Origin of the sequence: Xanthomonas albilineans, assembly GCF_002939705.1 — a bacterium.
GTDB classification, from domain to species: domain Bacteria; phylum Pseudomonadota; class Gammaproteobacteria; order Xanthomonadales; family Xanthomonadaceae; genus Xanthomonas_A; species Xanthomonas_A albilineans.
On the sequence record NZ_MDCB01000014.1, the window covers coordinates 55,738 to 110,584 of the forward strand.

The following is a 54,847-nucleotide window of genomic DNA, read 5'->3' on the forward strand; positions in this document are numbered from 1 at the left end:
CTCGCGCGCGAGTTGCGCGCGGCCCGGCCATGGCTGTCCGAGGCCACCGCACAGCGGCTGGCGCGCAATTACGGCACCCGTGCCAGCGCGTTGCTCGGCGCGGCGACCTCGCTGCAGCAACTGGGCGAGCATTTCGGTGCGGATCTGTACCAGGCGGAAGTGGATTATCTGTGCGAACACGAATGGGTGATCGAAGCCGACGACCTGTTGTGGCGACGCAGCAAGCTCGGCCTGCGCATCGATGCGAATGGCTGCCAGCGCCTGATTGCTTATCTGCAACAGGCCTCGGCCAGGCTGGCGACGGCGTAAACACCCATGACGTCGATGCCATCGTCGTCTCGGGATGGTGTGCGACGGCTGGTCACAATGGTCGTGCGTGCGGTTTCCGCCGTGGCGCATGCTTCTGGAGGCAACCGTGGAGGTTGGCAGCGATGAGCACATTGACAGACAGGACGCCGGCCATTGGGGAATTGCGCGCATGAACCGGCAACTGCTGGGTGAACTGATCTCCGAGGCGATCGCGATGCTGATCATCATCGCCTTCGGCTGCTCGGTGGCGTGCATGTATGTGCTGTACGATCCCAGTCCCTATCAGCATGCCTATTGGGGTGTGTGCATCGCTTGGGGGCTGGGGGTGACCATCGCGATCTATGTTACCGGCTCGGTGTCTGGCACCCATGCCAATCCGGCGGTGACGTTGGCATTGGCGCTCTTCCGTGGTTTTCCATGGCGCAAGGTGCTGCCGTACTGCGCGGCGCAGGTGGTAGGTGCGTTCATCGGCGCCGGCATTGTCTATCTGTTGTTCGCACCGGTGATCGACCACTACAATCAGGTGCAACAGTTGACCCGTGCCGGTGGCGGCGCGGCCGGCGTATTCTTCACCGCGCCGGGCTTGGCGATCACGCCGCTGCACGCGTTGTGCGATCAGGTGATTCTGACGGCGTTGTTGATATTCGGCATCTTCGCCATCACCGAGCGTTACAACGAAGCCGCGCCCGGCGCCAATTCCGGAGCATTGATCATCGGCCTGCTGGTGGCGACCATCGGTGCTTCGATGGGCTATTTGGAGGCGTGGGCGATCAACCCGGCGCGTGATCTTGGGCCACGCCTGTTCGCCTATTTTGCCGGCTGGGATGCCTCGGCGTTTCCTGCCGTCGGCCATTACTGGTGGATCCCGATTGTCGGCCCGTTGATCGGTGGCGTGATCGGCGGTGCCGCTTACCAGACGTTGATTTACCCGTTTCTGCCGGCGCGGCTGAGGGAGCAGGAAGAAGACGTCGCTGCGCGCCGCAGTTAGCGTCCATGCCATTTCTCGCCGCGCGCCACATGCGCGATCCTTTCCCCGTCGGCGCCGCCATGCCGCGCGCCGCATGTCTCGCAGGAGTCACCGATGGAGAAGCAATTCATCCTGGCCATCGATCAAGGCACCACCAGTTCGCGCGCGATCCTGTTCGATCGCCATGGACGCAGCGTCGGCATGGCCCAGCGCGAGTTCGCGCAAATCTTTCCGCAGCCGGGTTGGGTCGAACACAACCCGCGCGAGATCATGACCAGCGTCTACACCACGATCACCGAGTTGTTGAACACCCATCAGGTGGACGCGAGCGCGATCGCCGGCATCGGCATCACCAACCAGCGCGAGACCGCCGTGGTGTGGGACCGTGCCACCGGCCAGCCGATCTACAACGCTATCGTCTGGCAGTCGCGGCAGACCAAGGACATCTGCGAGCAGCTCAAGGCCGATGGCCACGAGGACATGGTGCGTGCCAAGACCGGGCTGCTGATCGATGCGTATTTTTCCGGCACCAAGATCAAGTGGATCCTCGACCATGTCGAGGGCGCGCGTGCACGCGCGCAGCGCGGCGAGCTGGCGTTCGGCACCATCGACAGTTGGCTGATTTGGAACCTCACCGGCGGCAAAGTGCACGTCACCGATTACACCAACGCCTCGCGCACCTTGCTGTACAACATTTATGCGCTGTGTTGGGACGAAGACCTGCTGCGAATGCTCGACATTCCGGCATCGATGTTGCCGCAGGTGCGCTCGTCCAGCGAAATCTACGGCAGCACGCAGGGCCAGTATTTTTACGGCCACGCGGTACCGATCGCAGGGATCGCGGGCGATCAACAGGCGGCATTGTTCGGCCAGGCCTGTTTCGAGCCGGGCATGGCGAAAAATACCTACGGCACCGGCTGTTTCATGTTGATGCACACTGGCGAGAAGGCGGTGGTGTCGAACAATGGCCTGCTCACCACCATCGCCTGGGGCGTGGATGGCAAGGTGGAATACGCGCTGGAGGGTGCGATCTTCGTCGCCGGCTCGGTGGTGCAATGGCTGCGCGATGGCCTGCGCATGTTCGGCAAAGCCAGCGATTCGCAGGCCTACGCCGAGCGCGCCGGCGACAACGACGGCGTGTACTTCGTGCCGGCCTTCGTCGGCCTGGGGGCACCGTACTGGCGCAGCGACATCCGTGGCGCGGTGTTTGGCCTGACCCGTGGGACCACCAAAGAACACTTCATTCGTGCCGCGATCGAGTCGATGGCCTACCAGACCCGCGACGTGTTGACGGCGATGCAGAACGATGCCGGTATCAAGTTGAAGGAACTACGCGCCGATGGCGGCGCGATCGCCAACGATTTCATGGCCCAGTTCCAGAGCGACATCCTTGACGTGCCGGTGTTGCGCCCGGAGGTGGCCGAGACCACCGCGTTGGGCGCTGCCTACCTGGCGGGCTTGGCGACGGGATTTTGGAAGGACCGTGCCGAGATCGCGCAGCACTGGGCGGTGGATCGCCGCTTCGAACCGACCATGCCGGCCGAGCGCCGCGAGGCGTTGTACGCGGGCTGGCAACAGGCGGTGGAGGCGACGATGGGTTTTCGTATTCGCTGATTTGGTGTCCGCTGTGCGCTGTGCGCTGCAGGGCCGGGCGATACGTTTCTCGCCGGCCTGTCGCGTCGCTCAGGGTGGGATCTGGATTGTTGCGATGCAGCGTGATTGTTTATTCGTGATTGCTATATTCATATACGAACAGCCGGCGGCGGCTGCCTGCTATGGCATTGCTGTGCGCTCTGGCCTTATCCGATCAAGCCCGACATGGGCGGAGGCGTGTCATGCGCAACACCAGCAGCAATCGCTCCCGGGGCGTCGGCGGGCGCTGCGCCGCGAGTGTTGGCGTGCGCGCAGGTGCATGCCAGTGAGCGCTGCGGCCGTCGAACAAGAGACCATCCCTGTCGCACAACGCGCGCTGGGGCGCAGTGGTGTGCACATCGCCACGCTCGGTTTCGGCGCCGCGCCGATCGGGAATCTGTATGCGGAAGTGGACGACGCAGTGGCGCTGGCCGCCGTTGCCGATGCGTATGTCGCCGGCATTCGCCATTTCGATACCGCGCCTTACTACGGCTATGGACTCAGCGAGCAGCGTCTGGGGCAGGGGTTGCGCGGCGTGCCGCGCGCCAGCTATACGCTCTCGACCAAGGTCGGGCGCTGTATCTACGACGATGCCGCGGCTGCGATCGGGTGCGAGGGTTTCGCCGTGGCCGGGCGCCGCGCCGAATTCGACTACAGTCGCGACGGCGTGCTGCGTGCGTTCGAGTCCAGTTTGCAGCGTCTCGGCACCGACCACATCGATGTTCTGCTGCTGCACGACATCGGTGGCCTGACCCATGGCGAGGCACACGCGGCGATGTTGCGGCAAGCGCTGGACGAGGCGTTGCCGACGATGGCGGAGCTCAAGTCCCAGGGGGTCTGTCGCGCGATCGGCATCGGTGTCAACGAAGAAGACGTCGCGGTGGAACTGCTGCCATTGTTTCCGCTCGACTGCGTGATGTTGGCGGGCCGCTACACCCTGCTGGAACAACACGCCGCGCAGCGGATCATGGCGCAGGCAGTGCAGCAGCAGGTCGGCATTCTGGTCGCCGGACCATACAGTTCGGGTCTACTGAGCGATGCGAGTGGCCCTGGGAAGACCTACAATTACGCGCCAGTGGATTCGGCCACCCTACGGCATGCGCAGCGCCTATTCGCCGCCTGCGCGGCGTGGGGCGTGGACGTGGGTGCGGCGGCGCTGCAGTTCCCGCTCGCGCATCCGGCGGTCAGTAGCGTGGTGGCCGGTATGCGCACGCCCGCGGAGGTGAGCAGCGCCGCGACGCGCTTACGCACGCCGATCCCTGCCTCGTTGTGGCAGGACTTGCACGACCAGGGACTGCTACAAGGGCCGGTGCCGACGCTGTGCGAATGATCGATGCGCATGTGCATTTCTGGTCGTTGGCGCGTGGCGATTATGTCTGGCTGACGCCGGCGCTGGGTGCGCTGTACCGCGACTGTGGCCCGGAGCATCTGCTCGATACGCTGGATGCCCACGGCGTGTCCACGGTGGTCGCGGTGCAGGCGGCGCAGACCGAGGCCGAGACACGGTATTTACTACAATTGGCGCGTGCGCAACCGCGCATTGTTGGCGTGGTTGGGTGGGTGGATTTCGAGGCCGCCGATGCCGCCGCGCGTATCGGCGCGTTGTGCGCGGAGGGCGGCGGTCTGCTCAAGGGGCTGCGACCGATGGTGCAGGATCTGGACGATCCGCAGTGGCTCGCACGGCCGAAATTGGACGCGGCGTTCGATACGGTGTTGCAGCACGACCTCGCCTTCGATGCGCTGATCCGCCCACAGCACTTGCCTGCCCTGTTGGCGCGCTTGCAACGCCATCCGACCTTGCGCGTGGCGCTGGATCATGCAGCCAAGCCGATGATCGGTGGCTCCGGCTTCGATGCCTGGGCCGATGGTCTGGCAAAGTTGGCGCAATATCCGGGAGTGGCGTGTAAGTTGTCCGGTTTGCTCACCGAGTTGCCGGCCGATGTCGCTGCCGATAGCGCGGGGCTGGAGCCCTACGTGGCACAACTGTTCGCCAACTTCGGCCCCCAGCGGGTGATGTGGGGCAGTGACTGGCCGGTGCTGACCCAGCGTGCCGACTACGGCACGTGGATCACGCTGGCGCAGGCGCTGGTCGCTGGCTATGCCGCCGGCCATGCCGATGCCGTGTTTGCCTCCACCGCGCAGCGTTTTTATCGTCTGTCCGATCCGATTGTTTCCCCCACGACCAGGAGTACTGCAGCATGACCATGTCATTGTTCATCCCCGGGATCCGCGCATGAGCGGCCGGCTGCAAGGTAAGCGGTGCCTGATGACCGCCGCCGGCGCCGGCATTGGCCGCGAAAGCGCACTGGCCTGTGCGCGCGAAGGCGCGCAGGTGTTGGCCACCGACATCGATAGCGCGGCGCTGCAGCGCCTGGCTGCCGAGTCCAGCGCGATCACCACCCAGGTACTCGATGTCACCGACGCCGACGCGATCCAGGCGCTGGTGGCGGCGCATCCGACCTTCGATGTGTTGTTCAATTGCGCCGGCTACGTGCACCAGGGCAGCATCCTGGAATGCGACGCGTCCGCCTGGCGGCGTTCGTTCGCGATCAACGTCGATGCAATGTACTACCTGTGCCAGGCGGTGTTGCCGGGCATGTTGGCGCAGGGGCGCGGCAGCATCGTCAACATGTCCTCGGTGGCGTCCAGCATCAAGGGCGTGCCCAACCGCTTCGTTTACGGGGCGACCAAGGCCGCGGTGATCGGCCTGAGCAAGGCCATCGCCGCCGACTACGTCGCCAAGGGCGTGCGCTGCAACGCGATCTGCCCGGGCACCATCAAGACGCCATCGCTGGGCGAGCGTGTCAAGGCGTTGGGTGGCGACGAGCAGGCGGTGTGGAAGAGTTTCACCGACCGCCAGCCGATGGGCCGTCTGGGCGACCCGCGCGAAATTGCGCAGTTGGTGGTCTACCTGGCTTCTGACGAATCTTCCTTCACCACTGGCCAGACCCACATCATCGATGGCGGCTGGTCCAACTGATTTCCTTTCTGCATAGGACACCTGCATGAAACTCGTACGCATTGGTTCCCCAGGCCAGGAAATCCCCGGCTTGATCGATGGTGAAGGCCGCATCCGCGATCTGCGCGGTGTGATCGACGATGTCGCCGGCGAGCACCTCACCCGTGCCGGCCTGGATAAGCTGCGCGCGCTGGATGTCGCGACGTTGCCGATCATCGACGGCGCGCCGCGTTACGGCGCGGCGGTTGGCGGCATCGGCAAGTTCATCTGCGTCGGCCTGAACTATGCCGACCATGCCGCCGAATCTGGCATGGAAGTGCCCAAGATGCCGATCCTGTTCATGAAGGCCACCACGGCGGTGTGCGGCCCCAACGACACGGTGATCATCCCGCGCGGCTCGGTGAAGAGCGATTGGGAGGTGGAACTGGGCGTGGTGATCGGCGATGTGGCGCGCGATGTCAGCGTGGAACAGGCGCTGGATCACGTCGCTGGCTATGCGGTGATCAACGATCTGTCCGAGCGCGAATTCCAACTTGAGCACGGCGGCCAGTGGGTCAAGGGCAAGAGTGCCGACACGTTCGGCCCGATCGGCCCATGGCTGGTCACCCGCGATGAGATCCCCGACCCGCAGAACCTGTCGATGTGGTTGGAGGTCAACGGCCACCGTTACCAGAACGGCAGCACCCGCACGATGGTGTTCGGCGTGGCCGAGCTGGTCAGTCACATCAGCCGCTACATGACGTTGATGCCGGGCGATGTGATCAGTACCGGTACGCCGCCGGGTGTCGGGCTGGGCCAGAAGCCGCCTGTTTACCTGAAGCCGGGCGACGTGATGGAACTGGGGATCGAAGGGCTGGGCCAGCAGCGCCAGGCCGTGGTCGCCCACCCGCGCGACGCCCGCTAACGCGGCTTGCTGTTCGACGCAGCGGGGAGCGTGCGGCGAAGGTTGCCTGCATTGTCGCAGGCGTGCGGTGATGCGACGTCATGTCGCTCGCTGGCGGGACACAACCTTCGCGCGTGCGCTCGCGCTGCGTTGTGCGGCGGCGCAGGTCGTGATGGCATCGCCCGCTGGGGTGGGTCTTCGTGGCTGCACACTTTGCCGATGGCTGGACTCGTCCAGCGTCGTTTTTCTGCCTTGTCGAGACCAGGATCCTCATGAGCAAAATCGTTGCGCTCGAAACCTTCGATGTGCGTTTTCCCACCTCGCGCGAACTGGATGGTTCCGATGCGATGAATCCGGATCCGGATTATTCGGCCGCCTATTTGTGCCTGCGCACCGACGCCGACGATGGGCTCGCCGGCTACGGCCTGGCCTTCACCATCGGTCGCGGCAACGACGTGCAGAGCGCGGCGGTGGCGGCGTTGGCGCACCACGTGGTGGGGCGTGACGTGGACGCGGTGATCGGTGATCTGGGCGGCTTCGCGCGCAGTCTCACCGACGATTCGCAACTGCGCTGGCTGGGCCCGGAGAAGGGCGTGATGCACATGGCCATCGGCGCCGTCGTCAACGCGGCCTGGGACATGGCCGCGCGCCGCGCCGGCAAGCCACTGTGGCGCTACATCGCCGAGCTGTCGCCGGAACAGTTGGTGGCCGCCATCGATTTCCGTTATCTGACCGATGCGCTGACGCCGGACGAAGCGTTGGCGATGTTGCGCGCTGCCGAGCCCTCGCGTGCGGCGCGTATCCAGACCCTGCTCGACCAGGGCTACCCGGCCTATACCACCTCGCCAGGCTGGCTCGGTTATTCGGACGAAAAATTGGTGCGTCTGGCCAAGGAAGCAGTGGCCGACGGTTTTCGCACGATCAAGCTCAAGGTCGGCGCCAACGTGCAGGACGATATTCGCCGCTGCCGCCTGGCGCGCGCGGCGATCGGTCCGGACGTGGCGATGGCGGTGGACGCCAATCAGCGTTGGGACGTGGGCCCGGCGATTGCCTGGATGCGTCAGCTTGCCGAATTCGACATCGCCTGGATCGAGGAGCCGACCAGCCCCGACGACGTGCTCGGCCACGCCGCGATCCGTCGGGGCATCGCCCCGGTGCCGGTGTCCACGGGCGAGCACACCCAAAACCGGGTGGTGTTCAAACAGTTGCTGCAAGCCGGCGCGGTGGATTTGATCCAGATCGACGCCGCACGCGTGGGCGGGGTCAACGAGAATCTGGCGATCCTGCTGCTGGCGGCGAAGTTCGGCGTGCGCGTGTTCCCTCATGCCGGCGGTGTGGGGCTGTGCGAGTTGGTGCAGCATCTGGCGATGGCCGACTTTGTCGCCATCACCGGCAAGATGGAGGACCGTGCGATCGAGTTCGTCGATCACCTGCACCAGCACTTCGTCGATCCGGTGCGGATCGTGCATGGCCGTTATCTGGCGCCGACGCTGCCGGGTTTTTCCGCGCAGATGCATGCCTCGTCGGTGGACCAGTTCCTGTATCCGGATGGCCCGTTCTGGAGCGCGGATCTGGCCGCGCAGCGCGCTTAGCGCGCAACAGATCCGTGGAGAGCGCTTGCCTGCCTGTGCGCAAGCGCTCTGCGGCGGTGGTGTCGTAGGCGCGGTCGTCGCTGTGGCTTTCTGTTTACGCCACGCGCAGGCGAGTCGTGGCATGTGCGGTGGAAGCGTGCGGCATCGATGCGGCTATCTCCGCTCAGCACCGCTCCAGTAGTGTCAGCGCTGGCGTTGCTGTTCCGCCACGGCCGCCTGCAGCGAAAAGATCTGTAGCGCCTCGCGCCATTTTTCGCCGGGCGCGGAGCCGGGCAGTGGCTTCTGGAAGCGCCACATCAGTTCTTCCCAGGCTTGCACGCGGGGGTCGGCCGCATCGGTGGCGGCCTTGGCGGCGGGCGAGTAATCGTCGTCCACCTCCATCAGCATTACCAGGCGGTTGCCGCAGCGATGGATGTCCAACTCGCGGATCCCGGCCGCACGCAGCGAGGCGACGATTTCCGGCCATACCGTATCGGGCCGATGCCAACGTTCGTATTCGGCGATCAGCGTCGGATCGTCGTGCAGGTCCAGCAGATAGCAATGGCGGGGCATGGCTCAGGCTCCGGTCGCGTGCGCACTGCGGCGGCGTGCGGTGGCATACAGCGCCAACCCCAGAATGACCGCGAAGCCGAGCCCCGGCACCGCGATTGCCCAGTGAATGCCGACATGGTCGGAGATCGCGCCCATCAGTGCGGTCAACGCGGCACCGCCGATGATTGCCATCACGATCAGCGACGAGCCCAGTTTGCGTGCATCGTCGTCCAGCCCCTCCAGGCCCAGCGCGAAGATGGTTGGGAACATCACGGACATGAACAGACTGCTTGCCACCAGCGCGTACAGGCCGATCCAGCCTGGCAACGCGACTGCTACGCCGCACAGCAGCAGGTTGAGCAGGGCGAACCCGCCGAGCAGTCGCGCCGGCGCCAGATAGCGCAGCAGTGCCGCGCCGATGAAGCGGCCAGCCATGAACAGGACCAGCGAGACGGTGAGGAAATTGGCGGCGGTCTTCTCCGGGGTTCCGGGCACACTGTCCTGCAAGTAGCGGATCAGGTAGCTCCAGATGCCGACTTGTGCGCCGACGTAGAAAAACTGCGCGATCACCGCAAACACGAAGCGCCGGTTGTGCCACAGTTGGCCGAAGTTGGCCTTGCCGCTCGCCACGACACCTGCGGCGGCACGGGTGGTCGGGAAGCGGGTCAGCCCGATCAGCAGCGCCCACAGCACCACGACAGCGCCGATGATCAGATATGGCGTCTGCACCGCCGTCGATTCGGTCGCGAAATAGGCCGCGCGCGCGGTCGGCGCCATCGTGGCCAGTTCCTGCGGCGTGTGCTCCACGCCGGAGAAAATGAAGTGCTGGCCGACCAGGACGCCGGTGATCGAACCCAGCGGATTGAAGGCCTGCGCCAGATTCAACCGCCGCGCCGCGCCGTCGGCGGGACCGAGCACAGTGACCAGTGGGTTGGCGGTGGTCTCCAGAAACGCCAGGCCGCTGGCGATGACGAACAGTGCCAACAGAAACAGCCCGTAAGTGTGCACTTGCGCCGCCGGATAGAACAGCAACGCGCCGGTGGCATATAGCAATAACCCCAGTACCACCGCTGCCTTGTAGCTATAGCGACGCATGAACATCGCCGCCGGGATCGCGAACACGAAATAGCCCAGGTAGAACGCGCTCTGCACCAGTCCAGCCTGCAGGTCGGTCAACTCGAACGCCTTCTTGAACTGCTTGATCAGGATGTCGTTGAGGTTGTTCGCCATGCCCCAGAGAAAGAACAGGCTGACGATCAGGACCAGCGGCGCGAGTGCGGTACGGGTCGGATTAGCGGGCGCCGAGGTGGCGGTATCGCTGCTGTAGTGCATGCCGCCTACCCCTCCCAAGGTGTGCTGCGTCACGGTCGAATTCGGGCCGGAGCGTACTGTGCTTGCGGTTACCATGCAAATATAAAATTTGAGTTCAAATTTGCATGGTGCATATTCGGCACGGGTCATCTGCGGTGTGTTCGGATGCGATCACTGAATCCTGGAGCGTTTCATGCACGTTGAAGCGAGAGACGTTGGGCGTGCGCGGTGCCTTGGTGCTGTCGTGTGGTGCGGCCTTCACTGGCGGGCACAGCGTAGGCCATGGCGCAATGCGTCAAGGCTGGCTTCGCGCGCACTGCAACGCAACGATCACGACATGCTCGCGTTTTCTCTTCGCAACGGCTGCCGGGCCTTGACGCAATGATCATCCCACCGCCCAAATACCGCGCTCCTGCTTTGGACAAAGGACTGGATATCCTCGAATTGCTGGCACGCGATGCGCGGCCGATGACCATGGCCGAGATCTCGCAGGGCATCGGCCGCTCCCGCGGGGAAATCTTCCGCATGCTGCAAGTGTTGGAGGAACGTGGTTACCTGACCAAGGCTGCGGGCGATGGGGGGTATACGCTGACCAACCGCCTGTTCATGCTCGGCATGCAGCAGCCGCAGGTGCAGAACGTCACCGAGGTGGCGCTGCCGGTGATGCGCCGCTTGGCCGACGCGATCCGTCAGCCTTGCCATCTGGTGGCGCCGTCGGACGATCAAATCGTGGTCATCGCGCAGATGGATGTGCCCAGCGACCTGGGCCTGGTGGTGCGTCCCGGTCACCGCCGTCCGTTCGCGCATTCCTCCTCCGGTCTGGTGTTGTTCGCTTTTCAGCCCGCCGATGTGCAGGAGCGGCTGTTGCAGCGGCTAGATGCCGGTGCGGTGGAATACGACCGCGCACTCTTCCTGGCGGCTGCGTGCGAGGTGCAGGCGCTTGGCTACAGCATTCGTCCCAGCGAGGCCGTGGTCGGGGTGATCGACCTGACTGCGCCGATTCTGCAACACGGCAGTGCGCGCTATACGCTCACCGTTCCTTTCATCGAACGCCGTCCACAACAGATGGATGCGCAGGTGGCGATGCAGGCGGTGTGCGCGGCGGCAGCGCAGATCAGTGCGGCGTTGTGCACGTAAGGCGATGCACGAAACCGTTGCGCCGTTGTGGATGATGTTTGCGTGGACCTCGAGCTGCCTGCGCATCACTGAGGATGGCTAGGAAACCTTGGGCGATTCGATTGCATGGGGCCGCGCATGGCAACGTCGCGAGGGTCAGCGGCGCCCGACCTGAATCGTATCCGCTTGTTCCTGCTCGATCCGTAGCGCGGTGCCTTCCAGTGCCTGGTGCATTGCCTGGCGGATGCTGATCTGTCCCTTCACGGCATTGATCTGCACGGCGGCCAGCGAGGGGTCGCGGTAGACGATCATGCAGCCGGTGGCGTGGGCCAGTTGTTGGGAAACTTCATCGAAGCGCCCGGTTGGCAGGTTGTAGGGGTGATCGGGAACGCTGTCGCACTTGCCGGTGGGCGTGGTGCTGGCGGTTGTTGAAGACGCCGTTGTGGACGCGGTGGTGGCCGGTTTGCAGCCGGCCAGTAGCGCCACCAGGGCGAAACCGATGCAGCTGCCGCGCAAAATCTCGTTCATGAGGCGATTCCTAGAAGGATTGTTTCGCAGTCTAGATCGTCTGGCTTAACCCAGCTTTGCTTCGCGCGCGCGGGCATGTGGACGCGCGTGGATGTTGGCACGGGGGTTCCAGAGCATCATCGTCCAATGCCGTAGTGGCATTCGACGATCGGGGACCGTGACGAGCCGCGCGCGAGCGCTCAGGCGCCATCTTGGCCGCCACTCCAGGTGTCGCGTAGCGTCACGCTGCGGTTGAATACCGGCGTTTCGGCGCGGTGATCGTGGCGGTCGGCGACGAAATAGCCGCTGCGTTCGAACTGGAACGCTTGCTCCGGCGCAGCGTGCGCTGCGGCCGGTTCGACGTAGCCGCGCACGCTGCGCTTGGAGTGAGGATTGAGGTGGTCGCGGTAGCTCTTGCCGTCGGACTCGTCGTCTGGCTTCTCCACGGAGAACAGGCGGTCGTACAGGCGGATTTCGGCCTCCACCGCATGCGCGGCGCTGACCCAGTGCAGGGTGCCTTTGACCTTGCGGTTGGCGCCGTCCATCCCGGGGCGCGAGTCCGGGTCGAGCCAGCCGCGCAGTTCGACGATGTCGCCAGCAGCGTTCTTGATCACCTCGTCGACGCGGGCGATCCCCGCACCGCGCAGGCGCACTTCGCCGCCGGGCACCAGCCGTTTCCAGCCTTTAGGCGGAACCTCGGCGAAATCCTCGCGTTCGATCCACACTTCGCGCGAGAACGGCACGGCGCGCGTGCCGAAGCTGTCGTCCTTGGGATGATTGGAGAAGGTCAGGGTCTCGCGGTGGTCGTCCGGCAGGTTGCTCAGCACCAGCTTGAGCGGGTCGATCACCGCCATGCGCCGTGGGGCATGGGCGTCCAGATCCTCGCGCAGGCAGCCTTCCAGCACCGCGAAGTCGATCACCGAGTTCTGCTTGCTGATGCCGACACGCTCCACCAGCAGGCGCAGTGCGGCCGGCGTATAGCCACGCCGGCGCAGGCCCTGCAGCGTGTACATGCGTGGATCGTCCCAGCCATCGACCAGACCTTCGGTGACGAGTTGGGTGAGCTTGCGCTTGCTCATCACCGTGTAGTTGATGTTCAGGCGCGAAAACTCGATCTGCCGTGGTTTGCCCGCCTCGCGTGGCAGCCCCTTGGCCAGCAGCGGTTGCAGCAGGTCCGGGTGCCCGGCCAGGTCGACCTTGTCCACGCACCAGTCGTACAGCGGCCGGTGGTCCTCGAACTCCAGCGTGCACAGCGAGTGGGTGATGCCTTCGATCGCATCGCCCAGGGCGTGGGCGAAGTCGTACATCGGGTAGATCGGCCAGGCGTTGCCGGTGTTCTGGTGTTCGACGTGTTTGATCCGATATAGCGCGGGGTCGCGCAGATTGATGTTGCCGCTGGCCATGTCGATCTTGGCGCGCAGGGTGCAGGTGCCGTCCGGAAATTCGCCGGCGCGCATGCGCCGAAACAGCTTCAGGTTCTCCTCGATGCTGCGTTCGCGGTAGGGCGAATGACGCCCCGGCTCGGTGAGCGTGCCGCGGTAGTCGCGCACTTGTTCGGCGGACAGATCGCACACGAACGCCTGGCCGTCGCGGATCAACTTCTCGGCGGCCAGGTAGTACACCTCGAAGTAGTCCGAGGCGTGGCGCAGTTCGGCCCACTGGAAACCCAGCCAGCGCACATCGTCCTGGATCGCGGCGACGAATTCGGGATCTTCCTTGGCGGGGTTGGTGTCATCCAGGCGCAGGTTGCAGCGCCCGGCGAACTCGGCGGCGATGCCGAAGTCTAGGCAGATCGCCTTGGCGTGGCCGATGTGCAGGTAGCCATTGGGCTCGGGCGGGAAGCGGGTGCGGATGGAGGCGTGTTTGCCGCTGGCCAGATCCTCGCGGACGATTTGGCGGATGAAGTCTTTCTTCTCGGCCGGGGCGGAGGCGTCGGTGGCGGGGGTGTCGGACATGCGCGCTTCAGCGAATAAATAGAGCGTAAGTTTATAAGTAAAGCGCTGTCTTGGTTTGCGCCACACTGGCGGACGACGGTCCCGGCGCGTAGGCTGCGGATCAATCCACGTGCCAGATGTCCGCATGCCGTCTTCCTGTCTTGCTGCTGACGCCAGGTGCGTTGCCTGTTCGCCAGGCCTGTGCGCAGCACCGATCCGCCTGCCGTCGGTCCAGACCACGCCTGGGTTCGGTAGGCAACGCTGAGGGCCGCACGTGCAGATCGCCTACCGTGCCCAGCACCTGATCGATGCGCATCTGGCCAAGCACGCGCTGGAGGATGCCGGCATCACCGCTTTCGTGTTCGGCGAGGCATTGCTCGGCGGCGCCGGCGAACTGCCGTTCGGCGTGGTCCAGGTCTGCGTGGCCGACGAACTGCTGGAAAAGGCCCAGGAAGTGCTGATGGCGTTGGGCCTGGGTGGGTTGGTGACGCGGGCCATGTAGTTTGGGAGCTGGGATTGGGGATTGGCAAAAGCGGGGGTGGGGGTCGCTGTTGCGAACTCGGCGGCGATGTTCTGCCGTTCGACGCTGTAGATCGCCACCAGCGCTGCCACGAGCAGCAACAGCGGCAGCGCCACCAGGGCCAGGCTCTTGCGGGTCAGCGGCCAGTCGTTCCAGCGCCGTGCCAGCGCCCTCACCGCGCCACTCCGGCCTGTGTCGCGAGTACCGCCGCTGGAACGCGGCGCTGGCGCAAGCGCGTGGCCGACCTGTACGCCCGCGAACGCCGTGCTGCTGCCGACCGTGTCCAACACAAGGTCCGCGCCAGCCGCGCCGAGATCGAGGACGACTTCAGCCACTTCCTCGCGGCCAAGCCGCGCGGCACCATCAACTATCGCCAGGTGCGGCGGCTCGACGACGACAGCGCGGTCGATGCCGGCGTCTACACGTTCCCCCTGAACAATGCTGACGGCAGCATTGTTCAGGTGCAGGCGCGCTACAGCTTCGTGTACGAGAAGCGCAATGGCCGCTGGCTGATCATCAACCACCATAGCTCGGTGATGCCGGAGCCGGTCGCCGTCGCCACCGCGGCCCCGGGGCGCACTTGAAAGCCAGGCCCGGCAGTGCCATCCACAGGGCATCGCCCCGTCGCTGCCAGGAGTCCATGCCATGTTGGGAATCGGTGCCTTCAAGCAGCGCCTGCCGCGTCCGGGCGAGAGCCTGCCCGGGCGGGCGGAACCGCTGCCGCTGTACAACCGTCATTTCGTCAACGGCCAGCCGTTGCGCGATGTCTTCGCCGGTCTGCAGCAGGTGCAGTTTGGCCTTGGTTGCTTCTGGGGCGCCGAGCGTGCCTTCTGGTCGCTGCCAGGCGTGTTCACCACGGCGGTGGGCTATGCCGGCGGCGAAACCCCGCATCCGACGTACCGCGAAGTGTGTTCGGGCCAGACCGGCCATACCGAGGCGGTGCTGGTGGTGTTCGATCCGCACGTGACGAGCTTCGCGCAGCTGTTGCAGACCTTCTGGGAAAGCCACGATCCGACCCAGGGCATGCGCCAGGGCAACGACCTCGGGACCCAGTACCGCTCGGCGATCTATTGCGCCACGCAGGAGCAGTACGCTGCGGCAATCGCCAGCCGCGATGCCTATCAGCAGCGTCTACATGAGGCCGGCTATGGCGCGATCACCACCGAGATTCGTCTGCCGGCGCCGCCGTTCTATTACGCAGAGGACGAACACCAGCAGTATCTGGCCAAGAATCCAGGGGGCTATTGCGGCCTGGGTGGGACCGGCGTCGGTTGTCCGCTCGGTCTGGAAGTCTGAGCGGCGGCGTCTGGGCAGCCGATTCAGCCGGCCAACTTCTGCCGGATGGTATCGCGTAGTGCTTGCAGATCCTTGGCGAAGGTGTCGATGCCGCTGGTCAGCTTTTCGGTCGCCATCGGATCGGCGGCCAGGTCGGCCGCGAAGCGCTGCGCGTCGATCGGGGGCACGCTGACGCCGTCGGCCCGGCCCGGCGAGAGCTTGCGCGGTAGTGGGCCGTAGTCGGCGTCGAGCTTTTCCAGCAGGTCCGGCGAGATGGTCAGCCGGTCGCAGCCAGCCAGCGCCTCGATCTGCGCGGTGGAACGGAACGAAGCCCCCATCACCACGGTCTGCAAGCCGCGGCGTTTGAACTCGGCGTACACGTCGCGCACGAACTGCACGCCAGGGTCCTCGTCGATGCTGGCTGGGGTCTGGCCATGCGCCACGTACCAGTCGAGCATGCGGCCGACGAATGGCGAGTGCAGAAACGCCCCGGCCTCGGCGCAGGCCAGCGCCTGGGTGCGGTTGAAGACCAGGGTCAGGTTGCAGTCGATGCCGTCCTTCTGCAATTGCCGCGCCGCTTCGATGCCTTCCCAGGTGGCGGCGACCTTGATCAGGATCCGTTCCTTGGCGATGCCGCGCTCGGCATACATGGCGATGAATTTATGCGCCTTGGCGATTGTGGCGGCGGTGTCGTGGGCGAGGTCGGCGTCCACTTCGGTGGACACGCGCCCGGGCACCAGTGTGCTGAGTCGGCTGCCGACGCCGATGGTCAGGCGGTCGGCGATTTCGTCGACCAGGGTGGCACGCTCGCCATTTTGGCTGTGCGCCCAGGCCAGTGCCTCGTCGATCAGGTCGGCATAGACCGGCAGGTCCAGCGCCTTTTTCACCAGGGTCGGGTTGGTGGTGCAGTCCACCGGCTTGAGTCGCTTGATCGCGTCATAGTCGCCGGTATCGGCCACGACCACGGACAATTCGCGCAACTGGGCCAGTTTGGAGGAAGCGGAAGAGGTCATCGGTAACTCTCGATACGAGTGAAAAGAAGGCGGATGACCTGCTACGTTAACGCGCTGCGTGAGTGTTGTCGCCTTCGACGTGCTTCATCGCGGCCACAGGCCGCGATGAAGCACGTGTGGTTGGAGGCGTGTCGGTCGCGATGGTGCGACCGAGATTCAGGCTGGGCAGGGTGCTGTCCCGCGCGAGGTTGCAGCGTGATGCGGCTGTGCGTGCGAGGTCGTTGTGCAGACACGCCGGCATCGATGCGATGTCAGGCGACTGCGCGTACGAGCCCTCGCCGCTCAGGTGACGGCTTGCTGCTGTGCCGCCGCGTGCGTCTGCGGCGGCAGCACGAACAACTCGCTCGGCAAGGTCTTGAACAGCTGCGCCAGTTGTTGCAGAAACTCGCTCATCGCCGAACTGCGCCGCCACAGCATGGCGATGCGGCGGCTTGGTCCGCAACTGTGATCGAAATTGAGCAGGCGGATGTTGGACGGGTTGGTTACCGGCGGCTGTACCGCCAGCAACGGCAGCAGGGTCACGCCGACATTGGCGGCGACCATTTGGCGCAGCGTTTCCAGGCTGGTGGCCTGGAATTCGGCTTTTTCCGTCGCCCCGGCGAGGTGGCATACGTCCAATGCCTGGTCGCGTAGGCAGTGCCCGTCTTCGAGCAACAGCAGGCGTTGCGCGTGCAGTGCGTCCAGGGTGAGTGGCGCCTGCTGCTCGGCCAGTGGATGCGGATCGGAGACGGCCAGCACGAACGGCTCTTCGAAGAGAAATTCGGCATGCAACTGCTCGTCGTGCAGTGGCAGTGCCAGCAGGGCCGCGTCCAGGCGACCCTCGCGCAGGCGGCTCAGCAGTACGTCGCTCTTTTCTTCGATCAACAGCAGTTCCAGGTGCGGGAAGCGTGCGCGCACCTTCGGGATCACGTGCGGTAGCAGGTACGGCCCCAGTGTCGGGAAAATGCCCAGGCGTACCGTGCCGGCCTCTGGATCCTGGCTGCGCCGCGCGGCTTCTTTCATCTGCTCGATTTCGGCGACGATGCTACGCGCCCGGCTGGCCGCCTCGCGTCCGGCCGGAGTCAGCATGACCTTGCGTGGCGCACGCTCGACCAACGGTACGCCGAGTTCGTCTTCGAGTTTCTTGATCTGTGTCGACAGCGTCGGTTGGCTGACGAAGCATGCGGCGGCGGCGCGCCCGAAATGCTTGTGATCGGCCAGCGCTACCAGGTATTTGAGATCACGCAGGTTCATCGGCGAGTTCCTTTGGCACGCAAGGCGGGGAGACGGCGCAGAGCCACAGCATAGCCCCACGCCGGTCGGCGGCGTGGGGCGAAGACATCAAGCCGCCTCGGCGATGCCGCCGGCGACCGGCGCGCTGTGGCGAATCAGATGGTCGAACGCGCTCAGCGCCGCCTTGGAGCCTTCGCCCATGGCGATGATGATCTGCTTGTACGGTACCGTGGTCGCGTCGCCAGCGGCGAACACGCCCGGTTGCGAGGTTTGGCCGCGCTCGTCGATCACGATTTCGCCGCGTGGCGACAAGGCGACCGCGCCTTGCAGCCATTCGGTGTTAGGCAGCAACCCGATCTGCACGAAGATGCCTTCCAGCGCCAATTGGTGGACAGCGTCGCCGACACGGTCTTTGTACATCAGGCCGGTGACCTTCTGACCGTCGCCGAGCACCTCGGTGCTCTGCGCGTTGACGATGATGTCCACGTTGCCCAGGCTGCGCAGCTTGCGCTGCAGCACGTCGTCGGCGCGCAGCTTGCTGTCGAACTCGACCAGGGTGACGTGGCTGACGATGCCGGCCAGGTCGATTGCTGCTTCCACGCCGGAGTTGCCGCCGCCGATCACCGCGACGCGTTTGCCCTTGAACAACGGGCCGTCGCAGTGCGGGCAGTAGGCCACGCCCTTGTTGCGATATTGATCCTCGCCCGGCACGTTCATCTGCCGCCAGCGCGCGCCGGTGGACAGGATCACCGTGCGGCTCTTCAGCGACGCACCATTGGCCAGTTTGACCTCGACCAGGCCGTCGGCCCCGGCCGGAATCAATTGCTCGGCGCGCTGTAGGCTCATGATGTCCACGTCGTACTGGCGCACATGCTGCTCCAGTGCCGCGGCCATCTTCGGGCCTTCGGTTTCCTGCACCGAAATGAAATTTTCGATTGCCATGGTGTCCAGCACCTGGCCGCCGAACCGCTCGGCTGCCACGCCGGTGCGGATGCCCTTGCGTGCGGCGTAGATCGCCGCCGCCGCGCCGGCTGGGCCGCCGCCGACCACCAACACGTCGAATGGCGCCTTGGCCGCGATCGCCGCCGCCTCGCGTTTGGCCGCGCCGGTGTCGAGCTTGGCGACGATTTGCTCCAGGCTCATACGTCCCTGGTCGAACACTTCGCCGTTGAGGTAGACGGTGGGCACCGACATGATCTGCCGTGTTTCCACCTCCTCCTGGAACAGCGCGCCATCGATGGCCACGTGCTGGATGTTCGGGTTCAGCACCGCGGCTAGGTTCAGCGCCTGTACGACGTCCGGACAGTTTTGGCAGGACAGCGAGAAATAGGTTTCGAAACGGTATTCGCCGGGCAGGTGGCGCACCTGCTCGATCAGCTCCGCGGTGGCCTTGGACGGATAACCGCCGACTTGCAGCAACGCCAGCACCAGCGAGGTGAATTCGTGGCCCATCGGGAGCCCGGCGAAGCGCAGGTGGATGTCCTGACCGGGGCTGTTGAGTGCGAACGAGGGCGTGCGCTCGTCGCTGTCGCGGTGCACATCCAAGGTGATCTTGTCCGAGAGCAGCACCAGTTCTTCGAGCAGATCGAGCATCTCGCGCGATTTGGCACCGTCGTCCACCGACGCGGCAATATGGATGGGCCGCACGACCCGCTCCAGATAGGCTTTCAACTGCGTTTTCAGATCGGCATCCAACATGGCGGACTCCTGACGTTGGGCAAAGCGAGGGGGAGGCGCGACTGCCGCACGGGCAGCCGGTCGCCAAGCAACTGGGAGGAGGGGTGAACCGCAGCCGACAGGCGCGCGTTGCGCCATCACCGGCTGCGGTTCACCCCCACCCCCGCCAGAGCGGCGGAGATGGGAGTGGACGTGGTTTAGATCTTGCCGACCAGGTCCAGCGACGGCTTCAGGGTCTTTTCGCCTTCCTTCCACTTGGCCGGGCACACCTCGCCCGGGTGCGAGGCGACGAACTGCGCGGCCTTGAGTTTGCGCAGGGTCTCGGTGACGTCGCGGGCGATGGCGTTGTCGTGGATTTCGACGGTCTTGATCACGCCTTCCGGATTGATGACGAAGGTGCCCCGCAGGGCCAGACCCTCGTGCTCGATGTGCACGCCGAAAGCACGGGTCAGTTGGTGGGTCGGGTCGCCGACCAGCGGGAAGCGGGCCTTGCCCACCGCAGGGGAGGTTTCGTGCCACACCTTGTGCGAAAAATGGGTGTCTGTTGTGACGATGTAGACCTCGGCGCCGATCTTCTGGAACTCGGCATAGTGCTCGGCAGCGTCTTCCACTTCGGTCGGGCAGTTGAAGGTGAAGGCGGCCGGCATGAAGATCAGGACCGACCACTTGCCCTTCAGATCCGCATCCGTCACTTCGATGAATTCACCGTTGCGGTAGGCGTTGGCCTTGAATGGCTGGACCTGGGTGTTGATCAAAGACGACATGGAGTTTCCTCGTGGTTGGGGGAGAGGGGGTGGGGGATGGAGCAAGGGTGATGATAGGAGCAGAGGATAGGTTCCTCAAATCGATTAATGGAATTAAATAGATAGATATTTCCTATCGTTATTCAAGTCTGGCTCTTTGCTGCACTGCGGTGACGCCATCGTGTGCTGCCCGGCAGGTGCAGGTAGCGGAGAGGGTTCTACCACGTTGGCTTTTCCAGCTCGCTGGGTCATCGTGATACCGATGAATGCGCCCACTCCCGAGTCCCTGCTGCGCGCGGCCTGCACCCAGGTCGCGCGTGGCGATGCCGAAGTCCTGCTGATCCATGTCCTGCAGCGTGACCGCGCCTGGCTGTTCGCGCATGCGCGCGAGCCACTGTCGGCGGAGACGGTGGCGGTATTCCGAGGGCTCGTGGCCCGGCGCGCGCAGGGCGAGCCGCTGGCTTACCTGACTGGCCGGCGCGGCTTCTGGACCCTGGATCTGGCGGTCGGCCCGGCCACCCTGATCCCGCGTGCCGATACCGAACGTTTGGTGGAACTGGCGCTGGAGCGGTTGGACATGCAGCCGGGCCGCCGCGTCGCCGACCTGGGCACCGGCAGCGGCGCGATCGCGCTGGCGCTGGCCAGCGAACGTCCGCGGGCGCAGGTGCTGGCGACCGATCTCAGTGCCGCGGCGTTGGCGGTGGCCGAGGCCAACATGCTGGCGCACGGTCTGCACAATGTGGCCTTCGCGCATGGCGCCTGGCTGGTGCCGCTGGCCGGGCAGCGTTTCGACCTGATCGCCAGCAATCCGCCTTACATTGCCGCCGGCGATCCGCATCTGACCCAGGGCGACCTGCGCTACGAACCGCTGAGCGCCTTGACCTCCGGTGTCGATGGGTTGGACGACATCCGGCAGATCGTCGCCGGCGCACCGGCGCACCTGCGGGCGGGCGGTTGGTTGCTGCTGGAGCATGGTTGGGACCAGGGCAACGCCGTGCGCGCGCTGCTGACGGCTGCACGCTTCATCGCAGTGGAGACTTACCAAGATCTAGAACTCCGCGATCGGGTCACACTGGGTTGTTGGCCGCTTGCATGAGTGGCGGTACAGGTTCTGCCCTGGCATGTCCAATGCGTGGTCTGTTGATTGCCGAAGACGCGCGCCGTGGCAGCGCACGCGACGCGGCGGTCCATAGGTAGAATCGGGATTTTCCGCAGGAGTCCCCATGCGCACGCTGTATCCCAAGATCGAGCCGTTCGATAGCGGCCTGTTGCCAGTGGACGCGCGCCACACCCTGTATTACGAACAGTGCGGTAACCCTGGCGGCAAGCCGGTGCTGGTGCTGCATGGCGGACCAGGTGGTGGTTGTAACGCCAAAATGCGTTGCTTCCACGATCCGGCCAAGTACCGCATCGTGTTGTTCGATCAGCGCGGTTCCGGCCGCTCTACGCCGCATGCGGATCTGGTCGATAACACCACTTGGGATCTGGTTGCCGATATCGAGCGATTGCGCGAGCACCTGCGTATCGATCGTTGGCAGGTGTTCGGCGGCAGCTGGGGGTCGACCCTGGCATTGGCCTATGCGCAGTCACATCCGCAGCGCGTGGCCGAGTTGGTGTTGCGTGGCATCTTCCTGCTGCGTCGTTGGGAGCTGGAGTGGTTTTATCAGGAAGGCGCCAGCCGGCTGTTTCCGGATGCATGGGCGCACTATGTCGGCGCGATTCCACCGGTGGAACGTGCCGATCTGATTTCCGCGTTTCATCGGCGCCTGATCAGCGACGACCAGGCCATCCGCCTGGCGGCGGCCAAGGCGTGGAGCGTGTGGGAAGGGGCGACCAGCTTCCTGCATGTGGACGCCGATTTCGTCGATAGCCACGAAGACCCGCACTTCGCGCTGGCCTTCGCGCGCATCGAAAATCATTACTTCGTCAACGGCGGTTTCCTGGAAGTGGAAGACCAGTTGTTGCGCGATGCGCACCGCATCGCCGATATCCCCGGCGTGATCGTGCACGGTCGCTACGATGTGGTCTGCCCGCTGGCCAATGCCTGGGATCTGGCCAAGGCGTGGCCGAAGGCGCGTTTGGAAATCACCCCGGCATCGGGTCATTCGGCCTTCGAAGCGGAGAATACGGATGCGCTGATACGTGCGACCGACTCTTTCGCCTGAGCAGCATCCGGGAGTCCGCGACGATGCTCCGAGAGGGCGATGGTGCAGTGGTGGTGCAATCGCGCTGGTCGGTTGTTGCTGTGTGTATCGGGATCAGGCTATCGCCAGCAGTTGCGGCTGCAGCGTCGTCAATATCCGTGCCAGACGTTGCGCCCAGGCGTGCTGCCCTGCGTCGTCGGCGATCAGGTCCTGGCGGATTTCCAGCTCGGCATGCAGCAGGCCGCGGCCTTCGCCGTGCACTGGGACGGCGTAGTCGCTGGTGTCGCTGACCGCATAGGGCGCGTTGTCGCCGATGATTAGATCGCCGGCTTCGCGCAGCGCTTGCAGCAATGGATGGGCGAAGCGCGTGTCGCGGTGGTACAGCACGCCGGCATGCCATGGCCGCGATACACCGTGCATGACCGGAGTGAAGCTGTGCATCATCACCAACAGGGTGGGACGCGCGCTCGCGCGCCGTGCATCCAGCTCGGCGGCGATGCGCGCGTGGTAGGGCGTATGCACTGCGGCGATGCGCTGCTGCCGCTGCGCGGCCGATAACCCTGCATTGCCCGGCACTACAGTGCCGTCGCTGGTCTCGGCAATCAGCGTCGGTGATGTCAGCGGACGATTGCAGTCGATCAGCAGGCGCGAATACGTCTGTTCGATCGCCCACGCGTCCAGCAGCGTGGACAGCGCACGGGTGACGCCGACGATGCCGATGTCCCAGCCGATGTGCCGGTCCAGTTCGTGCTGGGGCAGGCCCAGGTTGGCCAGGGCGCGCGGCACGGTCCGACCGGCATGATCGGCCAGCAGGACGAATGGCGAGGTGCCCTGTGGGCGATGGATCGCGAAGACGTCCGGGTCGTCTGCACCGAGCAGTGGGGTTAGCTGTGCCGGGGCGGGTTCAACCACGCGCAGTGCCGTCGAGGTGGTGTTCGATCATCCACAGGCCTGCCCACAGTTTCGGGTCCAATGCGTAGCCTTCGTCCATTTTCTGTACCAGCCACGCGGCGGCGCGTGCGCGCGGCACCGTGTGCACGGTGATGTCCTCGTTGGCGTCGCCGCCGCCATCGCCGACCTTGCGCAGGCCGGTGGCGCGGACGAAGGCGATTTTTTCGCTGCTGGCGCCGGAGGAGGTCGGGCCGATCATCAGCACTTCGGCATGCGCGGCAGTCCAGCCGGTCTCTTCCTCCAGTTCGCGCACCGCCGAGACTTCGATCGATTCTCCGGCGTCGATGTCGCCGACCAGACCGGCCGGCATCTCGATGGTGTGCGTCTGCAGCGGCACGCGGAATTGTTCGACGAACAGCACTTCATCGTCCGGCGTCACGGCAATGATGATCGCCGCCAGTCCGCCTGCGTGCACGCGTTCGGAGTATTCCCAGGTGCCGCGCACCACCATGCGTTGGTATTTACCTTCGTAGACGATGCGGGGCGGGGAGTCGTGGCGGGTCATGGGCAGCTCGCGGGTCATAGAGGAAGAAGACGCCGATGCGCACGCGACGCTGAGGCGCTTTTGTGCAGTGTAGTGCCAGTGCTGTTGCGGCGTTGCGCGCACCGCGCGGCGGTGGCTGCTCAGTTGGGCGTGGTCTCCAGGCCGGCCGCCTGCAGCAGCCTGCGTCGGGTCAGCGGCCCGAAGCGCAGTGCCTCGCACAGTCCCAGCAGGATGTCGGTGTCGGCTGTGCCACGGGTGAATTGGGGCGTGGCCATGTGCAGCGGCGCATCCAGTGCGATGGTGGTCAGCTGCCGCCATCGCAGTGCGTGTTGGCCTTGCTCGCGCAGGCGCACAGCCATCTGCGCCGCGCCACGCAGGCGCAGGAACGCCACTTCGTCGACCCGTGCCAACAAGGTGTCCAGATCGCCGAAATGCGCCAGCAGGATCGCGGCGGATTTCGCGCCGATGCCGGTGATGCCGGGGATGTTGTCGATCGCATCGCCGCTCAGTGCCAGGTAGTCGGCAATCTGCTGCGCATGCACGCCATATCGTGCCTTGACTCCGGATGCGCCCCAGCGTTGGCCGCGCCCGTAGTCCCACTGTTCGTCGCACTCCAGCAGTAACTGCGACAGGTCTTTGTCGGCGGATACGATCACGCCGTGAAAACCGTCGCCGCGCGCGCGGTGCAGCGCGCTACCGATCAGGTCGTCGGCTTCGTAGTGGTGGTCCGCCAGCACGCACAAGCCCAATGCCGCGCACAGCGCCTTGCAATGGGCGAACTGTCGCCGTAGCGCATCCGGCGCTGGTGCGCGGTTGGCCTTGTATGCGGGGTACAGACGATGTCGGAAGCAGGTGTCCAGGGCTTCGTCGAACGCCACCACGATGTGCTGCGGGCGCTCGCGTTCGAGCAGGTCGAGCAGGAACCGGGCGAAGCCGTGCACGGCGTTGGTCGGCCAGCCCTGCACGTCCTGGAATTCGTCGGGAATCGCATGCCAAGCGCGGAAGACGTACAGGCTTGCGTCGATCAGGTACAGCGGCCGCGAGGCGGGCGTGGCCGGGTTCACGGTGTCCAGTCGCTGAGCAGCCGCCGCGGATCGGGACGCTCGCGCTCCGGTGCTTGCATCTGCGCCGTTCCTAGATGGATGAAGCCAGCAATGCGTTCGTGTTCGGCCAGGCCCAGGCGTGCGGCCACCGCGTCGTCGTAGGCCATCCATCCGGTCAGCCATTGGGCGCCGAAGCCGTAGGCCTGCGCCGCTTGCAGCAGCGCGAAGCATACCGAGCCGGCGGTCAGCCATTGCTCGATCTCCGGCACCTTGTGTCCGCGTTGCAGGCACGCGATCACCGCGATCACTACCGGCGCATGGGCGAAGCGTTGGCGATCCTTTTCCACCGCCGCGGCCGGTGCGGCGGGATCGCGCTGCAGGCTGCGCTCGGCGAGGAAGTCGCCCAGCGTCAAACGCGCCTGACCGGCGATACGCAGGAACCGGAACGGCACCAGCTTGCCGTGGTCGGGGACGCGCACGGCCGATTGCAGCATGGCCAGCAGCGTCGCCGCGTCCGGTCCTGGTTCGCCCAATTGCATGGACGGTACCGAACGCCGTGCATCCAGCGCTTGCAGCGAATGAACTGTGTGCATCTGGTTTGAATCCGATTGGGCCGATGCAAATTATAGTCCTTCGCCGACAGGCATCAGTGGATCTGGCCGTGGCACCACCGTCGTGTTGCGTTGCCGATTAGTTGCTCGCAGACGAATGGCCTCTGATGGGATTGCATCGATTGCGACGGCCGCGTGCGGCTTGGCATGCGCCATGGCGTGAACTCGATTGGCGCGCGTTTCATGTGCGGCAATCGTCGCGTCCGTTGTCTGTGTGTCGCTTCTGCCGAGGGGCGCGATGATGGTGCGGTTTGGGCGGCTGAAAAGGATGGGGTGTCGAGGCAGAGTGCCTGGTCCGTACAGGTCTATTCAGGCAAGACTGTCGCCACGATCACGCAATTACAGTCTGGAATCATGGTGAATATCACGTTCCGAGTGGGAGATACTTCTTGTGAAACAGTTGACGTTCATGTGGTATGCCTACTATGAAAAACTAGGGTCAGAGGTCGTGTCCGTTTGCCTTCTGTCTTCACTTCTGTCGAGTGCCGTTGACGGCGCGGAGCCATTTCGTAATGAGTTTCAGCCCCAGCCCGCACGCAGACGCCGCGCGCCATCCGAGCCTGTTGGCGCAGGCGCGCGAGGGCATGTTGCCCGTGCTGGACACCGCGTTTGCAGCGGCACTGACGCATTTCGACGATGTATTGTTCGACCGTGCCGAAACTGCTGGTACGTCGCAGTTGCTGTTCTTGGATGGTATGCGCGAGTTGCGACGCCGTCGTCAAGACATCGCCGCGCGCTTCCGTGCACAACTGCAGGCGGCTTGGCAGGCACTGGAAGCGGGTGCGCCGCTTTCGGCCGAGGTGGCCATGGCCGGGTACGAACACAGTTTGAGCCTAGTGTCCGAGCACGAGCTTGAGTTGCGATTGGCGGTGCGCAACCTGGCCAGCGTACTGCTGCGCGAATGGAAGTCGGTACTCGGTCGCATCGACCGTCGCCTTGGCTGGATCGCCGGTGGTCTGGAACTGGATGCCGACACCAATCCGGTTGGCCCCGAACATATCGGTGTCGCCGTACACGCGGCATTCTCCAATAGCGATCTGGAGCCGGAGGTGCGCCTGCTGCTGATCAAGTTGTGTGAGCGCGATCTCGCCGTCGCGATCGGTCAGCTCTACCAGGAGTTGGACGACCGTCTTGCCGAGGCCGGGGTGATGCCAGAGATACCGCGCCCACCGCCGCCGCCGAAACATCCGGCGCACCACGACGTGTCAAACGTTCAGGCCGACGCCGAGGGTGACGATGACGCGATCTATGCCCCGGCCTGGGCGAGACGTTTTGTCAAACGTTGGTCCGAGCGTCGCGGTAGTGCGCAGGCCGCCACCGGCGATGGGACTGCACACCTGCCCGAGGACGCTCAGGACGTATTGCTTGAGGCGTTGCAAGATCTTTTGCAGAAGACCCGCAATGCGCGCGATACCGCCACCTCGGCGGCACGCACTGCAGTCGGCCAGCAGCGCGCGCTTAGCCCGCGCGAGATGATGTCGGTGTTGTCATTGTTGCAGGCCACACCCAGCGCTACGCAGCGTGCGGTGGTCGGCGACGACAGCGAGTCGCTGGCGCATCGGCTCAAGAGCGAGATGTTGTCCACTGTTGCTCAATGTGGCCTGGACCCGGCGGATGCGCGCCTGGATCCGGTGGATGAAGATGCCATCGACTTGGTTGGCATGCTGTTCGACGTGATGCTCGACGAGCGTGAACTCGACGGTCGCTCGGGCGAGTTGATCGGGCGGCTGTTGGTGCCGCTCGTCAAGGTCGCGCTGCTGGATCGGCGGATGTTCGTGCAGAAAACGCATCCGGCGCGGCGCTTGCTCAACTCGCTGACCGAGGCCTGCGAGGGCAACACAGGCGAGACCCAGAACGAGCGCGTGCTGATGGTCAAGGTCGAGGAGATCATCGAGCGGCTGCTCGCCGAATTCAACGAGAACCTGGCGATCTTCCTGACCTTGGAAGAGGAGTTTCGCGAGTTTCTGGCCCAGCATCGGCGTCGCGTCGAAATCGCCGAACGTCGTGCCGCCGAGACTCAGCGAGGCCAGGAAAAGCTGGAACTGGCGCGGCAGCGCGCCGAAGCCGAGTTACAGGCGCGCCTGCACAATCGACAGTTACCGCAGGCACTGGAGGATTTTCTGCGGCGGCCTTGGCAGCACTACTTGACCATGGTCATGCTGCGTGAATACGCGGATAGCCCCAACGTGCGCGAGGCCATCGCGCTGGCCGATGGCATGCTGGAAGAAGCCGCCGAAGCGCAACGGCATATCGTCGGCAGACCCTGGCTGCAGGCTTGGCAGGAGCCGCTGTATAAGATCTTCGCCAGCGTTGGCTTACATCCGGAAGCGGTCACGGCGGCATTCGATGCGCTGCACGACACCTTGCGGGCGGTGGCCGAACTGCGCCCGGAACTGGAGCGTCGGTTGCCGGAACTGCCGCAGTTGGCGCTGCCGCAAGCGCTGGCGCAGGAGGTACAGCCGGTGGAAGTGGCCGCGCCAGAGGCTTTGGACGATTTCGACAGTGCCGACGCCGACCGTTTCCGCGCGATGGACACCGGCACTTGGCTGGATTTCGTCGACCGCGACGGCAATGTGCAGGCCGGTAAGTTGTCGTGGGTGAGCCCGATCTCGTCGCGGCTGTTGTTCGTCAACCGTCGTGGCGCGCGGTTATGCGTGGCTTCGCCGGAGGAATTAGCGCTGATGGTGCGGCTCGGTCGCCTGCGCAATCATGACGATGATGGCGCTTTCGACAGCGCTTTGCAGTGCGTCGTCGAACGGCTCGATGCGTGCAGTGTCACCCTGCATTGAGTGACCGCGTCGAGCGAACGTCTGCCCGGGTTCCGTTCCGCGATTGCCTCACTTGGCGAGTCTGCGTTTCCGTCTCTTCCGCACAGGCATCTTCATGCCGCTCGCCAACCGCTGCGATCATGCGCTGGACCCTGTAGCATCGGCACTGGACTGACGGGCAGCGCACGGGAAATCGCATGGCAGTGCAGGTTTTGGTAGTGAAGGAGTCGGCGCCGGGCGAGCGCCGCGTGGCGGCGACGCCTGAAACGGTGAAGAAGTTGTGCGCGCTGGGCGCCCAAGTGCGGATCGAGCCGGATGCCGGTGCGTCGGCGGGCTTCGTCGATGCCGCGTATCTCGCCGCCGGTGCGCAGCATGCCGATGCCGAGAGTCCAGCGCAGGCGGATCTGGTGTTGTGCGTGCAGCCGTTGCCGGTCCAAGCGCTGGAACAACTCAAGGAGGGTGCCGGTGTGGTCGGCATGTTGCAGCCGCAGGCCGATCCAGCGCGCGCCGCGGCGCTGCAGGCGCGACACCTGGTCGCGTTCCCGCTGGAGCGCTTGCCGCGCACCACTCGCGCCCAGGCGATGGATGTGCTCAGTTCGCAGGCCGGCATGGCCGGTTACAAGGCGACGCTGATCGCTGCGCAATTGGCGCCGCGCTTCTTCCCGATGTTGACCACCGCGGCCGGCACCATCCGTCCGTCCAAGGTGCTGGTCGTCGGTGCCGGCGTGGCCGGCTTGCAGGCCATCGCCACAGCCAAGCGCCTGGGCGCGCAGGTCGAAGGCTTCGATGTGCGCCCGGAGACACGCGAGCAGATCGAATCGTTGGGCGGCAAGTTTCTCGACCTAGGTGTCAGTGCAGTAGGCGAGGGCGGTTATGCGCGGCAACTCAGCGATGCCGAGCGTGTCGAGCAGCAGCAGCGCCTAGCCGAACACCTCAAAGGTATCGATGTAGTGGTGTGTACCGCCGCAGTGCCGGGACAGGCGGCGCCGAAGATACTCAGTGCCGAGATGGTCGCCGGTATGCGGCCCGGCAGTGTGGTGGTGGATCTGGCCGCCGAGACGGGCGGCAACTGCGCATTGACTCGCCCTGGCGAGACCATCGAACACGGCGGGGTGATCGTCGCCGGGCCGCTGCATCTGGCCAGCATGGGCGCCGTGCATGCCAGCGAGATGTATGCGCGCAACGTCTACAACTTTGTCGCGCTGTTTCTCAAGGATGGGACGATTGCCTACGACTGGAACGACGAGTTGCTGGCGAAGACGCGCTGGCATCCTGCCTGAGCGCCGCCTATGGAAGCGGTCGTGCGGGATCGGGCATAGGCGCGCTCGCACCGATATTGGCTTTGATCCAGGCCGTACGTTGTGCAGGAGTCATCGCGTCCAGGCGGTCGCGCAGCGTCTTGCGCTGTGCTTGCGGTAGCGTGCGCATGTACGCGAATAGTGCCTGTGCTTCCTCGCGTTGTTGCGGGGTCATGGCTTCGTAGCGGCGTGCGCCTTCGCGCGCGTGCGCGCGCTGCTCCGGGGTCATCGATTGCCAGCGCTGGGCATGCTCGAACATCCGCTGCCGTTGTGACGGGGCATCGTTCCAGCGTTGGCGCAGCGGTGCGATCAACAGTTCGCGCTGTTGCGGACTCAGGTGCTCCCAGTCCGGTAAGGGAGAGCCGGACTGGGTGTCGACGACGGCGGGAGCTGGTGGCGTCGGCGGTGTGGCGCAGACGGCAGGTATCACGTGACTGGCCAGTAGCGTGAGCGCCAGGGAAAAGCGGATCGGGCGATTCATCGAATTTATTCCATTGCCAACGCGGTATCGGAGCCCAACCACAGGTACAGGTCGGGGTTTTCGTCCAGTATGCCGGGAGGCGTGGTCTCTTCGGCGTCGCTCGTCATGGCGGCGAACGTCGTCGATGTCGATGTCGTTGCGTTGGCGGCCGTGGCGGAGGCGGAGGCGGTTTCCGGTGCCGATGGTGGCTGCAATAGTTGTTGCACGCCCAGCACAACGCCGAGTAGGGCCGGCGCCGCCGCCAGCAGCCAACCCAGGCGCCGGGTGTGCGAGCGCTTGGCCTGGTCGAGGTGACCGGCTTGCTGGCGCGCGGCGCGCAAGCGGGCAAGGGTCGATGCAGGCAGGGCCTGCAGTCCAGCCTGATGGAGGGCACGCATCCGTGCGTCGAAGGCGGCGGAGCGGGTGGGGTCGGATGTCATCGCAGATCCTCCAGATGTTTCTGCAGCGCCTCGCGGGCGCGCGACAGATGGGTTTTGACCGAGCCTTCGGAACAGCCCATGGCATGGGCGGTGGTGGTCACATCGAGCTCTTCCAGTACGCGCAAGGTGAAGGCTTCGCGCTGTCGTGCCGGTAGCGTGCGCAATGCGGCCACCAGTCGCGCATGGGTTTGCCGTTGCTCGTGCTGTTGGGCCGGATTGGGGCTGTCGTCGGCCCATTCCGGGAAGTTGTCCGCGTCGCGGTCGCTGGCCGGTGCCCAGAAGCGCAGGCGGAAATTGCGGCGACGCTGCAGGTCGATGATGCGCCTGCGCAGGATGCTCCAGAACAGCGGCGTCCACTCCTGTGCCGGCCGCGCGCGGTAACTCAGCAGTTTGATCATCGCGTCCTGCACCGCGTCCAGCGCATCCTCGCGCTGGCGCAGGCCGGCTTCGGCGAAACGGAACGCGCGTGGTCCGATGTCGGCCAGAAACGCTTCCAACGATGCCGGTGCCGGACGCGTGGCGGCATCGTCGGCCTCGGGCAGCGGCGGTAGCAGGGCAGGGGGACTCACCAGCACAGCTTAGCTTCCTGACGGAGGGGTACCTTGGTAAACGCATCGCAGCGGTCACGGTTGACAGCGCGATGTCGTCGCGGATGTCATCGCACAACGGTTCAGCAGGTGGTTATGATGCGGCGGACGGGCGTGGTGCCCTGGAGAGCGAATACGATGAACGATGGGTTCGTGGCCTTGTATATCTTCATGCTTGCGGCGATCGCAGGCCATGTGATCATTTCGCGGGTGCCGGTGATCCTGCATACCCCGTTGATGTCCGGTTCCAACTTCATCCATGGCATCGTGCTGATCGGTGCCATGGTGGTGCTTGGTCATGCCAATACGCCATTGGAGAAAGTGCTCGGCTTTGTTGCGGTGCTGCTTGGTGCCGGCAATGCCGCTGGTGGCTACGTGGTGACCGAACGTATGCTCGACATGTTCAAGTCCAGCAAACCGGACCCGCACAAGACCAAGGCGCAGGATTGATGTGTGGCGCTGGCGCAGTATCGCAATGCGGGCCTGGGGTGCATTGGCGTTGCTGCCTGGCTCCGCGTTGGACCTGCTTTTCCGCTTGCCGCCGTGCGAGTAGATGTTCTTCTCCGGAGAGTAACTGCTGATGGAACTGTTGCCGATCCTCATCAAGAGCAGCTACTTGGTGGCTGCCACGCTGTTTTTGCTTGGCCTGCAGCGCATGGCTTCGCCCAGAACCGCGCGCAGCGGCATCCACTGGGCGGGCAGTGGCATGCTGCTGGCGACCGTCGCCACTTTTCTACTGCCGGGTCTGCATAATTTGCCGTTGATCGTGCTGGCAATCGTGCTCGGCACCGGCGTGGCCTGGATGTCGGCCAAGAAGGTGGCGATCACCGACATGCCGCAGATGGTGGCCTTGTACAACGGCATGGGCGGCGGCTCGGCGGCGGCGATCGGTGCGGTGGAACTGTTGCGCTATGCGTTCTTGATGCATCGCGATACCACGTACTGGAGCGCGGATGCGATCGCCGCATTGGCCGCGCGTCATCCCGGTGCGATCACACTGGTGCTTGCGGTGGTCGGCTCGGCGATCGGCGCGGTGTCGCTGTCTGGCTCGATCGTCGCCTGGGCCAAGCTCGATGGACGCCTGGACAAGCGCGTCGTCTTCCCAGCGCAGCAACCGTTCAACCTGCTGGTCTTGGTGGCGATGTTGGGTGTGGGCGGATGGGCGGTGGTGAGCCTGAGTCCGCTGGCGATCCTGGTCTTCTTCGTGCTGGCGCTGGCGCTGGGGGTGTTGATGACGCTGCCGATCGGCGGTGCCGACATGCCGGTGGTGATTTCGTTGTACAACGCCTTCACCGGCCTGGCGGTGGCGTTCGAAGGCAATGTGCTCGGCAACGAAGCGCTGATCATTGCCGGGATGATGGTCGGTGCGGCGGGTATCCTGCTGACCCGTTTGATGGCCAAGGCGATGAACCGGCCGATCCGTGGTGTGCTGTTCTCCCACTTCGGTGGTGGCGGTCAGGCGCAGGCGATTGACGGGAGTCAGAAACCGATCGAGGCCGACGACGTTGCAGCGATGATGGCCTACGCCGAACGCGTGGTGATCGTGCCCGGTTACGGGATGGCGGTGGCGCAAGCCCAGCACAAGATCTGGGAGTTGGCGCAGCGGCTGAGCGAGCGCGGGGTCAAGGTGAAGTTCGCGATCCACCCGGTGGCCGGGCGCATGCCGGGGCATATGAACGTGCTGCTGGCCGAAGCCGGCGTGCCCTACGACCTGATCGCCGATATGGACGACATCAACCCGGAGTTCGCCAGCACCGACGTGTCGCTGGTGATCGGCGCCAACGACGTGGTCAATCCGGTCGCTAAGACCGATCCGGCCAGCCCGATCTACGGCATGCCGATCCTCGATGTGATCGCCTCCAAGCACGTCATCGTGATCAAGCGCGGCAAAGGGACTGGCTTCGCCGGCATCGAGAATGCGCTGTTCTACGCCGACAACACGCGCATGTTGTACGGCGACGGCGCCGAGGCCGCGGGTGCGCTGGTCAGTGCACTGAAGATGCTTGATGGTGGCGGACACTGAGCGTTGTCGGTACCGCGCGTCCTGCCGCGCTCGTCCTCAGCGCGCGCTGAAGTAGGCCGTGCCCACGCCGATGCACAGCCACAGCAGGTCGCCGGGGCGATTGGCCAGCACGGTCAGGGTCCAGGCGTACTGCGCGCCCATCTTGAGCGCGGAATCCCACACGTTCAGGCCCAACGCTGCGCCTATTTGCGCGGCGGCGATGCCCCAGTTGGCGGCAACGATCACCAGCACGGTGGCGATCACGGCCACGGCGGCGCGCAGCGTGCCGCGCGGTAACGTGCCCACGCGCAGCATCCAGGCGATCTCCAGCGCGACCAGGACCGCCATCCATCCCGCCTGATGACCCAGCGACAATGCCGCCACCAGCCAGGCGATCAGGGCGGTGAAGCAGCCCAAGCCGAGCAGCAAGGGCCATAGCCAGTGCGCGGGCCTGGCCGGCGTTGAGGAAGGCGGCATGGGAGATTCCTTAAGAATCCATACAGGATACTCTTCGGCGTGTGCGCCGCGCGCTCGGATACACTGCACGACTTGCAGCGGCGGGCTCGGCCCCCATATCGCCTTCATGTACTCACGCAGTAGCGAACCTGTCCAATTCGAACGCGATTGCGCGGCGGTGATGGTGCCGCAGGGCGACGCGGTGACCCTGCCAGCGGGCAGCTATGGCTACATCACCCAGGCGCTGGGCGGCAGCTACACGGTATTCGTGGAAGGCAACCTGTTCCGCATCGCGGGCAAAGATGGCGACGCCATCGGCAAGGAGCCGCCACCGGGCCTGGAACTGCCCGAGGATGCGGGCGACGAGCAGGTCGAGACGCTGATCTGGCAGCAGTTGCGGACCTGCTTCGATCCCGAGATTCCGTTCAATATCGTCGATCTGGGGCTGATCTACGACGTGGCGGTGCGGCCGCGCGAGGATGGCAAGCGCACCGTCGAGGTCAAGATGACACTGACCGCACCGGGCTGCGGCATGGGCGAGATCCTGGTCGACGACGTGCGCAGCAAGTTGGAGATGGTCCCGACCGTGGCGCAGGCCGACGTCGAGCTGGTCTTCGATCCACCGTGGGGCCGGCATATGATGTCCGAGGCCGCGCGCCTGGAAACCGGTATGCTTTGACCCGCGCAGGAGGCGTCGCGCCGTGTTCGTGTGCGTGGACAAGGCGTCGCCGTTGCGATCGATTCACGCCATGCACAGGCGATGGCCGTTCCTCGACTACCATAGCAATCCCCGGTGCCCGCTCCCGAGCCGTCTATGCACTTTAGCCAGATTCCGTCCACCGCCGCGCGCAGTGCCGAGGAGCGTGCGCGCATTCTCGCCGCGCCTGGGTTCGGTCACTTCTTCACCGACCACATGGTCGCCATCGCGTGGAGCCGCGAGCAGGGCTGGCACGACGCCCAGGTCCGCGCCTATGGCCCACTGGCGCTGGATCCGGCCGCCTCGGTGCTGCACTACGGCCAGGAGATCTTCGAAGGCATCAAAGCCTACCGGCATGCCGATGCTTCTATCTGGACCTTCCGCCCGGAGGCCAACGGCAAGCGTCTGCAGCGCTCGGCGCAGCGTCTGGCGCTGCCAGAGTTGCCAGTTGAGTTGTTCGTCGAGTCGCTGCGGCAGTTGATCGCGGTCGATGCGGCGTGGGTGCCTTCGGCGCTTGAGACCAGCCTGTATTTCCGGCCGTTCATGATCGCTACCGAGGCGTTCCTGGGCGTGCGTGCGGCACACCAGGCCGGCTACTACGTCATCGCCAGCCCAGCTGGCGCCTATTTCGCCAAGGGCGTGGCGCCGGTGGCGATCTGGCTATCCACCGACTACGCGCGCGCGGCCAAGGGTGGCACCGGCGCGGCCAAGTGCGGCGGTAACTACGCCGCCTCGCTGCTGCCGCAGCAACAAGCGCAGGCCCAGGGCTGCTCGCAGGTGCTGTTCCTGGACCCAGTCGAGGGCAAGTATCTGGAGGAACTCGGCGGTATGAATGTGTTCCTGGTGATGCGCGACGGCAGTCTGGTCACGCCGGCGTTGTCGGGCAGCATCCTCGACGGCATCACCCGCGACAGCATCCTGCAATTGGCGCGCGACCGCGGCATGCCGGTGGTGGAACGCCAGGTCAGCATCGACGAATGGCGCGAGGGCGTGGCGTCTGCTGAGATCACCGAGGTCTTCGCCTGCGGCACGGCCGCGGTGGTGACGCCGATCGGGCAGTTGAAAGGCACGGATTTTTCGGTCGGCGATCTGAGTGCGCCGGCCGGCCCGGTGACCTTGTCGTTGCGCCAGGAGTTGACCGATATTCAGTACGGTCGCGTGGCCGATCGTCATGGCTGGCTGGTCCGCCTGGATTGATGCGCGTGTAGGCGACGACGTCCAGGTAGCTGCCAAGCGTTTCTGGTCCAATACCTCGGATTTTTCGGCGGCGCATGCGCGCGATCCGGCGCTCTGATTGCGTCGATGGCCTTCGGATATCGCGGTTGCTCAGATGGCTTCGAAGCGATTTGCAGCCACGTTCTTGCGCACCTTCTGCGGATCCCATATCTGCCCGTTCATCGCGATGTAGACCCCCGGCGGCAGCGATTGCACCGCGCCGACCGCGCAGCCGATATTGAACTCGGCGTCCGAGCCGCGGAAGCGCGCCGGATTCAGCGCGCCGGTCATCACGATGGTTTTGTTCTGGAGCGTCTGCAATGCCTTGCCGGTCTGCACCATCGAATCGGTGCCGTGGGTGATCAGCACATGGCGGGCCGATTGTGCGGCCACGGTGGCGCGGATCAGTTCGCGGTCGGCATCGGTGATGTGCAGCGAATCCTTGCGCAGGATCGGGATCACGCTGAAACGGAAGGTCACGCCCAGTTCCTTGAGGATCTGACCGATCTGCGGGTCGCCGATCTGATAATCGGACTTATCGTCGAAGTAGATCTTGTCGATCGTGCCGCCAGTGGTGACGATCAGGAGTTGTTCCATTGCCGTTCCTCACGCATGCCCGAGCGCGTTCGCTGTCGCGCAGGTCGTCATGATAATGGGTGTGCCGATGCGCTCGCTCAGGCGCCTTTGTCGCGGTGTGCAGTTGCAGCGCGTTTGTGCGCGAAGCGTGCGCGGATGCCAGGTGCACTGGACAGGCCCACCACGAGCACTGCCAGCAACAGTTCGATCCAGCCGAAGCCGCGCTGCGTCGGTCTGCTCCAGGCGATCATGACTCCATGGCTGAACCACAGCAGCGCCGCCACGCCGCTCCAGAAGCGTGCCAGTGCCGCGCCGCGCAGCACGCCGATCAGCAGCAACAGCGGCGGCAGGGCGAAGACCACCAACACAGCCAGGCGCTGGCGATCGTCGTAGAACCAGACCGCGAATAGCGTCGCCAGCGCCAGCAAGGCTGCGCTCAGCGCGAGATGCGGGCGTAGCGTGTTCACGCGCCGCTCAACCGCTGGGCGATGTCGGCCAGACGCCGTCCCAACGCACGCGCCAAGTGCGCTTCTTCCTCGCTGGGCTGCGGGTCGTCGTCGGCGCCAGCGACATGGCTGGCGCCATAGGGCGTGCCGCCACTGCGCGTGCTGCTGAGCAGCGGTTCGGTATAGGGAATCCCGACGATCAGGCAGCCATGGTGCAGTAGTGGCAGGTGCATCGACAGCAGGGTCGCCTCCTGGCCGCCATGCTGCGAGGCGGTGGAGGTGAAGACCGCCGCGGGCTTACCGGCCAGGGTGGCGCTGGCCCACTCGGCGCCGAGTCCGTCGATGAAGTGTTTGATCGGTGCGGCCATGTTGCCGAAACGGGTCGGGCTACCTAGCGCCAAACCGACGCACTCGTGCAGGTCGTTGGTGCCCACGTAGGGTGCACCGCTGTCGGGGACCGGCGGCGCGCTGGTCTGGGTGACCGCGGCTACCGGCGGCACCGTGCGCAGGCGCGCGGCCATGCCGGGCACTTCGTCCACGCCACGCGCGATGTGCCGGGCCAGGCGCGCCACCGAGCCGCCACGGCTGTAGTACAGGACCAGAATCTCGGCCATGCGGCCCTCCCATGCGTCAGAACGGACGCCAGTATCGACGATGCCGACGTCCACGCGCATCGGGTACCCTTGCCAGATGCAGCCATTGGATACTGTCAATCTCTGGACCGAGCGCGTCCGCGATCACGCGCGCATGCGCAGCTTTGCCGCTTTTTTGTGGCAGCGTTTCCTCGACGATCGCCTGTTCCAGGCGGCGGCCTCGCTGGCCTATACCACCATTTTCGCGCTGGTGCCGTTGGCGGTGGTGGTCTTCGGGGTGTTGTCGGCATTTCCGGTGTTCAACGAATGGAGCGACCAGCTCAGCGATTACATCTTTTCCCATTTCGTTCCGGCGGCGGCGCGTTCGGTGGAGGCGTATCTGCGCCAGTTCTCCGCCAGCGCCGGGCAACTGACCACTGCCGGCGTGATCGCGCTGATGGTGTCGTTGCTGATTACCCTGCACAGCATCGAGCAGACCTTCAACCAGATCTGGCGCGTGGTGTCGGCCCGGCCGCAGTTGAGTCGCTTCCTGGTGTACTGGACGGTGCTGACCCTGGGCGCGTTGCTGGCTGCGGCGTCGCTGGCGGTGTCGGCGCGGTTCTTCGCACTGCCCTTGTTCAAGACCAGCCAGGGGCAGTGGCTGGCGCAACTGGTGCTGAGTATGGCCCCGGTGCTGATCGAGTGCATCTGCATCACCTTGGTGTACCGGGTGGTGCCGCACCACACGGTCAGGTTGCGCCATGCGCTGCCGGGCGCATTGCTGGCAGTGGTGTTACTGGAACTGGTGAAGTGTGGGCTGAGTCTGTATCTGGGTGGTTTTCAGTCTTACCAGCGTATCTATGGCACGGTCGCGTTCGTGCCGATTTTCCTGCTGTGGATCTACATGAGCTGGATCGCGATCCTGCTTGGCGCGTCGGTGTCCTCTTCGATTTCCGCGTTTCGCTATCAGCCGGCGTCGATGCGGCTGCCCGCCGGCTATGAGATCTACGGTTTACTGCGTCTGCTCGGGCGTTTTGTGCAGGCGCGCAAGCAGGGCCTTGGCTTGCAGCAAGAACGGATTCTGCAACTGGAGCCGATGCTTACCGATGCATTGGTGCAGCAACTGCTGGGCGAGCTGGAACGCATCCGTCTGCTCAGCCGTACCGAACAGGGGGACTGGATCCTCGCCCGCGATCTGGCCGAGGTGCCGTTGGCCGAGTTATACGAGAATTGCCAGTTACGCATCCCTATTGTCGAAGCCTACCTGCCGTGTCGCGACGACGCCCTCGGGCAGGCGGCTTGCTGTGCGTTGGACCAACTGCGCCTGCCACTGCGCGAAACGCTCAAGCGCCGTGTCGGTGACCTTTATCCCGAGATCGGAGACCTTGCATGACTGCCTTGCGCATCTTGTTCCCGCTGTTCGCCACCGCCGCATTGTTGACCGGTTGCAATCGGCAGCCGGCGCCCGCACGGACCGATGACCGCGCCACCAGCGCATCTGCGTCGCCTTCGGCCGCGCCTGCCGCACCGCCGGTGGCCGGGCCGGAGGTGGTGCAGCAGACCCGTGCCCAGCCTAGGCTGAAGATGATGGCGGTGGACGGTCACGTATACGATCTGGCCGCGCATCGGGGGCAATGGGTGGTGGTGAATTTCTGGGCCACCTGGTGTGCGCCGTGCCTGAAGGAGATGCCGGAGTTGTCGGCGTTGCACGTGATGCGCGACAACATCAAGGTCGTGGGGTTGGCTTACGAAGACATCGAGCCGGCGCAGATGCAGGCATTCCTGAAGCAGCATCCGGTGGCGTATCCGATCGTCATCGTGGACACCTATAAACCGCCGGCCGATTTCGCTACGCCGCGCGGATTGCCGATGACCTATCTGATCGGCCCCGATGGCAAGCTCGTCAAACAATTCCTGGGGCCAGTCAGCGCGCGCGACATCGAGACGGCGATTGCCGCAGCCGGTGGGCCGGCGCCGGGCAAGGCCGCGGGTTGATGGTTCCTAGCAGCCACGGACTTTATTGCGGTGCCGCTGTAGAGCGGTAAAGCGATTGGCTGCGGACGGCATGATCCGCGCATTCCACTGTTCGCGTTAGTTTACTTATTGCCGCCGCTGCGCTTGCGGGTGCCGGCCATACTGCGTGCCACTTCCAATAGTGCGGCTTGCTGGCGGGTGTCGAGGTTGCGGAAGGCCACCAACAAATCGTGCTCGCCACGGGTGCGTGCGGGATCCAGTTGGTTGGCTAGTTCGCCGAGCAACGCGCCGGCAGGAACGCCGAAGGTGCGCGCCAGCGCATTGAGTTGCGTGCGGCCGGGCATTTTCTCGCCGGCCATCCACGCCTTCACGGTGGTCGCGCCGGCGCGTGGGATGGCCGCGGCGATGTCTGCGGCGCTCATGCCGCTGGCCTTGGCGAGCAGGCGCAACGTGGTGTCCAGAGGCATGCGGGTCTCCAGTTCATTCCTTCAGCCGCGGGCGCAGCGTGGCCAGGTTGCAAGGGCGGGTGCGGGCATCCAGTTGCGCGGCGATGATCTTGTCCCAGGCGGTGCGGCAGGCCGAGGTGGAGCCGGGCAGGCAGAACAGGAAGGTGGCATTGGCCAAGCCGGCAAAGGCGCGCGATTGTAGCGAGGAGGTGCCGATCTCCTCCACGCTGATCGCACGGAACAGCTCGCCGAAGCCGGGCATCTGTTTGTCCAGTAGCGGTAGTAGTGCTTCGGGTGTGGAGTCGCGGCCGGTGAAGCCGGTGCCGCCGGTGACCAAGATGCCATCGACTTGCGGATCGGCGATCCAGGCCGACACGACCGCACGGATCCGGTAACGGTCATCCGGGAGCAGTTCGCGTGCGGACAGGCGGTGGCCCGCTGCGCCGAGTGCCGACACGAGATAGTTGCCCGAGCTGTCCTCGGCCAGGGTGCGCGTGTCCGATACCGTCAGCACGCACAGGTGCAATGGGATGAAATGGGCGTTGGCGCTCATGCCTTCAGCCTAGCGGTTCGCTTGGTTGGCGTACAGCCTGATGTTGGCGGTGTTCGCGTCGGCTTGCCATACATTACATTTGCTGAAGTGGGCGCTGGCGATGATCTTCCTGTCGACATGACGTGGCGGCAGGGCAGTCTCGCGTCGGTGCTAATTTTGAATGATTGGCCGTGGAACGTAGGACGAGGCGATCCCCGTTACGGGGTTCGGAAGCACGAACGGCAGCGTCGCAAGACGCTGCCGTTCGCGGTCACCACGCGGTGCGTGGTGACGGTCTTGCATGACCTCGCTAGATCAACGCGGCGAGGGATTAGTTCGAACGCGTGGCGCAGAAGCCGAGTGTGGTGGTTTGCTGAGGGTCCACGTAACGGTTCCAATCCATACCACTGACTTGGAGGGATTGGACGGCGCCGGAGGCATCGGTATTAGGCGTCCACATGCCACTCCATAGATTGATATTGCTACTGCTGACCTTGCCGAGAATTGGCACAGTGATGTTCCACTGGGCTTTGGTGCTGCCTCTCTTATTGGTCACCGAGATGGTTTCGCAATAGCCGGCACCCCAGTCGCTATTGACGGTGTACTGGACGTCGAAGGGATTGGCGGTGGAGCCGCCGCCACCTGTGGAGCCGCCACCACCCGTGGAGCCGCCACCACCCGTGGAGCCGCCACCACCTGTGGAGCCGCCACCACCTGTGGAGCCGCCGCCACCTGTGGAGCCGCCGCCACCCGTGGAGCCGCCACCACCCGTGGAGCCGCCACCACCCGTGGAGCCGCCGCCGCCTGTGGAGCCGCCGCCACCCGTGGAGCCGCCGCCACCTGTGGAGCCGCCGCCACCCGTGGAGCCGCCGCCACCCGTGGAGCCGCCGCCACCCGTGGAGCCGCCACCACCCGTGGAGCCGCCGCCACCTGTGGAGCCGCCGCCACCCGTGGAGCCGCCACCACCCGTGGAGCCGCCGCCACCTGTGGAGCCGCCACCACCCGTGGAGCCGCCACCACCCGTGGAGCCGCCGCCGCCGGTGCTACCACCGCTAGTGGAACCGGGGATCGCCGGATAGGCGTTCTGGACCAGCATGACGAACTGATTGTGGAACCATCCGCCAGAGATCGGGGAATTGGGCAGTGCGCCTGTCAACACACCATCCGGTGTTGTGTATCTCTCATCGCACATCCCATCAGCGCCTTTGCCTTGATCGTTCGGGATGTATCTGCTGGAGCCGTCCGAGACGCCGGGCTCTTTGATGTGAACAAAAGCATCCACATGTGGGAGAGGTGCGGTAGTCGGAGGCGCGCCCATGCCTGCTCCACTTGGATTGCACCAATTGCCACGAGCAAGGCGTTGATCCACACGACCGGAATTGACATACGTGTTGACATCGTTTCCGCTGGCGGATGTCGGGCGATTGGGGCCGCCCCAGCCGTTGCGGCTGGTGTCGATGAGGAATCCGATCTGGCTTGACCAACCTGCGGAAACGAAGTTGTTATATAGCGTTTGCACATAATGGTTTTCGTCGAAAATGGGATTCCATTGGTAGAACGAGGACGATCTGAGCGGCTGCCCACCCACATTCATATCGGAGTTTGGTAGGTTCGGTTCGGTGGTTGGCGTCGTATTTGCGGTATTGGTGGCAAACCCATCGATACTGGCAAGGCCCGCCGTGGTGTCTTGAAAGATCCGAGTATACAGAGGGATGGTTTTGTCCATATTGTTGGGCCATCCCAGCCAGCCGCTATGCGCGATATCCAGATAATTGTATGTATTTGGAATCGCATGAAGCTTATTGATGGCGTATTTGATGGCGGCTTCGTAAATGCCTGTGGAGGAGGCTTGGCCGCAGGCCGGGGTGCTCAAGTTGGTGACGAGGTTCGGCAAGCTGTCTGGTTCGACAACGTTGACGATGCGCAAATCTTTGTATTGTGGATCTGCTAGGATCCCGGCGATGACATCGATATATTCAGTTTTGTAGCGGGCCAGCGCGTCTTGTGTCAAAGGCAGCTCGCCATTGGAGGACAGTGCGTGGCAGTCGCGTCCAGGCATGTCATAAATGACAAGTCCGACTAGCATGGTCTGGCCGGCTTTTTTCTGCGCCAGGGCGGAATTCAGATGATCTCTCAGGCCAAGCAGCCCAGCGTTTTTAGTGCCGCCATAGATTGCGCCGATCGAGTCGAGCCAGACGAAGGTTTGGTAAGTCTTGGCCGTTTGCATTTTTGCGATCAGCGTAGGGTCGCTGACCTTCGCAATCGACGAGTCGATATCCACGGTGTAGTCTGGATTCACATAACTGGTCGCGCCGACGAACGGGTTGTCTACACGAGATTGAGCGTGAGCGGACAGGCTGGACAGTAGGCATACGCTCAATAATGACGCAGTCGCTTTGTATTTCAAGCGATTACCGGTGGATTTAGATGTTTTCATCGTCGTCTCTCTATTTTAAGGTGTTATAAGGGTTGTTATTTATTGCGAGCATGGCGTAGCGCTTTGGCTGTTTCGATCACTTTTTGGATGACCCCCTTAGCGATTGGTGTGTAGAGGAATAAAATTTTGGCGTAGCAGTCCCCGAAGCGCAGCCGATAAATGGATCGGGCAGCCCTGGTCAGTTGGATGTTTTGTATTCAGTCGTTTCTTAGGAAACTATTAAGATGAACGAACAATCTGCTGTTATTCGCTTTACTGGCTCTCAAGAAAAAAGTGGATAGACCGCTGATGCGGGTCATCGCCGGAGACGCGTATCGTCACCAGGGTGTTTTCGGGATGAGTTTCTCTTTGTGCTACCAAATATGCTTTTGAGAAGAGGCATCAATGCGGCAAGTGAACAAGAGAAGCGGGCCTACATGTCACGAGGCTTTAATGCCTTGCTTGTTTCGAGCAGAAGATCAATTTCGAGATGCTGCATTCTGTGAGCAGGCTCAAGGAATGAATTAAGCTTGAATACAAACTGATGAAGTGCTTATCAGTTACCCAAAATAATGTGACGCCAGATACCGAACGAGTGGCGCAATACATGTTTACTGGTGAAACCTTTACGCTAAATCGGGGCCCGATAATGCTTACCCTTGCGTAAGTGCGCAAACGGCCAGGTGTGAAAATACCTCTCCGGCGTCGCTGCAGCGAAGAAAGGATGGGCCGCGCGACCGCAATTTGCGCCAGTGACTATCGGATGGAGACGAGCTGGATGTCAGGGGATTGCTTGCACAGTGCAAGGCGTTTCAGGCGCTGTTTTGACAGGCTTGCTGCCATGCCGCGTGTGCGTCAGCTCACGCGGCATGGCGCCACCCATGCTCACGCGCCACTGCGCGCAGGAGTGCGGCGAAATCTGCGGCAAAGCCTTGCATGTCGAACAGGCCGCTGCTTGCGCGGCGTTGCCGCAAGCGTTCGCGTAGGACGTGCAGCGCGCTCGGGTCGCGTCCCAGGCGCACCGCCGTGGCGATGAAGGCGTCATCGTCGACCACGTTCATGTCATCCATGTCTAGGTGGTGGTTGAGGCTGCCGGCCACGCGTGCGGCGAAAGTGTTGCCGGGGCAGGTGAGCACTGGGCAGCCGGCCCACAGTGCGTCGGAGGCGGTGGTGTGTGCGTTATAGGGATATGTATCTAGAAAAAGATCGGCATGCCGGTAGCGTGACAGGTATTCGGGGTGCGCCAGTTTTGGCATGAAGCGTAAGCGTGTCGGTTCCAGATCGGCTTTGCATGCGGCCTCGCGTAGCCGCGCATCCGCTTGGCCGGGACCTGACAGCAGCCAGAGCACGCTGTCCGGCACCTGACGCAGCACCGCCAGCATCCGTGCCATGCTGCGTGGACTCAGTTTGTAGCTGTTGTTGAAGCAGCAAAACACGGTACCCGCTTCGGGCAGGCCGCAGTCGTGCCGCGACGGCGGGGTTCCCACGTGGCGGGTGGTGTCGGATGGCTGGAATGCACGCGTTAGCCGCAGGACCCGCTCGCTGTAATGTGCAGTGAGTGGTGGTGGCAAGGCGTAGCCATCAGCGATGACGTAGTCCATCCATGGCGCGCCCGATGTACCAGGGTAGGCGAGCCAGTTGATCTGCACGGGTGCCGGACGCAGCGCCAGCACCTCGGGCGTGCCGCCGCCGCCCCAGCCGCGCAGATCGAGCAGTACGTCGATGCCGGTTTCGCGGATACGCTGGGCGATCGTGCGATGCGCTTGCGCGATCACGCTGTGCCAGGTGTGCGCCGCCGCCTGCAGGCGGGCGCGGATTGTGCTGCGGTCCTCGCCGTTCAGGGCGAACAAATGTATCTGTAGGTCCGCATGCGCGCGCAGGTGTTCGAACAGGGCCACGGTCAGCAGGCCGGTGGGATGGGCGCCGAACCCGTTGGACAGAAAGCCGATCCGTAGCGGGCCGTGTTGGCGCACCGCCGTGGTCGGCAGCGGCGTCAGCGTGCGTGCCAGCGCCTCGGCGCGGTTGCGCGCGCAGCGCAGTTGCTCGGCCGGGGCGGCGTCCTCGTTGAGGAAGGCGAACGGTTCGATCGTCGGATGTCCCTGGCGCACGGCGGCACGGACTTGCTGCGACAGCGCGTCGAGATCGCGCCAGTCGCACAGTTTGCGTCGCCAGTTGAGCAAGTGCGCGACAATCGACGGTTCCTGCGGCAGCAGCGCATACGCATGCGCATAGGCATGGGCGGCGTCTTCCGCCTCGCCGTTGTCTTCCAGGGCGTGGCCCAGCCACAGGGCGATGCCGGGATGTTGCGGAGCTTGGTGCAGTGCCAGGCGCAAGGCGTGCGCGGCGTCGGCATGGCGGCCCTGGGTCCAGCGCACCCGGCCCAGCCGCGCCAGAGCCTCCGGATGGCCTGGACGCAGTTGCAGCGCGCGTAGCGCGGCATGTTCGCCAGCGGCGATGGCGCCGGCGCCGAGTTCGGCATCGGCCAGCATCACCCAGGCGAGGAAATCCTGCGGGTCGCGTCTTACCGTCTCGCGCAGGTGGCGCAGTGCGTCGGCGTCGCCGCCGCTCATGTGCGTGCCGGTGCGCGGCGGTTCACGCGCTGTCGCTCAGCCGCGCCAGTGCGTCGACTTGGTGCTCGTGGCTCAGGCGTTCGATCAGCGCATCGAGATCGCCTTCGATCACATGCGGCAGGTCGTACAGGGTCAGGCCCTCGACGCGGTGGTCGGTGATACGGCCCTGCGGGAAGTTGTAGGTGCGGATGCGCTGGCTGCGGTCGCCGCTGCCGACCTGAAGCTTGCGGTCCTGTGCCTCGGCCGCGGCCTGCTTGTTGCGTTCGGCATCGAGCAACTGCGCCTTGAGTCGTTTCAGCGCCTTGTCGCGGTTGGCGTGCTGGCTGCGTTCGGTCTGGCACTCCACCACCACGCCACTGGGTACGTGGGTGATGCGAATCGCCGATTCGGTCTTGTTGACGTGCTGGCCGCCGGCGCCGGAGGAGCGGAATGTGTCGATCTTCAGGTCGGCTGGATTGACCGCGATCTCTTCCACGTCGTCGGCTTCGGGGATGATCGCCACCGTCGCCGCGGAGGTGTGGATGCGTCCCTGCGATTCGGTGGCCGGCACGCGTTGCACGCGGTGGGTGCCGGATTCGAACTTCAATTTGGAGTAAGCGCCGCGACCGACGATGCGTGCGACGATTTCCTTGTAGCCGCCGTGTTCGCCGGGGTTGTCCGATTCCACTTCCACTTTCCATCCCTGGCGCTCGGCGTAGCGCGCGTACATGCGGAACAGGTCGCCGGCGAAGATCGCGGCTTCGTCGCCGCCGGTGCCGGCGCGCACTTCCAAGAACAGGTTGCCGTCGTCGCGTGGGTCGCGCGGGACCAGCAGCAGCGCCAGCTGTGCATCCAGGTCGGCCAGATGGGCCTGCGCGGCGGCGATTTCTTCCTCGGCCAGTTCGCGCAGTTCCGGATCGGCACGCATCGCTTCGGCGGAGGCAAGATCGGCCATGGCGGCGGTTTCCTCGGCCAATGCCGTGGCGACCGGCTGTAGTTGCGCGAATTCGCGCGAGTAGTCGCGGAAGCGCTGGTGATCGCTCACCACTTCGGGGTCGGAGAGCAGGCGTTCGAGTTCTTCGCGACGCTCGGCCAGCGCCTCCAGCTTACGGCGCAGGGTCGGTGTCATCGGGTTTCAGCAGTGGGTGGAAGTAGCCCGGTTTTTCCGGGAACAGGCGTTCGGCGGCGCGTGCCAATTCGCTATCGCCGCGCAGCGCTTCTGCGCGCAGCGCCGCGGTGGGCGGGTGCAGCAGCCGGTTGGTCAGGGTGTTGGCGAGGAAATCCAGTACCTCTTCGGCCGGTTTGCCGTGCGCCAGTTGTTGCCGCGCTTTGGCCAGTACGTCGTCGCGGGTGCTGTCGCCATGCGCGCGCAGGCGCTTGAGTGGCGCCTGACGGGTGCTGGCCTGCAGCGTCTCCATGTAGCGCACGACCTGCAGGTCGATGATCGCCTCGGCGGCCTGGGCCGCTTCGCGCCGGCCGCGGCGGTTGTCCTCGACCGCGCGTTCCAGGTCGTCCACGGTATACAGATAGGCGTCGGCCAGCTCGGCCACGTCGGTCGCGATATCTCGTGGTACCGCCAGGTCGAACAACAGCATCGGTTTGTGCTTGCGCGCGCGCAGCGCCTGCTCGACCTGCACCCGCGTGATCACCGGCGCGGGCGCGGCGGTGGCCGAGAACACCACGTCGGCCTCGTGCAGATGCCGTTCCAGTTCGCTCAGTGGTAGTGCCACGCCACCGTGGCGACTGGCCAGCTCCTGGGCGTGGGCAAGCGTGCGGTTGGCGATCAGCAGGCGCTGCACGCGGCCTTCGCTGAGGTGCTTGGCGGTCAGTTCGATGGTTTCGCCAGCGCCGACCAGTAGCACGGTCGATTCGTTGAGCCGGGCGAAAGCGTCTTGTGCCAGGCGCACCGCGGTCGAGGCCACCGAGACCGGATTGGCGCCGACACGCGTATCGGTGCGGGCGCGCTTGGCGACGGCGAAGGTCTGTTGGAACAGCCGATCCAGACGGTTGCCCATCGCCCCGTGTTCGCGCGCCAGTGCCCAGGCATCCTTGACCTGACCCAGGATCTGCGGTTCGCCCAGGACCATGGAATCCAGCCCGGTGGCGACGCGGAACAGATGCCGCACCGCGTCCGCGTCCTGGTGTTGGTACAGATGACTGTGCAGGTCGGCGGCGTGCGAATTCAGCCAATCGGCCAGCTGCTGCGCGTCGTCGGTGATCGCGTACAGCTCGGTGCGGTTGCAGGTGGACAGCAGTGCCGCTTCGGTCACCTCGGGCAGAGCGCGCAGCGATTGCAGCGCGTGCGGGAGTGCATCGCCAGCGAATGCCACCCGTTCGCGCAGGTCGACCGGCGCGGTCTGATGGTTCAATCCGAGCACCCACAACGTCATCTGTTCAGTCGCTTGCGATAAGCTGCTGGCTATTCAGGGCCCCATTTTACGGCCCGGCCGCTTCCGATGCCCGCATTGATTCGCATCCGTACCTTTTTGCTGCTGTCCGTCATCGCCGTTGTGGCGGCGCCGGTCGGCGCCAAGCCCGCGCGCCCGGAGCAGGGCGTGCTGACCCCGGTGCTGGCCGGCGAGTTCGCGCTGCAGGCCGGGCAACTGGCCGATGCCACGCGCTGGTATCTGCAGGCGGCCAACGACAGTCCTGGCGATGTTGGCCTGGCCGAGCGCGCCACCCGCATCGCGATGCTGGCCAACGACAGCAAGGCGGCGGCGCAGGCCCTGGCGTTGTGGCGGCAGCGCGCGCCCGCCTCGTTGGCGATGCGTAGTGCCGAGGCCGCGCTGGCGCTGCGCGGCGGCAATTTGCATCAGGCGCGGAGTCTGCTGGTGGCGCTGTTGCGCGACAAAGATCCGCGTGGTTGGCGCTTCGCCTTGATGGCGCTGGCCAGTGGTAACCGCGATCCGGAGGTGGCGGCGAAAGCATTGGACCAATTGCTCGATGCCAATGCCATTCCTAATCAGCTCGAAGCCTGGCAGGAGTTCGGCCGACTGGCGCTGCGACTGGAACAACCCAAGCTGGCCGAACGCATCGTCGACCAATTGGTCAAGCGCTTCCCGTCCGAGCCACGGGTGGCGCTGTTGCATGCCACCCAATTGCAGCAGGCGGGCAAGGTCGAACAGGCGCGCGCGTTGTTGCAGGGCGTGGAGCCGAAGGTGGCGATGGATCCGGAGCTGCGCGCTGCGCTGGCCTATGCCTACGATGCGATCGGCGATACCGCCAGCGCGGCACGGGTGCTGGCGCTAGGGCCGCAGAGCACGGAGAACTACGGTTTGCGCGCTTCGATGCTGTCCAAGCTACAGGACGACGTGGCGTTGACCGCGCTGTACGACGAGTTGCGCAAGGGGGCGAACCGGCCCGATCCCGAACGGCGGCTGTTGCTCGGCAAGATCGCCGAATTCCTCAAGCGCAACCAGGAAGCGGTGGACTGGTATCGTGGCGTGCCGAGCGGTCCCATGCGCAGCGAGGCGCGTTTGCGCATGGCCGATGCGCTGTATGGTCTGGGGCAGAAGGACGCCGCATTCGCCGAGGCGCGCGCGTTGCAGGACGATGCCAATGCCGATGATGCCGCGCGCCGCGACGCCTACGTGCTGGAGGCGGAATTGCGCCAGCGTAGCGGCGACGATGCTGGCGAACTACAAGTGTTCGAACGTGGCCTGGCCGCATATCCGGACGACAATGCGTTGTTGTACGCGCGTGGACTGGCCTGGGAGCGCCGCGACCGCATCGACCGCGCCGAGGCCGATTTACGCAAGATCCTGGTCACCGAGCCGGACAACGTGGCCGCGTTGAACGCCCTTGGCTACACCCTGGCCGATCGCACCAAGCGTTACCGCGAAGCGCTGGAGTTGATCGATCGCGCACGCACCGCCGATCCGGACAATGCCGCGATCATCGACAGCTACGGTTGGGTGTTGTACCGACTCGGCAAGACCCAGGAAGCGCTTGTGCAACTGCGTCGCGCCTGGAGCCTACTGAAGGATCCGGAGATCGCCGCGCACATCGGCCAGTTACTGTGGGAGCAGGGGAAGCACGAGGAAGCCAATACGTATTTCGAAGCGGCGCGTAAGCTCGACCCGAACAATCGCGCGTTGCAGCGGGCGATGGAAAAGGCGGTTCCATGAAGGCGCTGTTGTGCGCTGCATGGGGTGTGCTGGCGGTCCTTGCGTTGGCTGGTTGTGCAGGGGTGCAGTCGCGTCCGCCGGCGCCGGTCGTCGGTGCGCCCGATATGGCCGCGCGGCAGGCGGAAAAGGCCCGTGCGCAATGGTTGCAGGCACAGCCGAACTGGTCGTTCCAGGGGCGCGTCGCCGTCAGCAACGGGCGTAACGGCGGCAGTGGACGCATCGACTGGGCCCAGCACGGGCGCGGCTACGACGTGCAGCTCAGCGCGCCGGTGACCCGGCAGAGCTGGCGCTTGCGCGGCGATAGCCAATCCGGGGCGGGGCGCCTGGACGGCCTGGAGGGTGGGGTGCGTGCCGGCGAGGATGCGCAGCAGGTATTGCTGCAGGCGACCGGTTGGGAGATTCCGGTCAATTTGCTGCCCGATTGGGTGCGTGGCCTAGTGGCGCGCAATGCACGGGCGCCCGAGCGGCTCGACGACGACGCGCAGGGACGTCCACATCTGCTGCGGCAGATGGGGTGGGACATCGAGTTCCAGGAGTGGTATCCGCCTGCTGCGGGGCGTCCGCCGCTGCCACGGCGCATCGAAGCGCGCAGCGGGGATGCCAAGGTGCGGCTGCTGGTCGATCAATGGGACATTCCGGCGTCATGATCCAGGCGTCGGACGGGGGCTGGTCGTATTGGCCGGCCCCGGCGAAGCTGAACCTGTTTCTCCAGATCACGGGCCGCCGTGCCGACGGTTATCACCAGTTGCAGACCGTGTTCCGCCTGCTCGATTGGGGCGACACGGTGTCTGTGCGGCCGCGCGCCGACGGCGTGGTGGCGCGCATCGGCCCTTCCGTGGCCGGTGTCGCCGAGGCCGACGATCTACTGGTGCGGGCGGCCATTTTGCTGCAAAAAGAAGCCAAGATCGCCAAAGGGGTGGATATTCGCGTCGAAAAGCGGATTCCTGCCGGCGGCGGTTTTGGTGGCGGATCGTCGGATGCGGCCACGGTGTTGGTCGCGCTGAACGCGCTGTGGGGCGCCGGTCTGGATGAAGACGCACTGGCCCGGTTGGGGCTGTCGCTGGGCGCTGACGTGCCGGTGTTCGTGCGCGGCCACGACGCCTGGGCCGAAGGCATTGGCGAGCGCTTGACCCCGATCGCGTTGCCTCCGGCCTGGTATGTCCTGGTCGATCCGGGCGTTCATGTGCCCACCGCGGCCCTGTTTCAGTCTGCGGATTTGACGCGGGATGCTGTGCCCGCGAAAATAGCCGACTTCGTTTCAGGTTTCCTGCTCGGGAATGCGTTCGAGCCGGTCCTGCTTCGCCGCGAACCCGCTGTCCAGGCGGCGTTCCAGGCGCTGGCCCGGATCGGAACGCCGCGCTTGACCGGATCGGGAAGCGGTTGTTTCGTCGAGTTCGCCGATCGCGCCGCCGCACAGCGTGCGCTGGCGGACTTGCCGAACGGGATGCGCGCCTGGGTGGCAGGCGGCGTGGCTCGCTCGCCGCTGCTCGACGCGCTGGAGGTTTGACAGGTTTTACGCAGGGGCGTCGCCAAGAGGCCCAAGGCACCAGGTTTTGATCCTGGCATTCGTAGGTTCGAATCCTACCGCCCCTGCCATTGATGCGAGTCTCTCGCAAGGTCCGGCACATTCGTGTGCGTGGATGCAACAGGCGAAGCGTGGTTTCGCCTGGGTTTCTCCAGTGTTACATCGCTATTTTCGCCACACGCTTTTTGCCGCCACCCGAGTGATTTCTCATGCAAGACCAACGCAACCTGCTGGTGTTCTGTGGCAATGCCAACAAGCCTTTGGCCAAGAGCATCTGTCGCGAGTTGGGCGTGCGTGCGGGCAAGGCGATGGTGTCGCGCTTCTCCGATGGCGAAGTGCAGGTGGAAATCGAGGAGAACGTGCGTCGGCAGGAAGTATTCGTGCTGCAGCCGACCTGCGCGCCGAGCGCGGAGAACCTAATGGAATTGCTGGTGCTGATCGACGCGCTCAAGCGCGCCAGTGCCGCCAGCGTCACTGCGGTGGTACCGTATTTCGGTTATTCGCGACAGGATCGGCGCATGCGTTCCTCGCGCGTGCCGATCACCGCCAAGGTCGCCGCCAAGATGTTCAGTGCGGTCAACGCCGACCGCGTGCTCACCGTCGATCTGCATGCCGACCAGATCCAGGGTTTCTTCGATATCCCAGTCGATAACGTCTATGCCTCGCCGCTGCTGTTGGCCGATATCTGGCGTGCCTACGGAACCGACAACCTGATCGTGGTCTCGCCCGACGTCGGCGGTGTTGTGCGCGCGCGGGCCGTGGCCAAGCGCCTGGACGATGCCGATCTGGCGATCATCGACAAGCGCCGTCCGCGCGCCAACGTGGCCACGGTGATGAACATCATCGGCGACGTTGAGGGCAAAACCTGCGTGCTGGTCGACGATATCGTCGACACCGCCGGCACCCTGTGCGCCGCGGCGGCCGCGCTGAAGGCGCAGGGCGCGCTGAAGGTGGCCGCGTATTGCACGCATCCGGTGTTGTCCGGCCCGGCGGTGAGCAACATTACCAACTCGCAACTCGACGAGTTGGTGGTCACCGACACCATCCCGCTCTCGGAAGCGGCGCGCGCCTGCGGCAAGATCCGTCAGCTCAGCGTTGCCGAGCTGCTCGCCGAAACCATTCGCCGTATCGCCTTCGGCGAGTCGGTCAGTTCGTTGTACGTCGATTGAGGGTTGGGACGGGCGTTGCCTGTCCCAACTTACGTTCCGGCTCTTCTGGTCGCGGGAGAGTCTTTCAAACTGTCGCGAGGCGGTTCATTCAACCAAGGTAGTAAACGCAAAATGGCAACCACGCATGAAATCAAGGTTCAGCGCCGCGAAGTCGAGGGTAAGGGTGCGAGCCGCCGCCTCCGTCGCGACGGCGTGATCCCGGCTATCGTCTACGGTGGCGACCTGAAACCGGTCAACATCCAACTCGACCACAACGAAGTCTGGCTGGCCAGCCAGAACGACTGGTTCTATTCGTCCATCCTCAGCCTGAGCTTGAACGGCGATGTGCAGAAGGTGCTGCTGCGCGATATGCAGCGTCATCCGTACAAGCAGCTGATCATGCATATCGACTTCCAGCGCGTGAACGACAACGAGGTGTTGCACGCCTCGGTGCCGCTGCACTTCCTCCACGAGGATGTGTCGCCGGCCGGCAAGTCGGCCGAAGTGGTCGTTACCCACGAATTGAACGAAATCCAGGTCGTGTGCTTGCCCAAGGACCTGCCGGAGTTCGTCGAAGTCGACCTGTCCACGCTGTCGGTCGGCGACGTGATTCACTTGTCCGATCTGAAGCTGCCGGCCGGGGTTGAGTTGCCGCAACTGAAGTTGGGCAAGGAGCACGACGTGGCGGTGGTCATCGCCAAGCATGGTCGGGTCGAGGAAGAGCCCGAGGCGACCGATGCGGCGGCGGCCGAGCCGGCGAAGAAGGACGGCAAGTAAGCGTCTGTGCGGTGCCTGGACCATCGTGGTTCGGGCGCCGCGGCGCTGTGCTGCGGCATGACTGGTCTGCGTCTGATCGTCGGTCTGGGCAATCCCGGGGCCGAGCATGCGAATACCCGGCACAACGCCGGGTTTCGTTTTGTCGATCATCTGTTGCAACAGGCCGGTGCGCGCTGGAGCGTGGAGGCCAAGTTGTTCGGCGAGATCGCCAAGGTGGATGTCGCTGGGCAGTCCGTGTGGCTGCTGAAGCCGGCCACGTATATGAATCTCAGCGGCAAGTCGGTGACGGCGGCGCTGCGGTATTGGAAGATCGAGCCTGCGCAGGCACTGCTGGCGCACGATGATCTCGATCTGGCGCCGGGCACGGCGCGGCTCAAGTTCGATGGCGGCCACGGTGGCCAGAACGGCCTGCGCGACACCATTCGCCTGCTTGGGCATGCCGGTTTCCATCGCTTGCGTATCGGGATCGGGCATCCTGGGCACAAGGACAAGGTCGTGCCGTGGGTGTTGAGTCGTGCGAGCCAGGCCGATCAAATTTTGATCGATCGTGCCATCGACGACGCCCTCGCGGTGCTGCCACTGGCGGTGCAGGGCGATTTCAACGAAGCGATGAAGCGGCTGCATACGAGCAGGGATTCGTGATTGGGGATTGGGGATGCGCCTCCACAATAATGCGTTGCGCATCTCCAATCCCGAATCCCAAATCCTGGAAGTGAATCATGGGCATTAAGTGCGGCATCGTTGGGTTGCCCAATGTCGGCAAGTCGACCCTGTTCAATGCATTGACCAAGGCCGGCATCGCTGCGGCCAATTTCCCGTTCTGCACCATCGAGCCTAACGTCGGCGTGGTGCCGGTGCCGGATCCGCGGCTTGGCGCGTTGGCGGCGATCATCCATCCGCAGAAAGTCGTGCCGACCGCGGTCGAATTCGTCGATATCGCCGGCTTGGTCGCCGGTGCCGCCAGCGGCGAGGGATTGGGCAACAAGTTCCTGGCGCACATCCGCGAAGTCGATGCGATCACCCATGTGGTGCGCTGCTTCGAGCATGGCGACATCATCCACGTCAACAACAAGGTCGATCCGGTTTCCGATATCGAGACGATCGATATCGAGTTGGCCCTGGCCGATCTGGATAGCGTGGAAAAGGCGCTCAACCGCGCCGAGCGCGCGGCCAAGGGCGGCGACAAGGACGCGGCGGCGCGCAAGCCGGTGTTGGCCAAGCTGCAGGCCGCGCTGGCCGACGGCAAACCTGGGCGCAGCGCCGGGCTGGACGAAGAAGAGAAAACCTTGGTGCGCGATCTGTTTCTGCTCACCCTCAAGCCGGTGATGTACATCGCCAACGTGTTGGAGGATGGCTTCGAGAACAATCCGCACCTGGAGGCGGTGCGTGCGCGTGCCGCCGCCGAAGGCGCCCAAGTGGTGCCGGTGTCGGCGGCGATCGAGGAAGAATTGTCGCAACTGGACGATGCTGATCGCGATGCGTTTCTGGTCGATCTGGGGTTGCAGGAGCCGGGTTTGAACCGGGTGATCCGCGCCGCCTATGCGCTGCTGGGGCTGCAGACGTATTTCACCGCTGGGGTGAAGGAAGTGCGGGCATGGACGGTGAAGGTGGGCGCAACCGCGCCACAGGCGGCGGCGGTGATCCATACCGATTTCGAGAAAGGCTTCATCCGGGCCGAAACCATCGCCTACGACGATTTCATCAAGTACAAGGGCGAGGCCGGCGCGCGCGAGGCTGGGCGTTTGCGTCTGGAAGGCAAGGAATACCGTGTGCAGGAGGGCGACATCCTGCATTTCCGCTTCAATGTCTGACCCGGTCTGAGCCGTTGCGCGTGCCTTGCGCAGGCGCACACAGATGGTCGCGCTGTCGTGCCTGCCTGCGTCAAAAGGCTGTTGACAAGGCAAGGGTGTCAGGGAAGAATAGCGGGCTGTTTCACCCCGCTTTGATCCGGTTTCGCTACCGGGTTGTGGCGGGTAGTTGGAGGGATACCCAAGCGGCCAACGGGGGCAGACTGTAAATCTGCTGGCTTACGCCTTCGGTGGTTCGAATCCACCTCCCTCCACCAGTAATTGTGTTGTGGCAGTGTGTCATCCCGTCGCGGGAGTAGTTCAACGGTAGAACCTCAGCCTTCCAAGCTGATGGTGCGGGTTCGATTCCCGTCTCCCGCTCCATTGAACGCGCGTGTGTCACAATAGAGCGACAGAACAACGCTCACGTAGCTCAGTCGGTAGAGCACCTCCTTGGTAAGGAGGAGGTCGAAGGTTCGATTCCTTTCGTGAGCACCATAATTTAATCGTCAAATTCTTTCCAAGATCATCGAGAAGAAGCAGCCATGGCCAAGGGTAAGTTCGAGCGCACCAAGCCGCACGTCAATGTCGGCACCATCGGTCACGTCGACCACGGCAAGACCACGCTGACGGCA

General features: G+C 64.5%; 54 protein-coding genes, 4 tRNA genes and 1 pseudogene (1 of these 59 cut by a window edge). 34 read left to right on the forward strand and 25 right to left on the reverse strand.

The window, feature by feature from the left end:
- From glpD to XalbCFBP2523_RS12615, 8 genes are all read left to right on the forward strand, one after another.
- Positions 1–309: the final stretch of a glycerol-3-phosphate dehydrogenase gene (gene glpD, locus XalbCFBP2523_RS12580; RefSeq protein WP_045765231.1), read on the forward strand. 1,200 nt of this gene lie to the left of the window's left edge; only the last 309 of its 1,509 coding nucleotides appear in the window; its start codon lies off the left edge, out of view; the stop codon is at positions 307–309.
- A 169-nt stretch (positions 310–478) separates the two neighbouring features.
- Positions 479–1,297: an MIP/aquaporin family protein gene (locus XalbCFBP2523_RS12585; protein ID WP_045766616.1), complete on the forward strand. Its 819-nt coding sequence runs from the start codon at positions 479–481 to the stop codon at positions 1,295–1,297.
- A gap of 93 nt (positions 1,298–1,390) precedes the next feature.
- The gene (gene glpK / locus XalbCFBP2523_RS12590; RefSeq protein ID WP_045765232.1) at positions 1,391–2,890 is read left to right on the forward strand and encodes a glycerol kinase GlpK; all 1,500 of its coding nucleotides are present in this window, start codon (positions 1,391–1,393) and stop codon (positions 2,888–2,890) included.
- A 298-nt stretch (positions 2,891–3,188) separates the two neighbouring features.
- Entirely contained in the window at positions 3,189–4,238 is a 1,050-nt protein-coding gene (locus XalbCFBP2523_RS12595) for an aldo/keto reductase (RefSeq protein WP_045765233.1), read from the forward strand.
- Entirely contained in the window at positions 4,235–5,110 is an 876-nt protein-coding gene (locus XalbCFBP2523_RS12600; RefSeq protein ID WP_045765234.1) for an amidohydrolase family protein, read from the forward strand. Before XalbCFBP2523_RS12595 ends, XalbCFBP2523_RS12600 begins: the two co-directional genes overlap by 4 nt.
- Before the next feature lie 31 nt (positions 5,111–5,141).
- Positions 5,142–5,888: an SDR family oxidoreductase gene (locus XalbCFBP2523_RS12605; RefSeq protein ID WP_012914997.1), complete on the forward strand. Its 747-nt coding sequence runs from the start codon at positions 5,142–5,144 to the stop codon at positions 5,886–5,888.
- Positions 5,889–5,913: 25 nt separating this feature from the next.
- A complete protein-coding gene (locus XalbCFBP2523_RS12610) occupies positions 5,914–6,771 on the forward strand; it encodes a fumarylacetoacetate hydrolase family protein (protein WP_045765235.1) in 858 nt (285 codons plus the stop codon).
- A gap of 251 nt (positions 6,772–7,022) precedes the next feature.
- Positions 7,023–8,342, forward strand: coding sequence for an L-fuconate dehydratase (locus XalbCFBP2523_RS12615; RefSeq protein WP_045757639.1), 1,320 nt, complete (start codon positions 7,023–7,025; stop codon positions 8,340–8,342).
- A gap of 183 nt (positions 8,343–8,525) precedes the next feature.
- On the opposite strand, the gene XalbCFBP2523_RS12620 is transcribed toward XalbCFBP2523_RS12615, so the two are convergent.
- Both XalbCFBP2523_RS12620 and fucP read right to left on the reverse strand, forming a co-directional pair.
- Complete coding sequence (locus XalbCFBP2523_RS12620) at positions 8,526–8,894, reverse strand: L-rhamnose mutarotase (RefSeq protein ID WP_045765236.1); 369 nt, start codon at positions 8,892–8,894, stop codon at positions 8,526–8,528.
- Between the two features lie 3 nt (positions 8,895–8,897).
- Entirely contained in the window at positions 8,898–10,205 is a 1,308-nt protein-coding gene (gene fucP, locus XalbCFBP2523_RS12625) for an L-fucose:H+ symporter permease (protein WP_012915001.1), read from the reverse strand.
- A gap of 360 nt (positions 10,206–10,565) precedes the next feature.
- On the opposite strand from fucP, the gene XalbCFBP2523_RS12630 reads away from it, so the two are divergent.
- Positions 10,566–11,321, forward strand: a complete 756-nt coding sequence (locus tag XalbCFBP2523_RS12630) for an IclR family transcriptional regulator (RefSeq protein WP_045765237.1) — start codon at positions 10,566–10,568, stop codon at positions 11,319–11,321.
- A gap of 135 nt (positions 11,322–11,456) precedes the next feature.
- Here the strand turns inward: XalbCFBP2523_RS12630 and XalbCFBP2523_RS12635 are convergent, their stop codons facing one another.
- Both XalbCFBP2523_RS12635 and XalbCFBP2523_RS12640 read right to left on the reverse strand, forming a co-directional pair.
- Entirely contained in the window at positions 11,457–11,828 is a 372-nt protein-coding gene (locus XalbCFBP2523_RS12635) for an STN domain-containing protein (RefSeq protein ID WP_045765238.1), read from the reverse strand.
- Positions 11,829–12,007: 179 nt separating this feature from the next.
- Positions 12,008–13,762 carry a glutamine--tRNA ligase/YqeY domain fusion protein gene (locus tag XalbCFBP2523_RS12640; protein ID WP_045765239.1) on the reverse strand — a complete coding sequence of 585 codons (1,755 nt, stop codon included), beginning with the start codon at positions 13,760–13,762 and terminating at the stop codon, positions 12,008–12,010.
- 253 nt (positions 13,763–14,015) lie between these two features.
- On the opposite strand from XalbCFBP2523_RS12640, the gene XalbCFBP2523_RS12645 reads away from it, so the two are divergent.
- The 3 genes and pseudogenes from XalbCFBP2523_RS12645 (at position 14,016) to msrA (ending at position 15,557) form a co-directional block, all read left to right on the forward strand.
- The gene (locus tag XalbCFBP2523_RS12645) at positions 14,016–14,243 is read left to right on the forward strand and encodes a putative signal transducing protein (RefSeq protein WP_045757641.1); all 228 of its coding nucleotides are present in this window, start codon (positions 14,016–14,018) and stop codon (positions 14,241–14,243) included.
- 251 nt (positions 14,244–14,494) lie between these two features.
- Positions 14,495–14,845: pseudogene (locus XalbCFBP2523_RS12650) on the forward strand (SgcJ/EcaC family oxidoreductase); the annotation flags it as partial.
- Between the two features lie 61 nt (positions 14,846–14,906).
- Positions 14,907–15,557: a peptide-methionine (S)-S-oxide reductase MsrA gene (gene msrA / locus XalbCFBP2523_RS12655; protein WP_045765240.1), complete on the forward strand. Its 651-nt coding sequence runs from the start codon at positions 14,907–14,909 to the stop codon at positions 15,555–15,557.
- Positions 15,558–15,580: 23 nt separating this feature from the next.
- Here the strand turns inward: msrA and XalbCFBP2523_RS12660 are convergent, their stop codons facing one another.
- From XalbCFBP2523_RS12660 to ahpC, 4 genes are all read right to left on the reverse strand, one after another.
- Positions 15,581–16,549 carry a transaldolase gene (locus tag XalbCFBP2523_RS12660; protein WP_045765241.1) on the reverse strand — a complete coding sequence of 323 codons (969 nt, stop codon included), beginning with the start codon at positions 16,547–16,549 and terminating at the stop codon, positions 15,581–15,583.
- A gap of 282 nt (positions 16,550–16,831) precedes the next feature.
- Positions 16,832–17,782 (reverse strand): LysR substrate-binding domain-containing protein, encoded by a 951-nt coding sequence (locus XalbCFBP2523_RS12670; RefSeq protein WP_012915009.1) that lies wholly within the window; start codon positions 17,780–17,782, stop codon positions 16,832–16,834.
- A gap of 87 nt (positions 17,783–17,869) precedes the next feature.
- On the reverse strand, positions 17,870–19,459 hold the full coding sequence (ahpF, locus tag XalbCFBP2523_RS12675; RefSeq protein WP_045765242.1) for an alkyl hydroperoxide reductase subunit F: 1,590 nt from the start codon (positions 19,457–19,459) through the stop codon (positions 17,870–17,872).
- Between the two features lie 176 nt (positions 19,460–19,635).
- Complete coding sequence (ahpC, locus tag XalbCFBP2523_RS12680; protein ID WP_012915011.1) at positions 19,636–20,202, reverse strand: alkyl hydroperoxide reductase subunit C; 567 nt, start codon at positions 20,200–20,202, stop codon at positions 19,636–19,638.
- A gap of 241 nt (positions 20,203–20,443) precedes the next feature.
- Between ahpC and prmC the strand changes: the two genes are divergently transcribed.
- Together prmC and pip are read left to right on the forward strand one after the other, a co-directional pair.
- A complete protein-coding gene (prmC, locus tag XalbCFBP2523_RS12685) occupies positions 20,444–21,277 on the forward strand; it encodes a peptide chain release factor N(5)-glutamine methyltransferase (RefSeq protein ID WP_045765243.1) in 834 nt (277 codons plus the stop codon).
- A gap of 127 nt (positions 21,278–21,404) precedes the next feature.
- The gene (gene pip, locus XalbCFBP2523_RS12690; protein WP_045765244.1) at positions 21,405–22,346 is read left to right on the forward strand and encodes a prolyl aminopeptidase; all 942 of its coding nucleotides are present in this window, start codon (positions 21,405–21,407) and stop codon (positions 22,344–22,346) included.
- 93 nt (positions 22,347–22,439) lie between these two features.
- Here pip and XalbCFBP2523_RS12695 read toward each other — a convergent pair whose 3' ends face one another.
- The 4 genes from XalbCFBP2523_RS12695 to XalbCFBP2523_RS12710 all read right to left on the reverse strand — a co-directional run bounded on the left by XalbCFBP2523_RS12695 (position 22,440) and on the right by XalbCFBP2523_RS12710 (position 25,396).
- Positions 22,440–23,237, reverse strand: coding sequence for an N-formylglutamate amidohydrolase (locus XalbCFBP2523_RS12695; RefSeq protein ID WP_045761695.1), 798 nt, complete (start codon positions 23,235–23,237; stop codon positions 22,440–22,442).
- Positions 23,230–23,781: an NUDIX hydrolase gene (locus XalbCFBP2523_RS12700; protein ID WP_045758719.1), complete on the reverse strand. Its 552-nt coding sequence runs from the start codon at positions 23,779–23,781 to the stop codon at positions 23,230–23,232. Before XalbCFBP2523_RS12700 ends, XalbCFBP2523_RS12695 begins: the two co-directional genes overlap by 8 nt.
- Before the next feature lie 119 nt (positions 23,782–23,900).
- Positions 23,901–24,824, reverse strand: coding sequence for a 5'-3' exonuclease (locus XalbCFBP2523_RS12705; protein ID WP_045765245.1), 924 nt, complete (start codon positions 24,822–24,824; stop codon positions 23,901–23,903).
- Positions 24,821–25,396 (reverse strand): nitroreductase family protein, encoded by a 576-nt coding sequence (locus tag XalbCFBP2523_RS12710; RefSeq protein ID WP_045765246.1) that lies wholly within the window; start codon positions 25,394–25,396, stop codon positions 24,821–24,823. Before XalbCFBP2523_RS12710 ends, XalbCFBP2523_RS12705 begins: the two co-directional genes overlap by 4 nt.
- A 530-nt stretch (positions 25,397–25,926) precedes the next feature.
- Between XalbCFBP2523_RS12710 and XalbCFBP2523_RS12715 the strand changes: the two genes are divergently transcribed.
- Complete coding sequence (locus tag XalbCFBP2523_RS12715; RefSeq protein WP_045765247.1) at positions 25,927–28,203, forward strand: DUF1631 domain-containing protein; 2,277 nt, start codon at positions 25,927–25,929, stop codon at positions 28,201–28,203.
- A 176-nt stretch (positions 28,204–28,379) separates the two neighbouring features.
- Positions 28,380–29,462 (forward strand): NAD(P) transhydrogenase subunit alpha, encoded by a 1,083-nt coding sequence (locus XalbCFBP2523_RS12720; protein ID WP_045765248.1) that lies wholly within the window; start codon positions 28,380–28,382, stop codon positions 29,460–29,462.
- Positions 29,463–29,469: 7 nt separating this feature from the next.
- Here the strand turns inward: XalbCFBP2523_RS12720 and XalbCFBP2523_RS12725 are convergent, their stop codons facing one another.
- Genes XalbCFBP2523_RS12725 through XalbCFBP2523_RS12735 form a run of 3 tightly spaced genes read right to left on the reverse strand, consistent with a single transcriptional unit; the run spans position 29,470 to position 30,934 of the window.
- Positions 29,470–29,961, reverse strand: coding sequence for a DUF3106 domain-containing protein (locus tag XalbCFBP2523_RS12725; protein WP_045765249.1), 492 nt, complete (start codon positions 29,959–29,961; stop codon positions 29,470–29,472).
- Positions 29,962–29,966: 5 nt separating this feature from the next.
- Entirely contained in the window at positions 29,967–30,380 is a 414-nt protein-coding gene (locus XalbCFBP2523_RS12730; protein WP_045765250.1) for a hypothetical protein, read from the reverse strand.
- The gene (locus tag XalbCFBP2523_RS12735) at positions 30,377–30,934 is read right to left on the reverse strand and encodes an RNA polymerase sigma factor (protein ID WP_230599244.1); all 558 of its coding nucleotides are present in this window, start codon (positions 30,932–30,934) and stop codon (positions 30,377–30,379) included. The genes XalbCFBP2523_RS12730 and XalbCFBP2523_RS12735 overlap by 4 nt, the downstream gene beginning before the upstream one ends.
- 171 nt (positions 30,935–31,105) lie before the next feature.
- Between XalbCFBP2523_RS12735 and XalbCFBP2523_RS12740 the strand changes: the two genes are divergently transcribed.
- Positions 31,106–31,417, forward strand: coding sequence for an NAD(P) transhydrogenase subunit alpha part 2 (locus tag XalbCFBP2523_RS12740; RefSeq protein ID WP_045756707.1), 312 nt, complete (start codon positions 31,106–31,108; stop codon positions 31,415–31,417).
- Between the two features lie 130 nt (positions 31,418–31,547).
- Positions 31,548–32,990, forward strand: coding sequence for an NAD(P)(+) transhydrogenase (Re/Si-specific) subunit beta (locus XalbCFBP2523_RS12745; protein ID WP_045765252.1), 1,443 nt, complete (start codon positions 31,548–31,550; stop codon positions 32,988–32,990).
- Positions 32,991–33,026: 36 nt separating this feature from the next.
- Here XalbCFBP2523_RS12745 and XalbCFBP2523_RS12750 read toward each other — a convergent pair whose 3' ends face one another.
- Entirely contained in the window at positions 33,027–33,446 is a 420-nt protein-coding gene (locus XalbCFBP2523_RS12750) for a hypothetical protein (protein ID WP_045760403.1), read from the reverse strand.
- A gap of 106 nt (positions 33,447–33,552) precedes the next feature.
- On the opposite strand from XalbCFBP2523_RS12750, the gene sufT reads away from it, so the two are divergent.
- Both sufT and XalbCFBP2523_RS12760 read left to right on the forward strand, forming a co-directional pair.
- Positions 33,553–34,104: a putative Fe-S cluster assembly protein SufT gene (gene sufT, locus XalbCFBP2523_RS12755; RefSeq protein ID WP_045760404.1), complete on the forward strand. Its 552-nt coding sequence runs from the start codon at positions 33,553–33,555 to the stop codon at positions 34,102–34,104.
- A 135-nt stretch (positions 34,105–34,239) separates the two neighbouring features.
- Positions 34,240–35,319, forward strand: coding sequence for a branched-chain amino acid aminotransferase (locus tag XalbCFBP2523_RS12760; protein ID WP_045765253.1), 1,080 nt, complete (start codon positions 34,240–34,242; stop codon positions 35,317–35,319).
- 129 nt (positions 35,320–35,448) lie between these two features.
- On the opposite strand, the gene XalbCFBP2523_RS12765 is transcribed toward XalbCFBP2523_RS12760, so the two are convergent.
- The 3 genes from XalbCFBP2523_RS12765 to wrbA all read right to left on the reverse strand — a co-directional run bounded on the left by XalbCFBP2523_RS12765 (position 35,449) and on the right by wrbA (position 36,973).
- Positions 35,449–35,934 carry an asparaginase domain-containing protein gene (locus tag XalbCFBP2523_RS12765; RefSeq protein WP_012915028.1) on the reverse strand — a complete coding sequence of 162 codons (486 nt, stop codon included), beginning with the start codon at positions 35,932–35,934 and terminating at the stop codon, positions 35,449–35,451.
- 77 nt (positions 35,935–36,011) lie between these two features.
- Positions 36,012–36,380 (reverse strand): DUF2069 domain-containing protein, encoded by a 369-nt coding sequence (locus tag XalbCFBP2523_RS12770; protein WP_012915029.1) that lies wholly within the window; start codon positions 36,378–36,380, stop codon positions 36,012–36,014.
- Positions 36,377–36,973 carry an NAD(P)H:quinone oxidoreductase gene (gene wrbA, locus XalbCFBP2523_RS12775; protein ID WP_012915030.1) on the reverse strand — a complete coding sequence of 199 codons (597 nt, stop codon included), beginning with the start codon at positions 36,971–36,973 and terminating at the stop codon, positions 36,377–36,379. Before wrbA ends, XalbCFBP2523_RS12770 begins: the two co-directional genes overlap by 4 nt.
- A 76-nt stretch (positions 36,974–37,049) precedes the next feature.
- Between wrbA and XalbCFBP2523_RS12780 the strand changes: the two genes are divergently transcribed.
- Positions 37,050–38,324, forward strand: a complete 1,275-nt coding sequence (locus XalbCFBP2523_RS12780) for a YihY family inner membrane protein (protein ID WP_045761698.1) — start codon at positions 37,050–37,052, stop codon at positions 38,322–38,324.
- Positions 38,321–38,926 carry a TlpA family protein disulfide reductase gene (locus XalbCFBP2523_RS12785; RefSeq protein ID WP_045765254.1) on the forward strand — a complete coding sequence of 202 codons (606 nt, stop codon included), beginning with the start codon at positions 38,321–38,323 and terminating at the stop codon, positions 38,924–38,926. Before XalbCFBP2523_RS12780 ends, XalbCFBP2523_RS12785 begins: the two co-directional genes overlap by 4 nt.
- A 101-nt stretch (positions 38,927–39,027) precedes the next feature.
- Here XalbCFBP2523_RS12785 and XalbCFBP2523_RS12790 read toward each other — a convergent pair whose 3' ends face one another.
- From XalbCFBP2523_RS12790 to hemA, 6 genes are all read right to left on the reverse strand, one after another.
- Entirely contained in the window at positions 39,028–39,372 is a 345-nt protein-coding gene (locus XalbCFBP2523_RS12790; protein WP_045765255.1) for a helix-turn-helix domain-containing protein, read from the reverse strand.
- A gap of 13 nt (positions 39,373–39,385) precedes the next feature.
- Entirely contained in the window at positions 39,386–39,904 is a 519-nt protein-coding gene (moaB, locus tag XalbCFBP2523_RS12795; protein WP_045765256.1) for a molybdenum cofactor biosynthesis protein B, read from the reverse strand.
- Between the two features lie 310 nt (positions 39,905–40,214).
- Complete coding sequence (locus tag XalbCFBP2523_RS12800; RefSeq protein WP_045765257.1) at positions 40,215–42,320, reverse strand: glycoside hydrolase family 6 protein; 2,106 nt, start codon at positions 42,318–42,320, stop codon at positions 40,215–40,217.
- A gap of 839 nt (positions 42,321–43,159) precedes the next feature.
- Complete coding sequence (locus XalbCFBP2523_RS12805; RefSeq protein ID WP_045765258.1) at positions 43,160–44,869, reverse strand: O-linked N-acetylglucosamine transferase, SPINDLY family protein; 1,710 nt, start codon at positions 44,867–44,869, stop codon at positions 43,160–43,162.
- Positions 44,870–44,891: 22 nt separating this feature from the next.
- On the reverse strand, positions 44,892–45,977 hold the full coding sequence (gene prfA / locus XalbCFBP2523_RS12810; RefSeq protein WP_045765259.1) for a peptide chain release factor 1: 1,086 nt from the start codon (positions 45,975–45,977) through the stop codon (positions 44,892–44,894).
- Positions 45,955–47,238, reverse strand: coding sequence for a glutamyl-tRNA reductase (gene hemA / locus XalbCFBP2523_RS12815; RefSeq protein ID WP_045765260.1), 1,284 nt, complete (start codon positions 47,236–47,238; stop codon positions 45,955–45,957). The genes prfA and hemA overlap by 23 nt, the downstream gene beginning before the upstream one ends.
- Before the next feature lie 66 nt (positions 47,239–47,304).
- Between hemA and XalbCFBP2523_RS12820 the strand changes: the two genes are divergently transcribed.
- The 12 genes from XalbCFBP2523_RS12820 to XalbCFBP2523_RS12875 form a co-directional block, all read left to right on the forward strand.
- Positions 47,305–48,975: a tetratricopeptide repeat protein gene (locus XalbCFBP2523_RS12820; protein WP_045765261.1), complete on the forward strand. Its 1,671-nt coding sequence runs from the start codon at positions 47,305–47,307 to the stop codon at positions 48,973–48,975.
- On the forward strand, positions 48,972–49,622 hold the full coding sequence (gene lolB / locus XalbCFBP2523_RS12825; RefSeq protein ID WP_045765262.1) for a lipoprotein insertase outer membrane protein LolB: 651 nt from the start codon (positions 48,972–48,974) through the stop codon (positions 49,620–49,622). Before XalbCFBP2523_RS12820 ends, lolB begins: the two co-directional genes overlap by 4 nt.
- Entirely contained in the window at positions 49,619–50,482 is an 864-nt protein-coding gene (gene ispE, locus XalbCFBP2523_RS12830) for a 4-(cytidine 5'-diphospho)-2-C-methyl-D-erythritol kinase (protein WP_045764249.1), read from the forward strand. Before lolB ends, ispE begins: the two co-directional genes overlap by 4 nt.
- A 12-nt stretch (positions 50,483–50,494) precedes the next feature.
- Positions 50,495–50,571 (forward strand) — tRNA-Gln (locus tag XalbCFBP2523_RS12835).
- A 138-nt stretch (positions 50,572–50,709) separates the two neighbouring features.
- Positions 50,710–51,669: a ribose-phosphate diphosphokinase gene (locus XalbCFBP2523_RS12840; protein WP_045765263.1), complete on the forward strand. Its 960-nt coding sequence runs from the start codon at positions 50,710–50,712 to the stop codon at positions 51,667–51,669.
- Positions 51,670–51,780: 111 nt separating this feature from the next.
- Positions 51,781–52,425 (forward strand): 50S ribosomal protein L25/general stress protein Ctc, encoded by a 645-nt coding sequence (locus XalbCFBP2523_RS12845; protein ID WP_012915043.1) that lies wholly within the window; start codon positions 51,781–51,783, stop codon positions 52,423–52,425.
- 57 nt (positions 52,426–52,482) lie between these two features.
- Positions 52,483–53,067 (forward strand): aminoacyl-tRNA hydrolase, encoded by a 585-nt coding sequence (gene pth / locus XalbCFBP2523_RS12850; RefSeq protein ID WP_045765264.1) that lies wholly within the window; start codon positions 52,483–52,485, stop codon positions 53,065–53,067.
- A 77-nt stretch (positions 53,068–53,144) separates the two neighbouring features.
- Complete coding sequence (ychF, locus tag XalbCFBP2523_RS12855; protein ID WP_012915045.1) at positions 53,145–54,236, forward strand: redox-regulated ATPase YchF; 1,092 nt, start codon at positions 53,145–53,147, stop codon at positions 54,234–54,236.
- Between the two features lie 168 nt (positions 54,237–54,404).
- A tRNA-Tyr gene (locus tag XalbCFBP2523_RS12860) sits at positions 54,405–54,490 on the forward strand.
- 32 nt (positions 54,491–54,522) lie between these two features.
- A tRNA-Gly gene (locus tag XalbCFBP2523_RS12865) sits at positions 54,523–54,596 on the forward strand.
- 38 nt (positions 54,597–54,634) lie between these two features.
- Positions 54,635–54,710 (forward strand) — tRNA-Thr (locus tag XalbCFBP2523_RS12870).
- 47 nt (positions 54,711–54,757) lie between these two features.
- A partial coding sequence (locus XalbCFBP2523_RS12875; RefSeq protein ID WP_032978997.1) for a GTP-binding protein occupies positions 54,758–54,847 on the forward strand: 90 nt, incomplete at its 3' end.

Coding starts and splice junctions, on each gene's coding strand:
- XalbCFBP2523_RS12585 (WP_045766616.1), top strand. CDS start 479: ATGAACCGGCAACTGCTGGGTGAACTGATCTCCGAGGCGATCGCGATG.
- glpK (WP_045765232.1), top strand. CDS start 1,391: ATGGAGAAGCAATTCATCCTGGCCATCGATCAAGGCACCACCAGTTCG.
- XalbCFBP2523_RS12595 (WP_045765233.1), top strand. CDS start 3,189: ATGCCAGTGAGCGCTGCGGCCGTCGAACAAGAGACCATCCCTGTCGCA.
- XalbCFBP2523_RS12600 (WP_045765234.1), top strand. CDS start 4,235: ATGATCGATGCGCATGTGCATTTCTGGTCGTTGGCGCGTGGCGATTAT.
- XalbCFBP2523_RS12605 (WP_012914997.1), top strand. CDS start 5,142: ATGAGCGGCCGGCTGCAAGGTAAGCGGTGCCTGATGACCGCCGCCGGC.
- XalbCFBP2523_RS12610 (WP_045765235.1), top strand. CDS start 5,914: ATGAAACTCGTACGCATTGGTTCCCCAGGCCAGGAAATCCCCGGCTTG.
- XalbCFBP2523_RS12615 (WP_045757639.1), top strand. CDS start 7,023: ATGAGCAAAATCGTTGCGCTCGAAACCTTCGATGTGCGTTTTCCCACC.
- XalbCFBP2523_RS12620 (WP_045765236.1), bottom strand. CDS start 8,894: ATGCCCCGCCATTGCTATCTGCTGGACCTGCACGACGATCCGACGCTG.
- fucP (WP_012915001.1), bottom strand. CDS start 10,205: ATGCACTACAGCAGCGATACCGCCACCTCGGCGCCCGCTAATCCGACC.
- XalbCFBP2523_RS12630 (WP_045765237.1), top strand. CDS start 10,566: ATGATCATCCCACCGCCCAAATACCGCGCTCCTGCTTTGGACAAAGGA.
- XalbCFBP2523_RS12635 (WP_045765238.1), bottom strand. CDS start 11,828: ATGAACGAGATTTTGCGCGGCAGCTGCATCGGTTTCGCCCTGGTGGCG.
- XalbCFBP2523_RS12640 (WP_045765239.1), bottom strand. CDS start 13,762: ATGTCCGACACCCCCGCCACCGACGCCTCCGCCCCGGCCGAGAAGAAA.
- msrA (WP_045765240.1), top strand. CDS start 14,907: ATGTTGGGAATCGGTGCCTTCAAGCAGCGCCTGCCGCGTCCGGGCGAG.
- XalbCFBP2523_RS12660 (WP_045765241.1), bottom strand. CDS start 16,549: ATGACCTCTTCCGCTTCCTCCAAACTGGCCCAGTTGCGCGAATTGTCC.
- XalbCFBP2523_RS12670 (WP_012915009.1), bottom strand. CDS start 17,782: ATGAACCTGCGTGATCTCAAATACCTGGTAGCGCTGGCCGATCACAAG.
- ahpF (WP_045765242.1), bottom strand. CDS start 19,459: ATGTTGGATGCCGATCTGAAAACGCAGTTGAAAGCCTATCTGGAGCGG.
- ahpC (WP_012915011.1), bottom strand. CDS start 20,202: ATGTCGTCTTTGATCAACACCCAGGTCCAGCCATTCAAGGCCAACGCC.
- prmC (WP_045765243.1), top strand. CDS start 20,444: ATGAATGCGCCCACTCCCGAGTCCCTGCTGCGCGCGGCCTGCACCCAG.
- pip (WP_045765244.1), top strand. CDS start 21,405: ATGCGCACGCTGTATCCCAAGATCGAGCCGTTCGATAGCGGCCTGTTG.
- XalbCFBP2523_RS12700 (WP_045758719.1), bottom strand. CDS start 23,781: ATGACCCGCCACGACTCCCCGCCCCGCATCGTCTACGAAGGTAAATAC.
- XalbCFBP2523_RS12710 (WP_045765246.1), bottom strand. CDS start 25,396: ATGCACACAGTTCATTCGCTGCAAGCGCTGGATGCACGGCGTTCGGTA.
- XalbCFBP2523_RS12715 (WP_045765247.1), top strand. CDS start 25,927: ATGAGTTTCAGCCCCAGCCCGCACGCAGACGCCGCGCGCCATCCGAGC.
- XalbCFBP2523_RS12720 (WP_045765248.1), top strand. CDS start 28,380: ATGGCAGTGCAGGTTTTGGTAGTGAAGGAGTCGGCGCCGGGCGAGCGC.
- XalbCFBP2523_RS12725 (WP_045765249.1), bottom strand. CDS start 29,961: ATGAATCGCCCGATCCGCTTTTCCCTGGCGCTCACGCTACTGGCCAGT.
- XalbCFBP2523_RS12730 (WP_045765250.1), bottom strand. CDS start 30,380: ATGACATCCGACCCCACCCGCTCCGCCGCCTTCGACGCACGGATGCGT.
- XalbCFBP2523_RS12740 (WP_045756707.1), top strand. CDS start 31,106: ATGAACGATGGGTTCGTGGCCTTGTATATCTTCATGCTTGCGGCGATC.
- XalbCFBP2523_RS12745 (WP_045765252.1), top strand. CDS start 31,548: ATGGAACTGTTGCCGATCCTCATCAAGAGCAGCTACTTGGTGGCTGCC.
- XalbCFBP2523_RS12750 (WP_045760403.1), bottom strand. CDS start 33,446: ATGCCGCCTTCCTCAACGCCGGCCAGGCCCGCGCACTGGCTATGGCCC.
- sufT (WP_045760404.1), top strand. CDS start 33,553: ATGTACTCACGCAGTAGCGAACCTGTCCAATTCGAACGCGATTGCGCG.
- XalbCFBP2523_RS12760 (WP_045765253.1), top strand. CDS start 34,240: ATGCACTTTAGCCAGATTCCGTCCACCGCCGCGCGCAGTGCCGAGGAG.
- XalbCFBP2523_RS12765 (WP_012915028.1), bottom strand. CDS start 35,934: ATGGAACAACTCCTGATCGTCACCACTGGCGGCACGATCGACAAGATC.
- wrbA (WP_012915030.1), bottom strand. CDS start 36,973: ATGGCCGAGATTCTGGTCCTGTACTACAGCCGTGGCGGCTCGGTGGCG.
- XalbCFBP2523_RS12780 (WP_045761698.1), top strand. CDS start 37,050: ATGCAGCCATTGGATACTGTCAATCTCTGGACCGAGCGCGTCCGCGAT.
- XalbCFBP2523_RS12785 (WP_045765254.1), top strand. CDS start 38,321: ATGACTGCCTTGCGCATCTTGTTCCCGCTGTTCGCCACCGCCGCATTG.
- XalbCFBP2523_RS12790 (WP_045765255.1), bottom strand. CDS start 39,372: ATGCCTCTGGACACCACGTTGCGCCTGCTCGCCAAGGCCAGCGGCATG.
- moaB (WP_045765256.1), bottom strand. CDS start 39,904: ATGAGCGCCAACGCCCATTTCATCCCATTGCACCTGTGCGTGCTGACG.
- XalbCFBP2523_RS12800 (WP_045765257.1), bottom strand. CDS start 42,320: ATGAAAACATCTAAATCCACCGGTAATCGCTTGAAATACAAAGCGACT.
- XalbCFBP2523_RS12805 (WP_045765258.1), bottom strand. CDS start 44,869: ATGAGCGGCGGCGACGCCGACGCACTGCGCCACCTGCGCGAGACGGTA.
- prfA (WP_045765259.1), bottom strand. CDS start 45,977: ATGACACCGACCCTGCGCCGTAAGCTGGAGGCGCTGGCCGAGCGTCGC.
- hemA (WP_045765260.1), bottom strand. CDS start 47,238: ATGACGTTGTGGGTGCTCGGATTGAACCATCAGACCGCGCCGGTCGAC.
- XalbCFBP2523_RS12820 (WP_045765261.1), top strand. CDS start 47,305: ATGCCCGCATTGATTCGCATCCGTACCTTTTTGCTGCTGTCCGTCATC.
- lolB (WP_045765262.1), top strand. CDS start 48,972: ATGAAGGCGCTGTTGTGCGCTGCATGGGGTGTGCTGGCGGTCCTTGCG.
- ispE (WP_045764249.1), top strand. CDS start 49,619: ATGATCCAGGCGTCGGACGGGGGCTGGTCGTATTGGCCGGCCCCGGCG.
- XalbCFBP2523_RS12840 (WP_045765263.1), top strand. CDS start 50,710: ATGCAAGACCAACGCAACCTGCTGGTGTTCTGTGGCAATGCCAACAAG.
- XalbCFBP2523_RS12845 (WP_012915043.1), top strand. CDS start 51,781: ATGGCAACCACGCATGAAATCAAGGTTCAGCGCCGCGAAGTCGAGGGT.
- pth (WP_045765264.1), top strand. CDS start 52,483: ATGACTGGTCTGCGTCTGATCGTCGGTCTGGGCAATCCCGGGGCCGAG.
- ychF (WP_012915045.1), top strand. CDS start 53,145: ATGGGCATTAAGTGCGGCATCGTTGGGTTGCCCAATGTCGGCAAGTCG.